This is a genomic window from Mongoliibacter ruber (assembly GCF_003003005.1).
Taxonomy (GTDB): Bacteria; Bacteroidota; Bacteroidia; order Cytophagales; family Cyclobacteriaceae; genus Mongoliibacter; species Mongoliibacter ruber.
On record NZ_PVTR01000003.1, the window covers coordinates 166,561 to 224,231 of the forward strand.

Genomic DNA, 57,671 nt, shown 5'->3' on the forward strand with positions numbered 1-57,671 from the left:
CGTATTGGTGCCACAAGCCCCAACTTTCTGGATGCAGGCTGCCGAAGGAATGACAAGGGGACAGGAAAACGACATTTACAACGAGGCTCTATTTGCTTTGATTCAGGAATATGTATCCTCAAATCCCAATATCGACCCAAAAAGGATTTATATGGGAGGCTGTTCCAATGGTGGCTATATGTCGCTGAAGTTGATCATTGAGCATCCTGATTATTTTGCAGCAGGTTTTATCAGTGCATTGGCTTACCACAATGAATACATCAGTGATGCTCAAATCAAAAAGATCAAAAATGTACCGATGTGGTTTATTCATTCCAAAGATGATCCTACCACTGTTGCAGACCTGACGGCTATCCCACTTTATAAGAGACTAAAAGACGCAGCTGCTAAAAATGTCGTGTTCTCCTTATACGATCATGTGACTGATATTACAGGCTTTTATGGAGGAGAAAATTACCGGTACAATGGTCATTGGTCTTGGATATATAGCCATGCCAATGAAGCAAGGACAGACTATGACGGTTCCCCAGTATTTCTCAATGGCCGCCCAACTACCATTATGGAGTGGATGGCGGCTCAGAGGAAAAAATGATGTGGCAGGATTGGCTTATTGCTTAAATGGTTATGGTAATGAAGGTTGATCAATAAAAGGTTTTGGCTTCTCAACCATTTTTATTAATCAACCTTTGTAGTCAGTCTTTTATTGTGATGGTCCAATTTCTGTTTTTGAGATAATCAGAGTTTTCACCATAAGCTGCCTCATACCCAGGATGTGTATAGGCGTGAACTTGATATTCTTGGGGAAACCTTTCTGACCTTGCATTTAGATGAACAAAGCTTTCATTGTAAAAAGCTATTTCAGATGCAAGCATTTGCGCGAGCTTATCATTTTTCACCGAAACTCCATCTATCCAGATGGCATAGGTTTTCGAGTCTTTCCATTTATCAAATGCTGCTTTATTTGGAGATTTTTTTTCCGGCTTACCCATCGGAGGGCGCAAATCTGATTTTTGTTTTTCCGTCAGTTCTTTATAGGTTTTTTTGGTTTTATTCCCATCTATTCCCACTACTATAAAAGTAGAATTCTTGTAAAATTCTGCTTTATCACTATCATTAGCCACTTGTTCAGCTACCGAGACATCAATATGAGTTGCTCCCCTCTCAAATAATATTTTCTGAATATCCGATACATATCCCATTGGGGTTCCCGTATTGACTTCAAGAAGTACTTTGAGATTATTTATTTCTTTAAAATTTTGGCTTAGATATTCATCAAAGCTCTCAAGTCTAATTTCTTTTCCATTAGTTTTGAGGTTTCCATCGGGAAAAATAGTCACGATTAAATCTACGGAACCTTCATCTGGTTTTTGAATTCCAGAATGGTAGTTTAAAGTTTGTTTATTAGTAATCTGATCTTGTGCAGGTACTTTTTCACTGAAAACGAAAATCAATACAGCAAGGACCGGGATCAAGGCAACTGCTTTGATCAGTTTGGTTGAAAGCATTGTTTTTTTGTTCATCATGTCTAGTCTTCTTTTAGTAAATGAAAATTTAAGATTGCTGGCTAGGACTGGGGACTGATTTGGTAGGATCATGGACACCAGCAAAAGCTTGTATGAGTGCACGGTCGTCACCCGTAATGCTGCCTCGTCAGCAATAAATTCGTGATTAAGTTTGATTGCACTCCGTGACCAATAAAGGCCTGGATGAAACCACATAAATACTAGTAGAAACTCAATAAAAATATTGTCCAAGCTGTGCCATTCCCTTACATGGGTGCTTTCATGTTGCAAAATGGACTCTGTGATTTTCCCATTTTGAAATGCAGCCTTTGAAAGAAAAATATATGTCAAAAATGAAAAGGGAAGAACGTCCTCTTGGACAAGCACCAACTTATAACCATTATAATCTACTATTTCATTGTTTTTAACTTTTTCTAAAATCAATTTGATGTTTCTGAAAAAGCGATAGAGGAGTATGCCTGACACAAAAAAGTAAATTCCCCAGCCTAAAAATCTCCAGTCAAAATCAGACTGGGTCGGCGTATCTGTGGTTTGATAATTTTGATATTCAATAGGCAATTTGGGATTGATCGGGTCCAATATTGCTGAGACGGCTTTTTCAATGGTCACCTCGACAGTTATCAAGGGAATTAAAAATGAGACAACTATTGAAAAAAGCAGAAAAAACCTATTGAATTGATACATAGATTCTTTTTGCAAAAAGAGTCTATAGATCAAAAGTAAAATCAAGAGACAAATTCCGGAATTCAGGAGGTAAGACATCATTTTTTCTTATTTAGTTGTTCTTCGATGCTATCTTTGATTTGATTCAATTCCTCTTCGCTTAGGTCAGTTTTTTGGGTAAAAAAGGAGGCAAACTGTGCCGGAGAGTCATTGAAAAAATTCTTAATTAGATTGTTGACATGCTTTGAAAAATAGGACTCCTTTGTTTCCAATGGATAATACTGTCTGGAATTCCCAAATACCTTATAATCAACATACTTTTTATCTTGCATTCTTTTCAAAAGCGTCGAAAGTGTCGTTGAAGCAGGTTTTGGATCTGAATATTGATCCAAAAGGTCTTTCAGAAATGCTCTTTTCAGCCTCCAAAGGTGATTCATCAATTCTTCTTCGGTTGGAGATAATTTCATGTTTATGATGGATTTATATAATTACTCTACAAATGTAGACAAAAACCTATATTCTACAAATGTAGATTATTAAAAAAATAAAAAAAGCCAGCTCCATTTCAAGAGCTGGCTTTTAAAATTTAAAGGATTCGGTTAATTCTTATACACCAAATCAAACCTATCCAAATTCATTACTTTGGTCCAAGCGGCTACAAAGTCTTTCGCAAACTTTTCTTTGTTGTCTTCCTGGGCATAGACTTCGGCCAAAGCCCTCAATTCTGAATGGGAACCGAAAATCAAATCTGCTCTTGTGGCTGTGTATTTTACTTCACCTGTCTTTCTGTCTCTTCCCTCAAAATATTCCTTGGAATCATCTGCAGCTTTCCATTCCGTACTCATGTCAAGCAAGTGTACAAAAAAGTCATTGTTCAACATGTCTTTTTTATCTGTAAAGATACCGTGCTTAGAACCATCATAGTTGGCCTGAAGTGCACGCATGCCACCTACCAATACGGTCATTTCAGGAGCAGTCAATGTCAGCAATTGTGCTTTGTCCACCAACAATTCCTCCGTAGAGATGGTATATTTTGTTTTCAGGTAGTTTCTGAATCCGTCAGCCATCGGCTCCAACAGTTCGAAGGACTCAAAATCTGTTTGTTCTGCAGAGGCGTCCATCCTACCCGGAGTAAAAGGAACTTCGATGTTGTACCCTGCATTGGAAGCAGCTTTTTCCACTCCTGTATTCCCTGCCAAAACGACCAAGTCAGCCAGTGACACTTTCTTGTTTCCTGATTTGGCATTGAAGTCAGACTGAATTTTTTCCAATGTTGCCAATACTTTTGACAACTCTTCAGCATTATTGACTTCCCAGTTTTTTATTTGATCAAATCTAATTCTAGCACCATTGGCGCCTCCTCTTCTGTCAGAACCTCTGTATGTAGAAGCTGAAGCCCAAGCAGTTTTTACCATTTCGTCTATGGTCAAACCTGATTTCAGAATGGCAGTTTTCAATTGTGCAACATCTTGAGCATTCACCAAGTCATGATTCACAGCAGGAATTGGGTCTTGCCAGATCAAATCTTCCTTAGGTGCTTCAGGCCCCAAGTAAGTTGTCGTTGGCCCCATATCCCTGTGTGTCAATTTGAACCATGCTTTTGCAAAGGCTTTATTGAATTCCTCTGGATTTTCATAAAACCTTCTGGAAATCTCTTCATACACAGGATCAAACCTCATGGACAAATCCGTGGTCAACATGGTTGGCTTGTGTTTCTTTTCAGAATCAAAAGCATCAGGATATAGCACCTCAGGATTTGTGGCTACCCACTGATGAGCACCCGCTGGGCTTTTGGTAAGTTCCCACTCGTGCTCAAATAAACTCTTAAAGTATCCTTGACTCCATTCTACCGGAGTGGCTGTCCAGATCACTTCCAAACCTGAAGTAATAGCATCTGGACCTTTTCCTGAACCATATCCGCTTTTCCAACCAAACCCTTGCTCTTCAATAGGGGCAGCTTCTGGCTCCGGCCCTACTTGGTCTGCAGGTCCAGCACCATGTGTTTTTCCTAAAGTGTGTCCACCGGCAATCAATGCAACTGTTTCCTCATCATTCATTCCCATTCTTCCGAATGTCTCACGGATATCATGTGCTGCCAAAACAGGATCTGGATTGCCATTAGGTCCTTCCGGATTCACATAGATCAAACCCATTTGAACAGCTGCCAAAGGGTTTTCCAACTCTCTGTCACCTGAATACCTGTTTTCGTCGTCCAACCATTTGCTTTCTTTTCCCCAGTACACATCCAATTCCGGTTCCCACATATCTTCTCTACCTCCAGCAAAACCGTAGGTCTCAAAACCCATGGACTCCAAGGCAACATTACCTGTCAAGACCATCAAATCTGCCCAAGAAATGCTGTTACCATATTTCTGTTTGATAGGCCAAAGCAATCTTCTTGCTTTGTCAAGGTTGGCATTGTCAGGCCAGCTGTTGAGCGGCGCAAATCGCTGCTGTCCAGAGCGAGAACCTCCTCTACCATCTCCAGTACGGTAAGTACCTGCACTGTGCCATGCCATACGGATGAATAAACCTCCATAATGTCCGTAATCTGCCGGCCACCAATCTTGTGATTCAGTCATCACGGCTTCGATATCAGCCTTTAATGCATTGTAATCCAAAGCTTTGAAAGCTTCAATGTAATTAAAATCCTCACCCATAGGGTTGGACTTTGGTGAATTTTGTCTTAGAATGGTGAGGTTCAATTGGTTTGGCCACCATTCTGCATTTTGTGTAGCGATGGCGTTGCTAGGGCTTTTACGTGTAGCACCAGACCAACCATCAGCTTGTTCGGGTTTTCCCGCTTTTTCCTGAGCTTTTCCAGTAAATGTTACTGCAAAGACCAGCATAAAGCCTAATAGTAATTTTTTCATATGATTTTTGATTTAAAATTCAGGGTGATTTGATATTCTAAAGCCAAAAATACTATGTATTGTTCCCTGTTAGAAATCGAAATTTTCTATTGAGAATCGAAAAAATAAATTAGGAGAATCCAAAATCTTTTAATGACCTGAGGTCTATTGCATTGAAAAGGAGTTTTTAACTTTTGATATTTGGAAGAATTGAAAAATAAATTTTCAACTGAAAAATTTTTTCTGAGCAGTCCATAAAAAGGTGACTTTTTTAAAGCCACCCCATAATTTTAAAGATTAAGTTCCCCCTCTCGGGAATCGTCTACGCTTCCCCCGCCAAGGGCATTAATCAGGACTTTTATTCCTGCAATGGTGTTGCCATGTTTATTGTCCCAATAATATCCACTTTCAGGAATAAACTGTATTACTGAAACTGAGGGATCTTCTTTTCCCTCCGGAAACCAGGCCTTCAAAGTAGGATCCCAAAGTTCTTCAATTTTAGCCCTGTCTTTACTCACTACTGCATGTCCATTGAGCTCTAAAAAATCAGAATGAGAAGAGCCTTGAAAATAAAGGGTGACGTTTGTATCCTTGGCAATCTCCATATTTTTCACACTATCAGCCGCACTTAAAAACCATACATGACCAACTTCATCTGTTTTTTGTACTGCCATTGGTCTGGACTTATGAGCATTGCTCAGGTTGGCTCGGGTGACAAAAAAGCAAGACCCTCCTTTGTCAATAAGTTTTCTCATTTTATCTATTGCGTCCTTTTCGATCAGGTTGTTTTGGTGACTTTCTTTTTTTTGTGTTTCCATTTTTAAATTGTTTAGTTATTCCTCAAGGCTTTGATGAGCTCCTTTTTAGTCATTTTGCTTCTACCTGTAATGCCTACTTTTTTTGCTTGTTGATAGAGATCTTCTTTGGAGCGGTCTTCGTAATCCTCAGCCTCTCCTCCCTTTTTCCCCGAATTGGGGTCATTGGCGATACGGGCTGCTTTTTGCTTGCTCATGCCTTTTTCTCTGAGCGCTTCGTACTGTTCATCATTTTTGACGCTTGGGCCATGGTCTTTAGCCATAAGAATGTTGTTTTGGGTTAAAAATCAATATGCTTTCACCGTTCACCTCTTCATTTTTCAGAGAAGGAGTTGTTCGGTTTAGCAATTACTTTCAAGCAAGGTGCCAAAAGAGGAGGTTTAAAAAATAGAGCTAAGTGAAATAGGGTTTAAGGCAATGAAGTTTATAGTTTCACAGTTTGATCTTATACCTTTTTTTTATCAAACTCCACGTACTTAAATGTATGCGAGCCATCCTCAAAAAGCTCAAAGAACCCATATCCGTTGTCTGTGAATTCATAGGGAGTATCTCCCCACCAATTGCCTGAAACAGCTCCCGAACAGTGATAATGAACATCATTATAAACCAGTGTCTCTACCAAATGAATATGTCCACTGATGCAAACCTTGACATTTTTGTGTTGGTTAAAAAGATAAGTCAAAGATTTGGCGTCCGTGTGCATCCATGCTCCTGGCACAACCCAATTGCCAGATTGGGCATTGTCCCCATCCAGGAAAGGCGTTGCTCCTAAAATGGGGATATGGGAAATGATCAAGATTGGTTTCTCGGGAGAAATATTGTTGAGCCTCTGTTCCAACCAGTCCCTTTGTTCTGGGTCAAGTTTGGCAGTATACCAAGACCCGTCGTCCTTCTTGTGCGTACTGTCCAAGACAATGAATTGCCAGCCATTTGATTGAAAATCATAATATGGTTTTTCCATGCCATGTTCACTTAAAGCCCATGCTTTTTCAGCAAAAACCTCGCCTTCTGCTGCTGCCCCCCACACATCATGATTGCCTATACAATGATGAAATTTCAAATCAGGATATTCAGACCTTATTTTCCTCCATACAGCCCACTGCGCTTCCACATTCTCCATATTTTCTCCCAAAGCATCCATAATGACATCACCCCCATTGACAAAAAAATCTACAGGCTCTTCATTTGCCAAGATCGCATCTATGCATTTTCTCAGGCCCTTTTCAGGCTCAACTCCAGGTTTGAGATGCATATCAGTCAAAAAGGCAAACCTCAACACGGGGATTTTCTTTGTTTGGTGGAAAACATTGGCTTCAGCTGAGTTTACGGACAGCATTCCTGCACCAACAGTTCCCAAGCCCATGACTTTGAGAAGGTTCCTACGTGTGAGTTTCTTTTTCATAAATTGGATAGAAGTTTAGGACACAATAAGATTTTCAGAAAGGATTTTGATGAATTGAAAGTAAAACATTGGAGGTCAATTGTTCTTTGGCTTTGTGATAAAATTCAAGCTTTTATAAATTAAGTTTATTCACTCAAGATAATAACTTTTTAATTTCAACTTCTACAAAGGGACTCCTCGTTGAGTAGAAATGGTTTCAAAAACCAATTTTTCAGCATAAAAACAAAAGCCTGCAGACATGTCAATATGTTATGCAAACCTTTCCGTGGATTTCACTGCCTTTCCTCCGAAATTATAGAAAAGAGAAGTAGATTAACAAAATAATTTCTACGCCAGGTCCTTGAAGGCCAACATGGCTTAGGATTTTGGATACCCAGAAAACCTTTTGTAACACACCTTAATAACCAAAACATGTCCTCCAATCGTAGAGACTTTCTGAAAACCGGAGCCACAGCCGCCCTAGGCCTGTCGAGCTTCACTTTGATTTCGCCATCTGTTTTAGGCAAATCCATGGGCTATATAGCTCCTTCTGACAAGGTCAACTTGGCCTGTGTAGGAATCGGTAATCGAGGAAATGAAATAATCAAGGCACTGAATGAAACCGGTCTTTGTAATATCGTGGCTCTTTGCGATGTTGATATGGGCGCAAGTCAGACTTTAGAAGTCATGAACATGTTCCCAAATGCAAAAAAATACCAAGACTTCCGTAAAATGTTTGACGAAATAGGCGGTGAATTTGATGCGGTAAGTATTGCCACACCGGACTTTTCCCACTTCCCTGTGACCATGATGGCATTGGCAGAAGGAAAACATGTCTATGTAGAAAAGCCCATGGCCCGCACATTCCAAGAAGTAGACCTGATGATAGCAGCTGCTAAGAAATACCCAAAGCTTGCCACCCAAATGGGTAATCAAGGTCATTCCGAAGCCAACTATTTCCAGTTTAAAACCTGGGAAGAAGCAGGTATCATCAAAGATGTTACGGCCATTACAGCCCACATGAACATGAGACGGCGCTGGCATGGATGGGATCCTAACATATCCCGAAATCCTCCTGCCGAACCTATCCCCTCTACTATGGATTGGGATGTATGGTTGAGTCAGGCGCAACCTCAAGGTTACCACAAAGACCTTCACAATGGGCAATGGCGCTGCTGGTATGATTTCGGTATGGGCGCACTGGGTGACTGGGGGGCACACATAATTGATACTGCACATGAATTTTTGGATTTAGGCTTGCCTTATGAAATCAATCCGGTGAGATTAAGCGGTCATAACTCCTTCTTCTACCCCATGTCCACTACACTTGAATTCAAATTTCCTGAGCGTGGAGCAATGCCACCCCTTACCATCACTTGGTATGATGGCATGGATAACATCCCTGCAGTACCAGATGGCTATGGTGTCTCCGAACTTGACCCAAACATCCCTCCACCGAGTGATGGCAGGATTCAACCAGCAAGACTCAATCCTGGAAAAATTATTTACAGTAAAGAATTGACTTTCAAAGGAGGATCACACGGAAGCACGCTTTCGATCATTCCTGAAGAGAAAGCCATGGAATGGGAATCAAAACTTCCAGAGGTACCCGAGAGCCCTTCCAATCACTTTGCAAATTTCCTAAAAGCATGCAAGGGAGAAGAAAAGACAAGGTCTCCATTTGAAATTGCAGGGCCTTTAAGTCAGGTATTTTGCCTAGGAGTGATGGCACAACAAATGGGCGTAAAACTGGAGTTTGACAGAGAAACTAGACAAATCATCAATAACCCTCTGGCCAATCAGGTATTGGCAGGTATGCCACCGAGGAGAGGTTGGGAGGAGTTTTATAGGGTGTAGAACTTGAAATCAAAATGCAATAGACTTTTCTCTACTCAAAGACAATTGCAGACTGGTATTAAAGCCTGAAAGCTTATACATAAACCGAATTATAAAGTAAAAACCACTGGAAATCAATCCAGTGGCTTTTACTAATTGTGAAAAGGTATTAATGATCGCCCTTTGTCTCAGTTAGTTTAGAATTATTTTCAAAACAATATAGAAAATAGAAGGACAAAGCAGGCATCCCAACCCGGTATAGAAAGTAGCGGTCACCGCACCATAAGGAACAAGTTTGGGATCGGTGGCAGCCAAACCGGCGGCAACCCCACTGGAGGTGCCCATTAACCCTCCATAGGCCATAGCAGATTCGGGACTGTTCAAATGGATTCTTTTAGCCACCATTGGCGTAAGTATGGTCACCACAATGGTTTTTACCACACCGGTAGCAATGCTCAATGCAATGACATCAGAAGAAGCGCCGACAGCAGCCCCTGTTACCGGGCCTACAATATAGGTGCAGGCACCTGCGCCTATTGTACAAAGGCTTGCCGCATCCCTATAACCCCACACAAAGGCCAAAACTACCCCTATGAAAAAGAAAAATAGAATACCCAGAAACAATGAAACCATACCCAATAGTCCCGCTCTTTTGACAAGATAAATACTGGCCCCCATAGCAGTGGCTACAATGGCAAAATCACGGAACATTGCGCCGCCAAGGAAGCCCACCCCTTTAAATATCTGGATATCCGACAGGCCTTTTTCGCCCCCGGTAATTACCCCTCCTAAATAACCCAATACCAATCCAAAGAAAATCGCAATTGCAGAACCCGGTATTTTTCCTTTGAGAACTTTTTTGGAGATGACATCTGATACTAATACAATCAGACCGATTACCAAAAAGCCAAAAACCAAACCGTTTTTTTCAATCAAATTGAGCAGTATTTCCATCAATTTTAGGGCTGAAATTTTTGATAATCATTGGAAAAATAAAGAAACAAACCACTACGGGAATGGAACCTGCAGCTATAGCCAATGTTCCAGCGGAAACAGCAGATTTCACGTTGAGGCTGGCAGCCATAGCGATGACAACCGGAATATATAGCTTATTCCAAAAGTCCATTCCTGACTCCATTTCATAAGTCAACAGGCTGTTTTTGACAAACCAATTTTTGAGCAACATGAGTATGATCATGGCAAATCCCACCCCTCCTACATTGGCATCAATGCCTATCAATAAACCCAAGATCTCCCCTATCCATTGGCCAAGCAGGTAAGCAAGAGCCAGTAAAGCAACTCCATAAATATTCATAAGGGATTTTTTAAAAGAGTTTTTTCAAATCATTTTTGGTCACCTTACCCATGGCATTCCGGGGAAGGTCCTGGACAATCAAATACTTTCTTGGCGTTTTGTAGGCAGGTAATCGTTCCCGCATCCATAGATTCAATGCTTCCGAATGAAGATCGCTAGTGGGAACAATGGCTGCGGCGACTATTTCACCCCATTCTTCATCAGGTATTCCGATAACCCCACAGTCTTTGACCCCTGGGTATGTTCTCAGGATTTCCTCAATTTCAAGGGCAGAAATTTTATAGCCTCCGGATTTAATGATATCTACCGAATCACGCCCGAGAATCTTAAAGTAGCCGACATCCATAATGGCTATATCACCTGTTCGAAACCAACCGTCACTGGTAAAGGCTTTTTGGGTCGCTTCAGGTTTTCCCCAGTATGCTTTGAACACATTTGGACCCTTTACCTGAATTTCACCGGGCTGGTCAAGGGACTGGATTTCATCGGATTCATTGCATATTCTGATTTCTACACCAGGTAAAGCCTGGCCGATATGTCCTGCCCGCCTTTCTCCTGTATATGGATTACTGATTGCCATTCCAATCTCTGTCATACCGTACCGCTCCAATAAATAATGGTCGGATATGCTGTGCCATTTTTCCATTACCGAAACAGGCAGGGCGGCAGAGCCGGAAACCATCAACCTGAATTTTTTAAGACAATTAGAGATTTCCGATCGCTCGCTTTCAGATAATGTCTCATAATGTGCTATCAATTTAAAATAAATCGTGGGGACAGCCATAAAAACATTGACATGACCTTTTTTGAAAATTTCAAAAACCTTAGCAGCATCAAAATGGGATAAAAATTCTACAACAGCACCTGACCATAGGGCACAGGAATTGACATTAATGATGCCATGAACGTGGTGCAGAGGGAGAATGGATAAGGTGTAATCATCTTGACTCCATTTCCAAGCTTCTACCAAAGTACTGATCTGAGCCTCGATGTTTTCATGGGTGGTCAATACCCCTTTGGGAAGGTTGGTGGTTCCGCTGGTGTAAAGGATCATGGCACCACGATCTGTACTGATTTCAGGCAATTCCCTATTGCCCAAGGATCTAAAATCTTGTGTGCTAATAAACCTAATGCTTTGGTCTTCTTTATAAGGAGCAAGGATTTTCTCAAATTCAGGAGCTACGACTAAAATGTCGGCCTTAGTGTCTTCAATGACATATTGGAGTGAAGGGAAGGGATAAGTTGTGCAAAGGGGCACAGCAATACCCCCTGCTCTCCAGATACCCCATTGTACAGACAGGTATTCCATAGACGGGGGAACCATAAAAGCTATCCTAGCCTGATTTAAATCATTTGCATTGCCCAATAAGCATGACGCTACTTCCTGACTTCGATCTAAAAGATCTTTGTAAGTAAACACTCCATTATTGTCAATTACTGCGGTTTTTTGTGGGAATTTGAGGGCATTTTGGATTAAAGTTAACATAGATAAATAGAAGGTGAGAGACTGGCTTTGTTTTGAAAATAGTTCTAATTAATCAAACATTCTTATATCTATTTGATTCTTTTTTTTGAATGGTAATACTTTTCAAATTGAGATGAATTTCTGAATTACCAGTGATGGATATCTTACAATCCTTACTATATCTATAAAATTGAGTTGAAAATGAGAAAATAAAGCCTAGGACGGGTGCTTCAAAGGTTATTTTTGGGACATATATCCTTAAATCTATTTAGCTTTCAAAACAAATTAAAAACTGCTAACCGCCTCAGCAATTGGTTCTGATCCATCCAAAATATCAAAGTAGGCATTAGAGGCCACACCTGACTCAAGCACCTCGACAAGGGTCAGCGCTACATTTTCTCTGGATATTTCACCCTTTTTATTTAGGTGTTTTGCCGCTTCGATTTTATTACTTCCAGATTTATCAATCAAAGCACCTGGACGGACAATGGTATAATGGACACCACTGGCTTTAAGATATTCGTCAGCATTATGTTTGGCTTTCAGATAATGGTGGATGTCGGAATCAGGGTCAGGGTTTTCTGTTCCCATAGCGCTAAGCATCACGTATTTTTGGACCCCATGTTTTTTGGCATGCTCTATACTCTTTTTGGCACCATCCTGATCAACGGTTATGGTTTTATCCTTTCCTGTAGAGCCTCCAGAACCTGCTGCGAAGACAACCCGATCAATCCCTTCAAAGGCAGAATCAAAATCCTTTTCCAAATCGCCTAGAACTGTTTTGATTCCTTTCTTTTGAAAAAAGTCTTCCTGATCCTTGTTTCTGATCATAGCCACTGGTTGGTAAGTTTTGGAATCTTTAAGCAGATCGCAAACAATCTGCCCGGTTTTGCCATGTGCTCCGATTATCAAAGTTTGTTGTTTTTGGTTGGTCATAGTTTTAAAATTTTAAGTGTAAAAAGATTTAAGCCGGCCAAAAGTTATCTTGAAACTTCACCGGGATACCTATTAGTATACTGACTGCAGGTGATAAGGTTATTTGTTTGGGAGGGGGGATCAATTTTCAGGGACACTAAAGAAGGCTTTCAATTCCTGAATCGGATGTACATTTATGAAGCAACACAAAATTATGATCATCAAACCTTCTCAAAGGATCGTCTGAGTGCCTAACACAATACTTGTTAAAATTCTCCGAATAAAGAATATAGATGTAAAAAGTCATATCTAAAAATGCAAAAAGCCCTGCATTTCTGCAAGGCTTATGCTCCCCCTATAAACGATAGTTGCAACCGGAGTAGGGTATTTTTGGTTTTAAAAGAAGTAATGAAGGAGTTGACTAAGTAATACTTTCACTCAGTAAGGTTGTAAGAAGTATTCTCACCAATGTTATCTTCATGGATTGGGTAAAATGATGATTAGATAGTAAAGTGTATATTTGTATTGAATGAAGAAACTTTACATCATAGCAGGTTGTAATGGAGCAGGTAAAACTACTGCTTCCTATACCATTTTGCCTGAAATCCTGAACTGTAAAGAATTTGTGAATGCGGATGAAATTGCAAAAGGAATTTCTCCTTTCCAACCAGAAAAAGCGGGTATTGAAGCGGGAAGGTTCATGTTGAAAAGAATCAAAAAGTTATTAGAGTCAGGGGAAAATTTTGCTTTTGAAACCACGCTTTCTACAAGGAGTTATGTGCAATTTGTTGAAAGAGCAAAGGAATTAAATTATCAGGTAACCTGTTTGTTTTTTTGGTTAGATTCCGATGACTTGGCTGTTTCAAGGGTAGCAAGGCGAGTAAAAGAGGGCGGACATCATATACCTGAAGATGTTATCAGGAGAAGATATAAAAGCGGTCTTGAGAATTTTTTCAGATTATTTCTGCCCAAAGTGGATAACTGGTTATTTGTAAATAATTCTGGAGACACTTATGAAATAATGGCAGAAGGAGGGGTTAATGACGTCACAATTAATAACAAAGAATTGTGGGAAGGTTTAAAACAAAAATATTATGGAGACTAAAGAGCAACTAAAAGAGGAAAGAGACAAAATAGTTAAAGGGCTTGAAGAAGCTTATCGCAAGCTAGTGGAATTCAAAAAAGCGAAGAATAGTCCATTAGTTGTCGTGAGAAATGGTGAAATCATGGAGATTGACCCAAATGATGTACCATCAACTATTTTATACAAACGTGGCCAAGGCTAATTCCTTAAATTATATAACATCCCGAACCTACGGTACTGATTAACCCCGCAAGTGCGGGACTCTAACCAGCTGAGCTAAGAAACCCTCAGGTACAAAATCAGGATCAACTAATTTTTCAATGAGTTTTCTGGATTTTTATTTTTTGACCCATTTTTCTGTTTTCAAAGCAGTACCTCGATCTTTGCCAATTCCAAAGACAGCTGCAATTTCCCAAGGTCTGTAACCAGTAGTGAACTTATGATTTTTTCCATGATTATGTTCTTCAACTCTTCTCCAGGGATCATCAGCGTGACCTATATAATATTTGTCAAAATTCTCCGAATAAAGAATATAGATGTAAAAAGTCATATCTAAAAATGCAAAAAGCCCTGCATTTCTGCAAGGCTTATGCTCCCCCTCTTGGGCTCGAACCAAGGACCCCCTGATTAACAGTCAGGTGCTCTAACCAGCTGAGCTAAGGAGGAATATTCGTGATTTGTTGAACGCTTTCGTTTAACGTGGTGCAAACATAGTAGGATGATCCATTTTTTCCAAACCTTCACACTAAAAAAAAACCACATTTTGCAAATTCAACATTTTTCATTCAGTAAATCAGAGACTTATTTTTTTAATCTATTTTACTCCTTAAATTATTGTCTCTTTTATTACCCAACCATCTAACCAACCTAAGTGCATGAACCCAAAATTTAACCGTAGGCAATTTGTCAAAATCTCCGCCTTCACAGCCCTTGGTTTGCAGTTTATCCCATTCTCCGGACTTCGGGCTGCAGCTTCTGATCGCATACGTATAGCCCATATCGGGCTTGGGGGTATGGGCCTTTCTCATATGAACTGGTTTGCCAATCTTCCTGAAGCAGAAATAGTAGCACTCTGCGATGTCGACAAAGTAAGAGCTGAGGAAGCTCTGCAAAAACTCAAAATTATCCATCCTGACACCAAAGCTGACACTTATCAAGACTTTAGAAAAATATTGGATAGAAATGACATCGACGCCATTACTATAGCGACCCCCGATCACTGGCATGCACAGATTGCCATTTTGGCCTTCCAAGCTGGTAAAGATGTCTATGGGGAAAAACCGCTTTCATACAGCATGAAAGAAGGTGACTTGATGCTAAAAGCCATGGAAGATAATGATCGTATGTTCCAATTGGGTACACAAATACATGCAGGAGACAATTACCATCGCGTTGCAGAAATATTACAGTCTGGCCTTTTGGGAAAGATCAAGACCGTAAGAATATGGAAAACAGGGGAACCTCAAACCATTGAAAAACTCAATTTCCAGACACCCCCACCGAACCTCGATTGGGATATGTGGCTAGGACCGGCACCTTTTTCTGAATATGCACCCGAAAAGTACCATTTTACTTACCGGTATTTCTTGGAGTATTCAGGAGGGGTCTTTCAGGATTTTTGGTGTCATATCGCCGATGTGGTCTGGTGGGGACTAGAACCACAAAAACTAAAGAAAGTCACCACGAGAGGTGAAAAAGCGGAAGGTGCAGGGGATACTCCAAAATGGTTGGAGGCTGATTTTAAATTCAAAAAACTTGACATCCACTGGAGCAGCACAGCGCCAGATGTACCCGGAGCTGCTGAAAGGCACATAGGAGCTTTCTTTGAAGGAACAAATGGCACAATGATCTGCGACTATGGAAGCAGAGAAATCAGGATCAACGGAGAAGTGCTTACTGACTTGATTGATGTACCCATCAGTATCCCGAGATCTCCAGGGCATCAACAAAATTTTCTCGATGCCATCAAGTCGAGAAAACAACCTCAATCTCACCTTGCTTATGCCAGAGAAATGACCATGCCCATGCACCTGGCTATGGCGTCCTATCGTCTGGGAAGACCATTGAAGTGGAATGCCAAAAAAGAACTCTTCGTAAGGGATGAAGAGGCAAATAGCCTCCTATTTAGACCCTATAGAGATAAATGGAATCTGATTGGCGCATAATTGCCTATATTGTATGAGGATTTCAACTTAAGCAGTTTGTCCTGGCTAAGAGCCAAAAGATAAGCCTCCCAAAACCAACTCCATATTACAATTGTAAAATAATAGAGTCACTCAATCCTTCAAATCAATTATGGAAAATTTCAATTTGAATATCAATGGACAAAACATGGAAGTCAGTGCAGAGGAAGACATGCCCCTACTCTGGGTTATCCGGGACTTACTATCCATGAAGGGAACCAAGTTTGGCTGTGGTCAGGCCCTCTGTGGTGCATGCACTGTGTTGATAGATGGAGAAGCGATGCGGTCATGCAGCTTACCTGTTTCAGCAGTAGGTGATCAAAAAATCACCACCATAGAAGGGCTTTCTGAAAATGGAGATCATCCTTTACAGCAAGCTTGGGTATCTCACGTAGTACCGCAATGTGGCTACTGCCAAACAGGACAAATCATGAATGCAGCGGCCCTTTTGGGTAGAAACCCAAATCCATCAGACGCAGAAATCGAGTCTGCCATGGCAGGCAATCTGTGTCGCTGCGGTACATACAACAGAATCAAAGCTGCGATCAAAACAGCTGCATCCAATCTTTAACCCCTAAGCTAAAATATAACCATGAGACCTACATTTCCTTTCTTTAAAGTCAAAGAAGCTGAAGATAGAAGCAAGGTGTTCAAAGCCTCCCGAAGGGACTTTTTGAAACTTGGCACCTTAGCAACAGGTGGATTTTTACTTGGGGTAAATTTCCAATGCAGCGGCCCAAAAGGCAAAGACCTCATTTTTGCTCCCAATGCCTACCTGAGCATCGATGCCGATAACCTGGTAACCATTATTGCCCATAGGTCCGAAATGGGCACTGGTATACGAACCTCACTTCCCATGATCATTGCTGATGAATTGGGCGCTGATTGGTCAAAAGTAAAAATCGTTCAAGCAGAAGGTGACGAGGAAAAATATGGGGATCAAAATACGGATGGCTCTTATTCTGTCCGGATGTTTTATGAGCCCATGCGAAGGGCTGGCGCCATCGCACGACAGATGCTCTTGATGTCCGCTTCCCAGAAATGGAAAGTACCATTAGACGAATGTATCACAGAGAACTCTGTGGTCCGGCATATCGGCTCAGACAAGTCTATCAGCTTCGGAGAACTGGTAGATGATTTACAAAAAATGGAATTGCCAAGATCAGAGGATATCCAGCTGAAAGCATTTTCAGACTATAAATTGATTGGCAAAGATGTCCCCATATATGACGGTAAAGACATCGCTACCGGAAAAGCAATTTTCGGAGCAGATGTAGACTTGGACAATATGAAGATTGCTGTAGTCAAGAGAGCACCTGTGGTAGGTGCTAAAGTGATCTCGATCAATGATTCCGCTACATTGGACATTCCTGGAGTAGAAGGTGTAGTAAAAATACAAGGAGCGGGATTACCTGCCGGGCTTGATAAACCCTTGGAAGGCGTAGCGGTGATTGCGACCAATACTTGGGCAGCCATCAAAGGCAGGGATGCACTATTGATAGAGTGGGACTTGGGTGAAAACAAAGACTATGATTCAGAGGCACAACTGGCCGACATGGTCAAAAGCACTTCAAACCCCGGCAAGGTAAGGAGAAAAAGAGGTGATTTGGAAGCTGCCATAAAAAACGCTTCAAGAACAATCGAGCGGACGTACGAACTCCCTTTCTATGCGCATGCCACATTGGAACCACCTGCAGCAATAGCTCACTTCCATGATGGACGTTGTGAAGTTTGGGCACCGACCCAACACCCACAGTGGGCAAGAGGATCGGTGGCTGCGGCTTTGGAAATTGAAGTCGAAAATGTCACAATGAATGTCACCCTTTTAGGTGGCGGGTTTGGCAGAAAGTCCAAACCGGATTTTGTCGTGGAAGCCGCTATTCTTTCCAAAGAGGTCAATGCCCCTGTAAGGGTGCAATGGACCAGAGATGATGATTTACACCATGATTTTTACCATGCCATCAGCGCGCAGAGAATCAAGGCAGTGTTGGATGAATCAAGAAATTTAACAGCTTGGAATCACCATACCGTTTTCCCTGCAATCGGAGCTACTTCTAATCCTGCAGAAGTGCATCCATCTGATGGAGAACTTGGACTTGGTTGTGTCGATTTCCCTTTTGATGTACCCAATATCCAAATCGAAACACATGAATCCAAAGCCCATACCAGGATTGGTTGGTTGCGTTCGGTATCCAACATTCATCATTCCTATGCTATCAATTGCATGATGGATGAGGTGGCTGAAGCCAAAAGGGTAGACCCTATCAACCATGCCATAGAGATGCTCGGAGAAGACAGAAACCTTAGCTTCAAAGAAGAACTAGACGGTGACTTTTCAAATTATGGAGAAAGTATAGAAGAATATCCTTGGGAAACAGCCAGAATGAAAAAGGTGATCCAAAGGGTAGCAAAAGAAGCTGGATGGGGACAAAATTTAGGAGGAAATAGAGCCATGGGTTTTGCCTGCCAAAAGAGTTTTCTGACTTATGTTGCCTGTATCGTAATTGCAGAAAAAGATTCTGATGGTAAAATCAAAGTGACTGATGTGCACTATGCCGTAGATTGTGGAATCGCCGTCAATACTGATAGGATCAGGTCACAGTTTGAAGGTGGAGCCCAGTTTGCCCATGGTTTGGCTACAAGTTCGAAGATAACTTTCAAAGACGGAGAGGTGCAACAACATAATTTTGACACTTATCAGATCACCAGGATGCCACAGGCACCAAAAAACATCCACGTACACATGGTAGAAAGCATGGAAAAACCAACAGGGGTGGGCGAACCTCCTGTTCCTCCTTATGCTCCTGCCTTGGCAAATGCTGTGTATAAATTGACAGGAAAACGGCATTATAAATTGCCTTTTTCGATTTAATTGATTGATAGATTATGTCAGAAAAAAGCCCTTACAAATTTACTGTAAGGGCTTTTGTATTATTATTGACCTAATCGGTGTCGGCGTCACTCTAATCGTAGTGAATAGTCTCATGCCATATGGGAGATGCCCCGCAATGCTGCGGGACAGGCTTTCAACTACGCAAGCCTGCCTACACGAGGTAGGCTCCGTTCAGCATGACGCGGAACCTACAGGTACACATCAATTGATAATCTGATAGACTACCTCAGGCATATGACCGAGCTCTTCAATCAATTCATTGGAAGGATCTACCTGATAGTTTTTGGACATGAGGTCCAAAGTAATATTCTCTCTTTTGTCTATGATATTGATATACAACTTGGCCTCTCCCTTGTACTTTTTAGTGATCCCTTCCAGCCTTTCCATCAGGTCATAAGTAAGGTTATCCAAGTCAATGTTGACACGTAGTCCTTTGACCATTTTCGCCCTTACCTCATTAAGCAAAGTGATGGAGTTGATTTTAAATTCCAGCTCATCAGGTTTCCACTTATTGGGATGTACTGATCCAGTCAAGTACAGAAACCAACCGGTCATGAAATACTCTTTAAACTTGATGTAATCTTCACCAAAAATGAAGAAGGTATGTCCTCCATGGTAATCTTCCATTGTCAATGTTCCAAAAGGCTTACCTGTTTTTGTGGTTCTATGCGCAAAGGCCATTACCATACCTGCTGCTTTGACATCTCCTTTTTTCCTAAGTGCTTCGGTATCTTTGATCTCCGTCAACGGTGTATTGGTAAAAGAGTCTATCTCTACTTTAAACTGATCCAGTGGGTGACCGGAGATATAAAGACCTACAACCTCTTTTTCAATATTGAGCTGCTGCAATTGACTGAACGGCTCCATAGATGCTATGGTAGGCATCGGAACTTCCATTCCTCCACTTCCACCAAACAAACTCACCTGTGAGCTGTCTGCTTCTTGTTGTACTTTTTGGGCATATTTTACTGCCTTTTCCAATAGTGTCACATCACCTTCCGGAGCTTCGAGGTATTGTCTTCTATGATGTTCGGAAAAGCAGTCAAATCCTCCCCCCATGGCTATTGCCTCCAACGTTTTTTTGTTCACTGCCCTTGAGTTGACCCTTTTACAAAACTCAAAGATATTTTTGTAAGAACCATTTTTATCCCTTTCCTCAATGATCATGTCCACGGCTGCACCACCAGCTCCTTTTATCGCACCAAGACCAAAACGGATTTGACCTTCTTTATTGACTGCAAAACTCCTTCTCGATTCGTTCACATCAGGCCCTAATACCGCAATACCCGCTCTTTTACATTCCTCCATAAAAAACGTCACCTGGGTGATGTCGTTCATGTTGTTGCTAAGTACAGAAGCCATGTATTCTGCCGGGTAATGCGCCTTAAGGTATGCGGTTTGGTAGGCTATCCAAGCATAACATGTGGAGTGGGATTTATTGAAAGCATAAGAAGCAAAAGCCTCCCAATCTGTCCAGATTTTATTCAGTTTTTTGACATCATAACCTTTGGACGAAGCTTGTTCTACAAACTTCGGTTTCATTTTATCCAGGACATCCTTTTGCTTTTTACCCATTGCCTTTCGGAGTACATCGGCCTCACCTTTGGAAAATCCCGCCAGTTTTTGTGACAGCAACATCACCTGTTCCTGATAGACCGTGATCCCGTAAGTTTCCTCCAGGTATTCCTTCATATCATCTAGATCATAGATGATCTCTTCTGTCCCGTGCTTTCTACGGATAAAAGAAGGAATATAGGCCAATGGCCCTGGTCTGTAGAGGGCGTTCATGGCAATAAGATCCGCAAAAACGGTCGGTTTCAGTTCCCGCATGTATTTTTGCATGCCTGGAGATTCATATTGGAAGATACCGACAGTTTCACCTCGCTGGAATAGCTCGTAGGTTTTTTGATCATCAATTGGAAAAGTGTCTGGATCTAGTTCAACCCCATGCTTCTCTTTGATGATTTTACAAGCATCTTTGATCAAAGTCAGGGTTTTGAGTCCTAGAAAGTCCATTTTCAACAATCCGGCACTTTCTACCACGGAGTTGTCAAACTGAGTACACACCATTTCTGAATCTTTGGCCAAAGCCACAGGGACAAAGTTGGTGATGTCATCAGGTGTAATGATCACTCCACAGGCATGGATACCTGTATTCCTTACTGAGCCTTCAAGTATTTTAGCCTGATTGATTGTCTTGGACAATTCATCTTGACCTTTTGATATCCTGATCAGTTCTTCAGCCTTAGCAAGGTCTTCTCCATTTCCTTTTAACTTTTCGGACAGTTTGGCCCTGTCTTTGGAAAGTGCAAAGAGCGCCTTGAGTTTGATGTCAGGGACCAATTTGGCAAGTTTATCTGCCTCTGATAAGGGCAAGTTCAGTACCCTTGCGGTATCCCTGATGGCAGACTTCGCTGCCATGGTACCATACGTGATGATCTGGGCTACTTGATTAGACCCATATTTTTTGATCACATAATCAATTACACTTTGCCTTCCTTCATCATCAAAGTCAATGTCAATATCAGGAAGGGAAACCCTTTCAGGATTCAGGAATCTCTCAAAAAGGAGGTCATAGGCAATTGGGTCAACATTGGTGATCCAAGTGCAATAAGCCACAGCAGAACCTGCAGCCGAGCCCCTTCCGGGCCCAACAGAGACTCCCATTTTTCTTGCAGCAGCCGTAAAGTCTTGAACAATCAGAAAATATCCCGGGTAACCTGTGTTTTTGATCGTCGCCAATTCAAAATCGAGCCTTTCCCTGATGTCATCCGTAATCTCTCCGTAACGTTTTTTTGCTCCTTCATAAGTCAAATGCCTCAAATATGCATTTTCCCCTCGTTTTGCATCATCTATTTCATCTTGCGGATCTTTGAACTCTTCGGGTATGTCAAATTTTGGCAGCAAGACATCCCTCTGCAGCTTATAAGTTTCAATTTTCTGAACAATCTCATGTGTACAGGCTATAGCCTCGGGAAGATCAGCAAAAAGCTTTTTCATCTCTTCCTGACTCTTGATATAAAACTCCTCATTGGGAAAGCCGTACCGATATTCACGACCTCTTTTCCCTATGTATTTCTTGGGTTTTTCGAAAAGCTCCCCGTCCTTGACACAAAGTAAAATATCATGGGCATTGGCATCTACCTTGTTGTTGTAGTAAGTATTGTTTGCAGCAAAGTATTTCACTCCGTATTTATGGGCAAACCGGAGCAATACCTCGTTCACTTTCTCTTCTTCTGGGATGCCATGTCTATTGAGTTCTACATAAAAATCTTCCCCAAACTGCTCTTTCCACCATACAAACGCTTCTTCGGCTTGGGTTTCGCCCACATTAAGAATCAAAAACGGAATTTCTCCCCAAAGGCCACCGGTAGTCGCTATCAAATCAGATTTGTATGCTACCAGCACCTCCTTATCAATCCTTGGCACATAGTAAAACCCCTCAATATTGGCATAAGAGGCTAGTTTGGCGAGGTTGTGGTAGCCTTTCTTATTTTTGGCTAAAAGTACTGTCTGAAATCCATCATCTTTGACACTTTTGTTCTTTCTCTCTCTGTTGAGGTTAAACTCACAACCTATTATCGGCTTGATATCACTGGCGAGAGCTGCCCGCACAAAGTGAAAAGCACCCATCATATTACCATGGTCTGTCATGGCTATGGCAGGCATTTTCAGGGCTTTCGCTTGGGCGATCAGGGTAGGTATTTCTGAGGTCGCCTGAAGCACTGAATATTGGGTATGCACATGAAGATGGGAAAAAGGGATATCCTCCATCTCAGAGATGTCCGCTTTACCTGCAGCTTTGAGGACCTCTTTTGCGGCGATTTTTTGCTCATCTTTGGCAGCAGCAAAATTGGCTATGTCCAATTTAGGTGGTTCATACACCACTTCTGTGGCATCCACACCTTTTGCTGTTCCAATGACTTTTTGAGTGATCAATCCGAAGAAACACTTGGCTGTGGCATCCACATCATAAGCTGCATCGTGGGCATCCTCAAACCCTACTCCAAATAACTTCTTATGCAATTCAGTCAAAGTAGGCCATTTGAACCTACCTCCTTTTCCTCCAGGAATTGCACAAAACTCGGTAGACAAATCTTTGGTATCCAACTCCTTCATGTCCGGCAGCTTCATGGCTATCTCCTTCCGGATAAATTCCGCACCCATGACATTGATATCAAAACCAATATTATGGCCTACCAAGTACCTCGCTTTGACTACGTCTTCGTGAAATATCCCCAAAACCTTGCTCAAATCATGCCCTTCCTTCAAAGCCCGATCTGTCGAAATCCCATGGACTTTTTCAGCATTATAGGGAATGGTGAACCCTTCCGGTTTGACTATAAAATTGTTGTTAGAAATCAGTTTGCCCTTCTCATCGTGAAGTTGCCAGGCGATCTGAACCAGCCGGGGCCAATTGTCCACATCAGACATTGGGGCATTGTAATCTCTTGGCAATCCGGTGGTTTCGGTATCAAAAACGATATACATATATTCTCAGCAATATTGGGATTCTAAATTAAGGGATATCCTTGGCAGGAACTAAACCTCGGCGCAAATTGTCGGGAATTATTTTTAAGAGCCAGATAGGGAAGACATGTGGGATTTGTAGCCTATTTATTGTCAGAATTGGATGCACATATTTTTCAACAATTATTCAGATGTTGTATCTAGGGCCGAAAAAACCAGACATTCAACTTTACCTTAACCTACATTTGAGGGATAGCAGGGGGATGAATTTCGACCGGGCCTGCCTGGATGATCACGGCAGACAGGCCAGCGTAGGCCATGCACGCTGATAAACCTGCCCGTAGAATTCGGGGAAAAAAGTAGCTTTATAAATAAAAGTTAATTGGAATTGAACATTTAAAACAGGATGAAACAATAATTACCTACGAGAACTTAAGCAGAAACGCATGTTTTATAAAGTCTGAAAATATGTTTTGTAAAAGTAGCCCAGTATTTGTTTTTTTAAACAGCATAACCTGATTAGCAATGAAAAAATACATTTTAAGTACTGCATTTATTTTGGCAAGTTTTATGCTTTTGGCCCAGGAGCATGAGTTGAATATCTTGACTGACGAGTTTATTTTTGGGAATGACAAACCCTTTGACCAATGCCACGCGAGTTCGATTGAGCGCTTAGAAAATGGGGATTATATGATTGTTTGGTTTGCCGGCACTAAGGAAAAAGCAGATGATGTCGGCATCTGGATGTCCAAAGGAAAAGACGGAAACTGGAGCTCTCCATCACTTTTGGTAAAAACCAGGGATGACGCCCATTGGAATCCGGTATTGTTCAATGCTCCAGACAACAATCTTTACCTCTATTTTAAAGTAGGAAAAGAAATTGATGACTGGGAAACTTGGGTGATGCATTCGAGTGATCTTGGGGTAAATTGGTCTGATCCTCAGGAATTAATAGAAGGGGACCGTGGAGGAAGAGGCCCTGTTCGCAATCACATGTTGGTACTTTTTGATGGGACTTGGCTGGCTCCGGCATCTTTGGAGAAAAACAGGGTTTGGAACGCTTTTGTAGACAGGTCGGAAGACCAAGGAAAGACATGGATACAGTCAGAGACTTTGATTTTGGATAGGGAAACAATAGTCGGGGAAGGGGTAATTCAGCCTGCCCTTTGGGAGTCGGCCGCCTTACATGTGCACATGCTGCTGAGGACTTCTGCTGGAAAAATCGGTCGCAGTGATTCACATGATGGAGGATTGACTTGGTCACCGGTGGAGTTGACCGAACTGCCCAATAACAATTCAGGTATAGATGTGGCACATATCGGAGGGGATACACTTGCCTTCATCAGTAATCCTGTCGGGGAAAATTGGGGAAAAAGATACCCTATCCAACTTGCCCTTTCCTATGACAATGGAAAAACTTGGCCTGTGCAAAAGGCACTTGAAGAAGGATCAGGTGATAATGAATTTTCATATCCCTCCATGATTTACCATGAGGGTGAATTGGTGTTGTGCTATACTTGGAACAGAGAAAAAATTAAATTTGTGAGGGTGAAATTGGAAGAGCAGTAATCTTTTAAACAAGAATTCTAGCTGAATCATGTCAGGCTTCAAAAAGCTGACAGGATTTTTTCGCAATATCAAAAATACATTTTCATACTGATATTGTATCTTAAAAGATACAATTTTCTATGACTAACTATAAAACAGTGGTACTGACAAAACCCATACACGGAGATTTTCTAGTCGATCGTTATAAGGAATATATTTTCACCACAAAGGAAATAAGAGTAACAAAGCAATTGAATTTCAACCTTTTGCCTTAAATATTAATGGATGTTAAATGTATCGGCATCTTTTGTTTTCTTTTGTCAATTGTGGTTTTTTATAAAACCTTTAAGTGAGAACAGAACACCCAACCACAAAAAAAGCCCCAAATTCCTTGGGGCTTTCTATATTCTATTGGCGAAGAAAAATCCTCAGCCGTTCTCAAAATATCAATGAATATCTACTGATATCCATTAATATCTAATTTCTATACATAGTTATTCAACATCACCGGCATTACCAGCATTAGAATATCTTCATTGTCAGAAGTCTCAGATGGTACGATCAAACCAGCCCTGTTTGGTGCTGAAAACTGAAGGGTAACTTCTTTTGATGCTACATTATTCAGAATTTCTACCAAGAACTTGGCATTGAACCCAATTTCTATATCCTCCCCATCATGCTCGCAGGAAAGTCTTTCGTTGGCTTCATTGGAAAAATCAAGATCTTCAGCAGAAATCTGCAATTCAGAACCTGTAAGTTTCAACCTCACCTGATGTGTAGTTTTGTTGGCGTAGATGGCAATCCTTCTAAGTGAACCCAAAAACTCCATCCTGTCAATGGTCATGTGATTAGGATTGTCTACCGGTATCACATTTTCATAGTCTGGGAACCTTTCGTCGATCAACCTACAGATCATTTTGATGCTGTTGAATTTGAAGTAAGCATTGGAACTGTTGAACTCAACTGTCACAGGTACATTTTCTGATGGCAATGTTGACTTCAATAGGTTGAGTGCTTTTCTCGGGATGATCAAGCTTGCTGCATCAGCGGCAGCAATATCTACCCTTCTGTACCTTACCAACCTGTGACCGTCAGTAGCTACAAATGTTGCATTGGTGCTGCTCAAGTTGATATACACACCCGTCATGGCTGGCCTCAACTCATCGTTGCTTGTAGCAAAAATGGTATTACTGATTGCCGCGCTCAAGACTTCAGTAGACATATCTACTGCAGTTGCATTGGTTACAGTTGGGATTTTAGGGAAATCTGTAGCATTTTCTCCAGCCAATTTGTACCGCCCATTATCAGAACTGATCTCAACACTGTATGTATCTTGGTCAATACTGAAATTGACCGGCTGCTCAGGAAGATTTTTGAGCGTTTCGATAAGGATCTTTGCAGGGACTGCAATGTTTCCATCTTCTTTAGCCTCCACTTCGATCTCGGTCATCATGGAAGTCTGCAAATCAGAAGCAGTGATGGTCAATATACCATCTTTAATTTCGAAGAGAAAGTTCTCCAAAATCGGCACAACCGGATTGGTTGTCACTACGCCGTTGATTGCGGAAAGCTGCTTTAAAAGGGCAGAAGAAGAAACAATAAATTTCATATCGTCAGGGCTTATGTTTTTGTCTAAAATTTGAACAGGGTAAATTTATAAATAAAATTAGAAAAGCAGCTTTTGAGGGCGAAAAAACCTCAAATTGAATTTCATTCTTTTAAATCTGTTTTTTATAATCTGAACGCTTACATCCTGATAATGTGCAAATTGGCAATTTTATTTAGAAAAACGTCTTTTTCGAAGGCCAGTCCATATCAAACCCAAAACCAAAATAAGCAAAACCGGTAAGGCAATATTGATGATTTGCCATTTTTGACGCTCATCTCTTAATTTGACTTTGTTCAATGGCCTAATCTGAAATTGCTTGGTACGTGAACTGATAATCCCTTCGGGTTCCAATAGGTAATTGATACTGTTCAACAAAAGCTGTCTATTGGCGTACTGGGTATTGTTGAAAGGATCCTCACCTAAGGGTAATGGACTGCCATCCATAAAATTCAATTGGCTTTTGAAAACGTTACCTGTGCCAGCTACCATTACCCTACCTCCTGTACCTGAGTCCAGAAAACTGCTTTGATCGGCTCCTTCGGGCAAAAACCTGTTTTTATACAGAGAGGTAAAATTACCTTCCAATAAATATAAAAGCGGTAAATTTTCAATCCTGAATTCATCTAAATTGGGGCCATCAGCCATGTCTTCGAATGCAAGGCGAACCGGGGCTGCTATTTTTCGGCTGAAATCTGAACTGAAAATCAATGGTGTCTTTATCACGCCCTCAGCTTTCACTGTGTCCATACTACTTACGAAACGGAACATCACCTGATCCAGACCTTTTGTGACCGGATGACTCGCCATCCTGCCAGCGCTGATGTAAAAAGGCCAGGGCAATGGTATCAACTGTTCCTGATCTCCAAAATTACCCGCCATTACAGGATGATAACCAAAATTCATGTCCTGTATAAAGTCTTTGTTGATACGGATGCCATACCTGAAAAGCATCTGGTCTAAACCATTATCAAAAGGCATGGCAACGGTCCCCTCACCTCCTGCGTCTTCCATTTCATAAGCCAAGGCATCTATCAGGAAAACCAAATTACCTCCATTCATCAGGTACTGATCTAGGATATAAATCTCCCTTTCGTTGTAAGGCTGTTTGGGTCCAGGAATGATAATCGCAGCAAAAGGGTCTAAATCTTCCACATTTTGCGCTTGTTCCATTGGAATCTTATACACCTCAAAATCTTCTACCAAAGCTTCTATGATCCCATACCCGTCATCTTCTTCCATCTCCCCATTGCCCATCAACATTCCCACCGAATATTGCTGCTTCCGTATCAATTTCTTGATGGCATTGGCAAGTTCAAACTCAAGATTTTCTATAGATTGGTTGAGAATCTGATCCGGCCCCATACCTTTTTCACCTCTGAGTATCAAGGCACCTGTTTCAAATTCCTCATTTCGCACCACAATACCCGGAAAGATCAACTTTGACTTTTGACCTCCATCTTCAGTAATAAAAAGGTTTGTAGGATTGATGCCATAATCTGACAAACCTACGATATAATCTTCCCTGAGATCTGCGGGTAATGTCATTGGATCTAGGTAAAAAAAAGCGATTTTCTTATTGCTGTATGCATTGAAAGTCCTGATTGTCTCTTCTACCGACCTTTGCAGTCTTCTCATTCCCCCCGGCAAATTTCCCGTAAGCAATATTTCTACTTCCAATGGCTCATCGATTTGCTGAAGCACTTCAATGGTAGCAGGGTGTAGGCTGTACCTTTTTTCCTCCGTCAAGTCAATCCTGAAAGGAAAAAACTTACCCACCAGCCAAAGGATCAACAGTAAGAATACAGGGATGCCTATTTGTTTCAAAAGATTGATGTCGCTTTTGTTCTTCATTTTCTTCTGATCAATAATCCTGTGATAGCAATATTTATGATGATGGTACCCAAGAAATAAAAGAGGTTTTGCGCACCGATGACACCACGACTCATGCTCTGATAATGGAAACTGAGGCTAAGCTCTTCCAAAAGTAAGGCAAAAGGTCCCGTCATATTCATTTGGACGAAAGCAGTCAGTCCATAATACAAGAGAAAAGAGAGGAACACCCCCAAGACAAAGGCTATAATCTGCTGTGAGGTCAGGGCTGAAGAAAGTATCCCGATTGAAGCAAATACCGCCCCTATCAGGAAAAGCCCAATCCAGGAACCGAAAAATCCTGCATGGTCAATATTCCCTACCGGATCTCCAAGCTGAACCACGCTGAAATAGTAAATCAATGTGGGTAACATTGCCATCAAGATCAATGTAAGGGAAGCAAAATATTTGGCTAAGATGATCTTTGTACCACTAACGGGGGAAGTCATCAACAACTCCCAAGTACCTGTTTTTCTCTCTTCGGCAATCATCTTCATGGTGATGGCGGGAATCAAAAAGGTGAAGACATAAGGTGTATAGATAAAGAGAGGTTCAAGGTCAGAAAACCCATACTCCAATACAGAGGTGTCCGGGAATACCCAAACAATCAAACCTATTGAAACCAGGAATACAACCAAGATCAAGTAACCGGTAAGGTTACTGAAAAAGGCATTGATTTCTTTCCAATACAGTGCTGTCATGTATTTAGACTTGGGTGATTTGTTGAAAAATAGATTCCAGTGTTCTCTCCTGCTGTTGGATACTTACCAAGCTGAGGTTTTTTTCCTGAATGGTTGCCAAGATTTCCTTCCTGGCCAAAGCCGCATCCTGCACAGCTATCGACACAGCCGTTTTGGGTGGACCCAAGTACCTGACTTTGCCGAGATTTTGAAACCACTCTAGGTTGATTTCTTCTTCAATTTCTAAAATAAGCAAGGTGTTTCCCCCTTCAGATTTAAGGTTTTTGAGGAGATCAGAAGCGACAATTTTACCTCTATTGATGATGACCACTTTTTCACAGATGGCTTCTACCTCCTGCATGATGTGGGTGCTGAGGATCATGGTCTTGTTTTCACTTATATTTTTGATCAGCTTCCTGATTTCCACCAGTTGATTGGGGTCCAAACCCGTGGTAGGTTCATCGAGCACGATGACTTCAGGATCATGAATCAGAGCTTTTGCCAATCCCACCCTTTGCCGGTAGCCTTTTGAGAGTTGGCCGATGCGTTTATGTGCTTCCAATTCCAAGCCACAGAGGTCAATCAATTCAGCAGCCCTGTTTTTCAAGGATTGGCCAGACATGCCATAGAGACCTCCGATAAAAAAGAGGAACTCCTTTATGTACATATCGAGATAAAGAGGATTGTGTTCGGGAAGGTACCCAATGAGTCTGCTGACTTGTTTGGGGTGTTTGAGCACTGAAATGCCATTTACCCTGACATCACCAAAATCAGGGATCAAAAACCCGGTTGCAATCTTCATGGTAGTGGACTTTCCTGCCCCATTTGGGCCTAGAAATCCCAGTACTTGACCTTTCTCAGCAATGAAAGAAACATTGTCCAAAGCCTTTTGGGGACCATATATTTTTGTGAGATTGCTTACTTCCAATGACATGGGCGAGGAATTAAGACGCTAAATTAAAGAGTTTTTTAAGATCCATCCTGTATAAACCAAAAAAGGCTTCAAAGAAGCCCCGAAGAAAGATCAAACAGCCAGAAGCTGTCAAATCTTTTGGATATTAAACCTTACACTTGCCAAGATAATATAGGTGTGGTTAAAATGCAAATGGTGTTCGCGATGATAATGGTTCACGCAGAATTGGTTCACGCAGAGTTAGCGAAGAAGCAGAGGATCGCAGAGGACAATTATTTCTCGCAATGACGCAAGGAAGCAAAGAAAAAAATATATCCCTCGGAAAGCGCTGAGAGGCGCAGACATCAAGAGTGTCAACAACTCCGCTTTGTCATTTCGATCCCGTACAACAGTCGGGAGAGAAATCTAATCGGTTCCCGAAGAAGGTTTATATTGAAAACAGTTCACGCAAAGAAAAAGAAGGAGCAAAACTTGTCCCGAGAATCGGGAGAAGCAAGGAGGCAAAGACAATAAAATTTTATCCCGCGGAAAGCGCAGAGAAGCGCAGACAAAAAGAGAGTCAATTACTTCACCTTGTCATTTCGAGTATGCAACATTTTGAGAAGTTCAGAAATCGTTTAAAAGTTGGTTAACCGTCATCCTGAAGGAGGTACGACTAAAGGATCTCCAGGCTCGAAGATAGAACCTCTTCCCCACGACAGCGGAGGATTAACGAGAGATTGGTTCTCGCAGAGTTTACAAAGAAGCAGAACTTGTACCGTCCTGATAATTATCGGGATTAGGGAGGATGTCAGAAGAAAAACTATTTCACGCAGGGAGAATTGCAAATTCATTGTGATAGTAAGGAGTAGTTACAAACTACGCCTAGCACCTACGCCATACTTCACCCAGGAGGGGGATTTCCAGGTGATCTTATATTTAAACTTTCAATCCCAAAAATTTTTCTTTAAGTTGAATTCTTGATCCAACATTTTACTTTTTGGGAATTATGGAAATGGAAGAATTCAGTGAGGAAGAAAAACTGGAAGCCATGAAAATCATGGCAAAGGAGTGGAACAGTTTTAGACCACCTTTGGAAATTGACGAGAGGATTACGGCTTTGGTCTGGGAACATCATACAGACAACGCCATCATCAAGAAACTGGTAGAGGAATTTGAAGCGCTGGAATGCTATGCCCGCAAATGTTTTTGGTTCAGTACGGCCAATGACCTGACGAGGCTTGAGGAAGAAGCGGATGGTGCTTATTACCAAACAGCACATTGCCATGAGAGTTGCGTGCCAAGGAGATTTCGGTGAATACTTTGGAGTGTTTGGGTTCACGCTGATAAGGGTTCACGCAGAGTTTGGTTCATGCTGATAATGGTTCACGCAGAGATCGCAGAGGTGCTAAGACTCGCAGAGGAATAAGGTAAAGAAGCTTTATGATTTTTTCGCAAGGAAGCAAATAAAAAAGATCAATCTCGAAAGACAGCAAAGAAATTGCTTCGCAATGGTAATCAGTACTGCACTTTATTTGTACCATCTGCGTAATCTGCGACTTCCGCGGGAAAATAAACCACCTCGCAAGAACCCCTTCATTCAAGCCCCATCAAAAACAAAAATCCCTCAGAAAAGGCTTTCTGAGGGAAGGTTGTGGAGCTGGCGAGATTCGAACTCGCGTCCAGATAGGGAAACACCGTACCGTCTACATGTTTAGTCACCTGTTGGATTTTCGACTGTTGTTTGCTGGGTGACACACCTGACAACAGCTTATCTACTGATCTTAGCCCTGCTTAGTAGCATCACAGGGAGCAGCCCTGTCAAGTCGACACCTCAATTCCACCCGGACAGCGCAACGGATGGTGAGATGTGGCCGGGGAGCATCTATCGAAACTCAACCCTTTAAGCATTATCTATTCCCCTAAGGGTAAGATTAGGCAGCCATGGCGTAATTAGATTCGCCAATTATAGTTTGTATGAATTATTCACAGACGTACATACTCCACCTGACATGCGAGCCCGATCTTTACTCCTACTGTCAAAACCGGTCAGCCCCATAGTTTACTTTATGGACGACAAATATAAGGGAAATAAAGTTCATAAAGACGAGAAGTTACAAAGTGTAATTTGTAGTTAAAAACGAATACCCCTCAATATCAAGTATCAGTGAATATCCAAATGCTAAAAACTCAAATTTCTAATGATTATTGGAGACAATGCGGACATAAATACTATTTTTCACCCCTATGGCAATGCAAAGGCTACGTAAGCATCACCTGATTTAGTGCCTTTTCCCCCTCCACAAGCAATTACCACATACTGCTTCCCTTTGATTTCATAGACCGCAGGTGTGGCATGCCCTGCCGCAGGCAGTTTTGCCTCCCAAAGGACTTTCCCTGTGTCCTTGTCAAAAGCCCTGATTTTTTCATCTTTCGTGGCTGCTATAAAAACAAGCCCGCCGGCTGTGGTCACAGGACCACCATAGTTTTCTGTCCCTGTCGGTGAAATACCTCTGGCAGATAATTCTTCAAATTCTCCCAACACAGACTGCCATTTTACCTTCCCGCTATTCATGTCTATAGCTGTCAATGTACCCCAGGGAGGATTGATTCCAGGATAACCATCATCGGTCAACAATCTTGAATACCCTTCCATGTAATACCTCGGGTAGAGTTGCTCCTTTACCACTTCAAGCTCTTTTTTGTCCTGCCCTACAACTTTTTTATCCAATAGGTATGCAACCAGCATATCCCTTTCCTCTTTGGCTATATGAGAAAACGCTGGCATGGCTCCTTTCCCATTTTTGATCAAGGCATCCAAGCTTTCATTATTATAGTTCTTTTCCAGATTCATCAAACTTGGAAAGGCTGGCAGATTACCTTTTCGGTCAATTCCATGGCAATTTGCGCAATAGTTGACATAGACCTTTTGTCCAAGGTTATCAAATTCAGGGTTGGCTTTCATATTGATTATCCAAGGCATTTCATTGGCATTGACATAGAGGGTTTGGGTAAGTGGATCAAAAGAGGATCCACCCCATTCAGCACCTCCATCCATGCCAGGGAAAAGCACTATACCGTGCTGATCACTTGGGGGTTCCCACATATGCCCATACTTTACATTCTCGAGTTTGGAGCGTATGTCTTTTTCCCATTCTTCTGTAAGATTGAGAATCAACTCATCTGTGTAGGCCATGCGCATAAAAGGTTCCGGCAAAGTTGGATGAGGTTGTGTAGGCCAACTTTTCTCTCCTTCCAGTGTGGATTGGGGAACTGCTTTTTCTTCAATGGGCCAAATCGGCTCTCCTGTCTCGCGGTCCAGGACAAACACATAACCTTGCTTGGAGGTCTGAGCCACTGCATCTATCCATTTGCCATCTTTTTTGATTCGTATCAAGTTAGGATTGGCGGGGAAATCTCTGTCCCAGATGTCATGATGTACTCCCTGAAAATGCCAGATGCGCTCACCGGTTTCGGCATCGAGTGCAAGGAGTGTGTTGGCAAAAAGATTTTCTCCATGTCTATACCCTCCCCAAAAATCATAGGTGGCCGAGCCTGTAGGTACAAACACAATTCCCCGCTCCACATCCAGACTCATTCCTGCCCAATTGTTGGCACCACCGATTTTTTCCAAATACTCAGGATCCCAGGTTTCATATCCAAATTCTCCAGGATGGGGTATGGTATGGAATATCCATTCCCTTTTGCCTGTTTTTACATTATAAGCCCTGATGTGACCAGGTGCTGCATCCAATCCTTCTGAAAGCCGCATACCTATGATGATTTTATCTTTATAAATGACCCCCGGGCTATTACTCACCAATAGAAAATCCTCCCACTCGGTATCAAGATCTTTTTTGAGGTCCACCATGCCGTTTTCTCCAAAATCAACAATCGGCTGTCCTGTATCTGCATCTAGCGCAAAAAGGTAGTTGCTGGCAGATGAAAAAATGCGCTTGTCATTTCCGTCTTCCCAATATGCCAAACCTCGATTGAGGCCTGCCCAGCTATTTTCTCCTCCCAACATCTGAAACGGATTGAATCTCCAAACTGGCTTGCCCGTATCTGCTCTCAAGGCAAAGACATTCATCTGCGGGCTAACGCCATACAACATATCCCCAATGACTATCGGCTGGGTTTGTATTTGACTTCTTTCAGTTGCGTCTCCTTTGTTGTACACCCATGCTACTTCCAAGTCCTTGACATTATCTTTGGAAATATGGCTAAGCCCCGAATACCTTGCTGCATCGTAAGTTCCTCCAAAGGTCCTCCACTGGGAGTAGTCTTGGGTGGGATGGGGATCTTTTGGGCTACAACCAAACAGGATAGTTAGGGAAGTACTCAGTAAAAAAAGGCTGATACGGTGCATACAGGGGTAATTTATTTTCTCCAAACGAAAACAACTTAGTTTATTTTTTTTATTTCTGCTAGTAGTTTTTATATGAATAAGGGATAGCGCATTGGGATTGTCATTTAGAGATTTTAAAATTTGTCATTTGCACAAATGAAATGATGATTAGTGAACGTCCTCCTGAATCAAAGCTTAAGGAAGTGAAAGTCTGTCCCGCAGCATTGCAGGGGATCTTCTACAATTTAGGCCAAGAGACCATTTCTTCAGGGTGATGGCACCTACAATTCTGTCTATGGTATTTAATTTTCAAAAGCTTTACTTCTAAAAATTACTACAATAAAAAAAGCCACTGAATCTTCAGCGGCTTTAAAAGTGACTATAAATTCAAAAGATTATTTCAACTTCTTGTATTTTATCCTTTGAGGTGTGACATCACCCAATCGTTTTTTCTTGTTTTCCTCATAGTCAGAGAAGTTACCTTCAAACCAATACACTTGAGAATCTCCTTCAAATGCCAAGATGTGCGTACATATCCTATCCAAGAACCAACGGTCGTGGGAGATGACTACTGCACAGCCACCGAAATTCTCCAAGGCCTCTTCAAGCGACCTAAGGGTATTGACGTCAAGATCATTGGTTGGTTCATCCAACAACAGTAAGTTGCCACCTTCCTTTAATGTCATGGCCAGGTGAACCCTATTACGCTCACCACCGGAAAGCACCCCAAGTTTTTTCTCTTGATCAGATCCTCCAAAATTGAACTTGCTTACATAAGCACGGGCATTCATTTCTTTATTGCCCAATTTTATAAATTCATTGCCTTCAGAAATTGCCTGATACACCGTTTTGTTAGGATCAAGGCTGTCATGCTCTTGATCTACATAGGCCAATTTGACTGTTTCACCAACTTCAAAATTCCCAGCATCAGCCTTTTCCTGACCGGTAATGAGCTTAAAGAGTGTTGATTTTCCAGCTCCATTTGGTCCAATGATCCCCACGATCCCACCTTGAGGTAGGTTGAAGGATAGGTCTTCAAACAATAACTTATCCCCATAAGCTTTGGAAACGCCATTTACCTCGATGACTTTGGCACCGAGTCTTGGCCCTGGCGGAATGTATAGCTCTAGTTTAGCTTCTTTTTCTTTTCCTTCGTCACTGACCAATTTGTCATAAGCGCTCAACCTTGCTTTCCCTTTAGATTGACGGGCTTTTGGAGTCATTCGAATCCACTCCAACTCACGCTCTAAGGTTTTCTGTCTTTTGGATTCTGTCTTTTCCTCCTGCTTCAACCTGTTTTGCTTTTGCTCTAGCCAAGAGGAATAGTTTCCCTTCCAAGGAATACCTTCTCCCCTATCCAGTTCCAAAATCCAACCCGCTACATTATCCAAAAAGTAACGGTCGTGAGTCACTGCGATCACTGTGCCCTTGTACTGTTGTAGATGTTGCTCCAGCCAAAGCACCGATTCTGCATCTAAGTGGTTGGTAGGTTCATCCAATAGCAAAACATCAGGTTCTTGCAAAAGTAGACGGCACAGTGCTACCCTTCTTTTTTCCCCACCCGAAAGGTTGGCTACATTTGCCTCAGCTGGAGGAAGGCGCAAAGCATCCATTGCTTTTTCCAACATGGTCTCCAGCTCCCAAGCGTTTGCAGCGTCCAGTTTTTCCTGAACCTCACCCTGCTGTTGTATGAGCTTGTCCATAGCGTCAGGATCTTCCATAAGCGCTGGATCCATAAACTTCTCGTTGATTTCTTCAAATTGCTTCAGAAGACCGACTGTTTCAGAAACAGCTTCTTCCACAACCTCCTTTACTGTTTTGCTTGGATCAAGCTGCGGCTCTTGTTCCAGCATGCCTACAGAATAACCCGGTGACCATACTACTTCACCTAAAAATTCCTTGTCTATTCCTGCGATGATTTTGAGGAGTGAGGATTTACCTGAGCCGTTGAGACCTAGGACGCCGATTTTGGCACCATAAAAAAAAGAAAGGTATATGTCTTTAAGTACTTTTTTCTGAGGGGGGTATATTTTGGATACCCCTGCCATTGAAAAGATAATTTTTTCTGAACTCATTGTAGAAATTTTAATGTTGAATGTCACTAAGAAGACAAAGATGGCAAAAAAAGGGCTTTTTTAGGATAAATGCTTTTGAATTAATTAATTTGCAGAAATTAACGAAGACTACCACACAACCAACCTATTAAATCAAAATGGAGCATCCATACGGGTACATTAAAGATAACAAGGTTTATCTCAATGGATTTTTGAATCAGCCGGACAGGGTGATTGGAGAAGTAAAAGAAGACGAAGCAAGTACTATCAAGTATTTTGAAGATAGGTTTGAAACACTCAAAGAAAAGATCGAAGCCCTCAAAAAGGACATAGAAGAAAATCAGAACAAAGGTTCCTTTTTGATGAAGCTTATTCACCTAAGAGACTCTCTCTTAGAGTTTGATGCCTTGGGAGATTTTGTCCCCTTGATCGAGGATTTGGACAAATTGCAAGTCTATCTGGAGGAAATCATCAAAAAGAACAGGGAAAGAAATCTGGAAATCAAAAGAGGACTTATCCTAGAAGCTGAAGCACTCAAAAACGACACAGATTGGAAAAATACAGCCGAGGAAATGAAAAACCTCAAAATGCGCTGGATCAAAACCGGACCTGTAGAAAAGGAGTTTGACGAAGAAATAGAAAACACCTTCAATGCAGCTTTGGAAGTGTTTTTCGAAAACCGCAAGCATTATTTTGAGGGTCTTGCCCTACAGGCTGAGGAAAACATAAAAGTGTACGAGGACCTTGTAAGACAAGCTAGAGAAGCATTTGACAACCCTGATGCCAAGGCAGCTTTTGAGGTTTCAAAGCGTATCCAAAAGGAATGGAAGACTTCAGGAAAAGTGCCTGCAGAAAAAAGACAGCCACTTTGGGATGAATTTTCCAAACTTAACAACAGGATTTTCAGCAGGTTTAGAAGAACTATGCAGTCCGGTCCTCAGCTTAAGCCTTGGGAACAGATCAAAAAAATGGAAGAAATGACAGAGGAAATGAAAAAGCTTGCAAAAGCTGAAACAAATCCTGAAGTCATCTCGTCTGCAAAGAAACTTCAAGCCGAATGGAAAAGATTGACTCAAAGAAAGCCAAAAGATGCCGGGCTAATTATGAGATCTTTCATGTTCTTCTCAGAGGTGGTTTTTGAAAAACTCTTCCTTAATAAATTGGCAAACTCTAAATATGCGGATTTCAGAGAGAAGGAAGAAGTGGAGCAGAGAAGGATCAAAGCTTCAATCTTAAAAGATCTAATCTATAGAGATGAGAGTGAACTGGCTACCATCAAAGAGAACGCTGAAAACTTCAGAACAAACGAGGAGGATTTTGAAATTATGCTTCGTAGAAAACTCAGTGCTTTCAAAAGAAAAGTGGATGTAAAAAATTACATCTTAAAGGAACTTTCAAATAAATAGGCAGTTAACATAGAAAATTTAAAACAATTTCTATTTTTGCAAGCCGTTAGCGCGGTAACATTTTAAAAACTGAAAATATGTATTGGACATTAGAACTTGCGTCTTACCTGGAAGATGCGCCATGGCCAGCAACCAAGGATGAACTCATCGATTACGCGATACGTTCAGGTGCTCCTTTGGAGGTTGTCGAAAACCTTCAAGAGCTAGAAGACGATGGCGAACCATATGAAAATATCGAAGAGATTTGGCCAGATTATCCTACAAAAGATGATTTCTTCTTTAATGAAGACGAATACTAAAAAGCCCGACTTCGGGCTTTTTTCTTTATATCCCTAAGGCAGATTTTAATTTAGGATAACCTGTACGACTGACCGGAATCTTTGAGCCGTTTTTCAAAATCAACTGATAAGCATCTTTTTCATAAGGTTCTATCTTATTGATTTCATTTATCTTCACAATATAAGACCTATGTGTCCTTACAAATTGGGAGGCGTCTAGGTTTTTCTCATAAAAAGTGAGGGTTTTATTTTTCAGGAATTTGCCTTCCTTGGTATGAATGTTCACATAGTCGTCATTGGCTTCCAAAAAAATCACTTCTGAAATAGGAATGATTTTGATCTCATTTTTCACCTTCAATACTATCCTGTTTTTTGATTCTTGATTCAGGTTTTCTTCCTCTATCCTTTTTGATTCTGTCGCGGAAACCTGATTGATCTGAGCATACTTCTCCAATGCTTTCGCAAATCTAGGTTTGGAAATCGGCTTTAATAAGTAATCTATGGCATGTGCATCAAATGCCTTCATGGCATACTCATCAAAGGCTGTGGTAAAAATCACTGCCGGTGGATCTTCCAAAAGCTCCAATAATTCCAACCCATTGATTTTAGGCATCTGTATATCCAAAAAAATCAAATCAGGCTGAAATGCCTGAATTGCTTTCAAACCCTCAAATCCATTGTAGCATACAGCTACAATTTCAAATTCAGAAAAATCTGCCAAATACTCCCTGATAATATCAGTAGCTAATGGTTCGTCATCAATGATAATGGTACGGATCATTTCTTATCGATTTGGGGGATCTTTAAATCCACTGTGAAGTTATCCTCCTTTTGTTGAATATTCAATAGGTCATTTCTTCCAAAAATTAGAAAAAGCCTTCTAGCAACAGCTTCAAGTCCAAATCCGCTCCCCTGCACTTTTCCTGCATTTGGATTGAAGGGATTGGAGATGGAAATCAATAAACTACCCTCTGTTTTTGTGAATTTTACTGTAATTAAAACATCACCTGTAAGCCCGTAAAGTCCATGTTTGATGGCGTTTTCCAGAATAGGCTGGAGCAATAGTTGAGGGATTTTCAAGTCCATTGATGCCTCATCTACATCGAAAGTTGTTTCTAATCTATGGCCAAAGCGGACTTTTTCTATCGATAGAAAAAGCTCCAAGAACTCCTTCTCTTCAGCTACTGTAATCCACTTTTTCTCGTTTTTATGGATTGTCCCTCTTAGAAAATCAGCCAATTGAAAAATCATTTCCCTTGCTTGTTCTGGATTTTTTTTAATCAGTGCACTTACCGAGTTGAGACTATTGAACAGAAAATGTGGCTGCAACTGTTGCCTGAGTTGATACAATTCAGCCTCTTTTGCCATTTGTTCAATTCTGTCCAACCTTTCTTTACTTTCCAATTGATCTTCTATTCTACCATGGAAGACAAGGATTAAAGTCCATCCCACAAGTACAATCACTACGATAAATAACTTCAAAGGAAAAAGGGGTGCTGAAAAATAGAGGTAATCCAATTTACCTGCAAGTACAAACTTCCCAGTCCAATCTGCCAAATAAGTAAATCCTATCGCAAGAAAAACCGGTAGGCCTAAAATCAACCAACTTTTGGAATTTTTGGGTGAGAAATAGCGGAAAATATTGTCCAAAATAAATAATCCCATGAAAATGAAAAAAGTGTAAACAGCCGTATCAACAATGGCCAGGTATAAAGATTGCCCATAATTGTTGATCAAAAGGGAAGTGGCGGCAATCCACAAGGTTATTGCCGCCATGATAATGATGATGTTGGTATTGGAGTAAATAAAAAGTCTCTTGCCCATATTTTAAAAGGACTTGATTTCTATGCCTCCAAATATAACAGAACCGTAGATTTTAAGCACTTTGGTTTCTGTCTGCGATACAGGTTGATACATTCTTTTGTCCTCTACTCCTGCAAAGATATTGGTGACATTGATCTGAAGGTCCCAATGTGGTGGTACTATTAGTTTTACGCCACCAAAGGCCACTTCGACGTTTATAGCAGCCCCTTCAGCGATATCCGCCTGAGTAAGGTCTATATCAGTCCCTCCAAATATCGCAGAGACTTTCCCTCCCTTGAGGTTTTTACTTAGCACCCTTCTCTCTATACCCGTAAAGATAGCCTGGGCATCAATGTATTCTGCACTGTCAGTGGACTTGTATCCAAAATGCTGCTCACCCCCTTCTGTATAGGATGATTTCTCTTGAAAACCCATTCCTTCATCAAATTTTTTCAAAGACTCCGAAAAACTCCGAGTGAAAGCTTCTTGGTCACTCCGACGCTTGATGATCAGGAAAATCCCTAGAAGAATCAAGCCAACAGGAATCAGGTAAGGAAACAAGTTGAATGGTAAATTGAAATTTTTGACCACCATAGCAACCCCTCCAAATACGATCATGAACAAGCCAAAACCGCTTTTGAAATTACTTTTGAAGCTTATTATGAGTCCTATTGCTATCAATATCATAGGCCAAGTGGTCACCCAACTTGGAAACCATATGCCTAATGTCCTAAGAAGTATAATACCGCCGATTGCGACCAAAATGACACCTACCGTGATGTCACTGTTTTTTGCTGGGAAGTTTGACTTTGCCATCGTTTTGTTGTTTTGTGATTATACTTCCAAAAGTAGGACATCTCCTTCCTTGATCGTATAGCAAAAAGGCGGTTGTCACAAAAAACTCGGTGAATGGCAGTAATGACTCGGTGAAAAACTACATAGGATTTTTACCGAGGAGGTAATTTCCGTACTCCATATCTTCTGGAGTAGTGATTTTGATGTTTTCAACATTGCCTGCAATCAAGCTGACTTGCCAGCCCTGATGCTCATATACTGTGGCATCATCTGTGAAATGATGCAATTCGGTCACTTCAAAGGCTTTTTTGATTTTCTGAACCTGAAAAGTCTGCGGAGTCTGAACCAATCTGAAGTATTGCCTTTCCTGAAAAAATGATTTCCCATCGTCCGTCAATTTACGGATAGAGTCTTTGAGTGCAACTACAGCTATCGCTGAACCTTCAGCTTCGGCGGTTTTGAAGCTTTCCATAATGACTTCAGGTTTTACAAACGGCCTTACGCCATCATGTATAGCCACCAAACCATCTGTTTTCTCAATCTGTGCAAGGCCATTTCTTACAGATTGAAACCTACTCTTCCCCCCTTTGACCAATTGGTGTGGCACAGTAAAATCAAATTTTTCACATAAGGCTCTCCAAAAGTCAAAATCCACCTCAGGAATAACTAAAATCAGCCGAATGGAACTGTCCGTTTTGAAAAATTTTTCAAGGCTGTGCATTAAAATCGGTTTATTTCCGATTTCTAGGTATTGCTTAGGAATTGGACTACCCATTCTTGTACCGCTACCTCCAGCTACAATGATTGCGTATTTTTTCATGAATGATTGAGAAATGCCAAAAATAGCTGACATTTTTATTTGAAAGATTACCTCAAGATGAAAAAAATATCAAGAATAAAAAAAGAGGCCATCTAGGCCTCTTTCATTTTAAAGTATCAACATGGCATCTCCATAGGAGAAGAACCTGTATTTTTCTTTGATTGCTTCCTGATAGGCCCTCATGACCAAGTCATAACCTCCAAATGCAGATGCTGTCATCAATAAAGTTGACTCTGGCAAATGGAAGTTGGTGATCAAGGTATTGGCTATTTTAAATTCGTAGGGAGGAATGATAAACTTATCAGTCCAACCACTGCTGGCTTTCAGCTTGTTGTTCGCAGTTACAGAAGACTCAACAGTTTTGAGCGAAGTAGTCCCTACTGACACTACCCTTTTCTTATTGTCAAGTGCTTGGTTTACCTTTTCGACAGTTTTTTCAGGAATGTCATAATTCTCCGAATCCATCTTGTGCTTGGTCAGGTCTTCTACATCTACTTGCCTGAAAGTACCCAAGCCTACATGCAAGGTGATAGGGCAAACTTCCACACCTTTCAATTCCAATCTTTTCAATAAATGAGGAGTGAAGTGCAAACCAGCGGTAGGGGCCGCTACTGCGCCTACATTTCTGGCAAAAATAGTCTGATATCTTTCTCTGTCCTCAGCCTCTACTTTTCTGTCTATCCACTCTTTCAAAATAGGTGTCTCACCTAAAGTATCGATGGTTTTGTAAAACTCCTCATCAGTACCGTCAAATAAGAACCTGATGGTCCTTCCTCTTGAAGTAGTATTATCAATAACTTCTGCTACAAGATCACTATCTCCAAAGTACAGCTTATTGCCAACCCTGATTTTTCTAGCCGGATCCACCAATACATCCCAAAGCCTTAAGTCCTGATTGAGTTCCCTCAACAAAAACACTTCGATTTTAGCACCGGTTTTTTCTTTATTTCCATAGAGCCTTGCTGGGAAGACTTTGGTGTCATTCATGACAAATACGTCGCCGTCACCGAAATAATCGATAATGTCTTTGAATACCTTATGCTCAATTTCTCCTGTTTTACGGTTCAACACCATCAACCTTGACTCGTCGCGATTCTCAGTAGGATAAAGGGAAATAAGCTTTTTAGGGACGTCGAATTTAAAGTCTGATAACTTCATATAGTATGAATAGAATTTTCTACAATGTGTAATTAAGAATAATCTTAAAAACTGCAAAGTTAACAATAAAAATCCCTAAATCTACTTATCTTGGCAATTAGTTTTTAACACATTAGCATACCGTGGTATTCATCAAACTCTTATGGGAGAGTCTTGTATTCGCAATGCAAGCCCTCAAATCTAACCTGACCAGAACCATCCTGTCGTTGCTAGGCGTCACTGTTGGTATCTTTGCAATCATCGCCGTTTTTACCTTAGTGGATTCTTTGGAAAAAAACATCAAGTCCAGTTTCAGTTTCTTAGGCAGCAATGTCGTTACTGTAAACAGGTTTCAATTTGTAGGAGGGCCTGATTACCCCTGGTGGAAGTATTTCAGAAGACCCTACAATACATTTGATGAATACACTTTTCTAAGAGACAAACTTAAAAGTGCCGAATCAGTGGCTTTTTCAGCCTCAGCTAATACCACAGTGCAGGCAGGCAGCAACTCATACAAAGGTACGGATTTGACGGGTGTAACATTTACTTATAAAGATGTCTATGATGTGCCATTGGAATCAGGGAGGTTTTTCACAGATCTTGAAATCAATTCTGCAAGAAATGTTGCAATTATCGGGACAAAGATTGCAAGTACCTTATTCTCCAATAACAATCCCGTGGGAAAAGAAATTAAGATAAAAGGATCAAAATTTGTTGTGATTGGGGTTTTTGAAGAAGAAGGCGAAGGGCTTTTTGATATTTCCTCCAAGGATGAAGCCATTATGGTTCCCTATGGCAGTTTCACCAAACTCTATTATGTAGGTAAAAACGGCATTGAGCCAAGTATAGCACTTAAAGGCAGGGATGAAGACGTGGGTTTGATCGAATTGGAAAACGAGTTGATCGGACTTCTAAGGGCCAAAAGGGGACTGAAACCTACACAGGAAGATAATTTCTCTTTGAACAAATCTGAGTTCATCATGAATACCATCGGATCTATTTTTGATGTTATCAGTGCGGCAGGATGGGTAATTGGTGGTTTTTCAATTTTGGTCGGAGGTTTTGGTATTGCCAATATTATGTTTGTGTCTGTAAAAGAAAGAACCAGCATCATAGGTATTCAAAAATCATTGGGTGCAAAAAATTACTTTATACTTTTTCAGTTTTTGTTTGAGGCGGTATTCCTTAGCCTGATTGGCGGAGTGACAGGAATCCTGATTGTTTACGGAATTACTTTTATACCTGTGGGCTCTTTGGAACTCGTGCTTTCCTTCAAAAATATCCTTCTGGGACTCGTTATTTCTTCAATTATTGGAATTGTATCAGGTATCGTCCCTGCCACCTTGGCTGCAAGACTCGATCCTGTGGAGGCAATTCGGGCGACTTAAAATACTAAAAACATAAAATCCCGACCGCTTTGACAGCAGTCGGGATTTTTTTTTTGAAGCAACTCTCTTTTGAGTTTATCCTTTTTTACCTTCTAGCTCATCGGAAACTTTTATGATTCCAGCCTTTTCTTTGATTTTTCTCTCTATCTCATCCATCAATTCAGGATTGTCCAGCAACAGTGATTTGACAGAGTCTCTACCCTGTCCCAACTTATTACCTTCATAACTAAACCAAGAACCTGCTTTTTTGACAATTTCAAACTCCACACCAAGATCGATTATCTCCCCCACTTTAGAGATTCCCTGACCATACATGATATCAAATTCCACTACCTTAAATGGAGGCGCAACTTTATTTTTCACCACCTTCACCTTTGTCCTGTTACCAAGAACATTGTCAGCACCTTCTTTGATTTGCCCTATTCTTCTGATATCCAATCTGACAGAAGCATAGAATTTCAATGCATTACCACCAGTAGTGGTTTCAGGATTACCAAACATGACCCCTATTTTTTCTCTAAGCTGATTGATAAAAATACAAGAACATCCAGTCTTGTTAATGGCTCCCGTGAGTTTACGCAAGGCTTGTGACATCAACCTTGCCTGAAGCCCCATTTTGCTATCTCCCATGTCACCCTCTAGTTCCCCTTTAGGAACCAAGGCTGCCACTGAGTCAATGACAATAATATCAATGGCACCCGAACGGATCAAGTGCTCGGCTATTTCAAGGGCTTGCTCTCCATTGTCAGGCTGTGAAATCAGCAAGTTCTCAATGTCAATACCCAATTTTTCTGCGTAATTTTTATCAAAAGCATGTTCCGCATCTATGAATGCAGCCAATCCACCAGCCTTTTGTGCTTCGGCAATACAGTGCATGGTCAATGTAGTCTTACCGGAAGACTCAGGACCATAGATTTCGATAACCCTTCCCCTTGGAATGCCACCTATACCCAAGGCCATATCCAATCCCAAAGACCCTGTAGAAATGGCAGGTATATCCTGTACCTTGTTATCACTGAGTTTCATGACAGTACCTTTGCCATAGGTCTTCTCCAGTTTGTCAATCGTGAGCTGGAGAGCTTTGAGTTTTTCAGTATTTGCGCTCATATTTTTGTATTAACAATTCGTTGATTTGAATTTGTGAAATTAATAATAGATAATTGGAGACCCAACACTTCCAAAAAGGATACGTTCTTACTTTTTGGTACCAAAAATCAGGCTTCTTAAATATTTGCTAATATTGGAATAAGATTTGAAAAGCTTTCAGTTGAAACCTTAAATTAATGAAAAATACACTTATAAAGTCAGTAGTTGTCGCATTTTTTTACATCATTCAAGTAAACGCTGGGATCGCCCAAAAAAATACCGCTTTTAAATCGGGAGAAGAATTGATTTTCAAAGTGAGTTATGGATTTTTAGATGCTGCTGAAGCCAAAATGGTCATCAACCCTTTGGTTTCTTCTGTAGATAACAGACCTACTTATAATATAGATGTGTACGGCGAAACCCTAGGTGTTTTCAAACTATTCAGGGTAAATGACAACTGGGGCACATATTTGGACACTGCCAAAATCATCCCCTATCAGTCCTACAGACATATAGAGGAGGGCAAATACCGAAAACATGAGCGCGTGATTTTTGAACATGACAAAAAAAACGCCCATGTACGGCTTTATGATAGGGAAAACAAAAAACTGGTAGATACCAAAGATTATAAAGTCCCTCCCAACGTGCAGGATATAGTGAGTGGATTTTACCTTTTGAGGACTATGGATTTGAAAAAGCTTAAAAAAGGAGACTCTGTAACCTTAACTGGTTTTTTCGACAAAGAAATATATAACCTAAAGTTAATATACAGTGGAAAAGAGAACGTATCCACCAAAGGCGGGAGTTTCTCCACATTTGTTTTCAAACCGGTAATTCCCAAAAACAAACTTTTCAGAGGAGAGCAACCCATCACAATCTGGGTCAGTGATGATAAAAACAAGATCCCCGTAAAAATCAAAGCCAAGCTGATGGTAGGGTCTTTGGACATGGAATTGATGGAAGCTAAAGGCTTACGTAATAATTAATTCACTATTAGGTAACTTTTATTTAACATTGAGAGCCTAAAATAAATTTAATGTTGTTTTTCCTCGGCTTTATCATGGCAATGCCTTTTTATGTAAAGGCTTTTTTTAAATTAGCATCGCCTTAGGGCATATCATAAACCCGCCAAACTCAAATGAGCGATAAACCGAAAGTAAAAGTACTGGTAGTCGATGACGAACCGGACATTGTAGATTTATTGTCTTACAATCTCAAAAAGGAAGGCTATGAAGTCGAATCTGCACAAGACGGTATCAAGGCAGTAAAAATTGCCGCTAAGTTTAATCCCGATGTGATTCTTCTTGACATCATGATGCCCCAGCAGGATGGAGTCGAAACTTGCAGGCAACTCAGAGAAATCCCTGAATTGAAAAATACTTTTATCATATTTTTGACAGCAAGATCTGAGGAGTATTCTGAGGTAGCCGCTTTTGACGTAGGGGCGGACGATTACATCACCAAACCCATCAAACCAAGGGCTTTGATGAGCAGAATAGCCGCTTTGTTTAGAAGAGAGTCCAAAAAAGAGCAGGAACTTTCACAGATCAAGATCAAAGACTTGACCATAGACAGGACAAGTTATACCATAGACAAGAGCGGTAAAATCATCACATTACCTAAAAAAGAATTTGAACTTTTGTATTTCCTTGCCAAAAACCCTAATATGGTCTTCAGTAGAGATGATTTGTTGCAGAACATTTGGGGAGCGGATGTATTTGTATTGGCCAGAACGGTCGATGTTCATATCCGAAAAGTGAGGGAGAAAATCGGCGATGACTATATCACTACTGTCAAAGGAGTAGGTTATAAGTTCGACTTGAATTGATTATATGTTGACCACATCGAGGGGGATTTCATTTGTATTGGCTTTAGCGATTTCGGCCCTCACCGTAGCTTTTTTATTTTTGCTGGACGATGCCACGCCCACCTTGCTTGTAGTGGCTGGAGGCATTTCCTTTTCTGTTGCTTATATCCTCATGAATATCACTTTGGAGTTTTTGATCTTCAAAGAGATCAGTAATATATATAGTGTATTGGAAAAAATACAGAAAAAGGACTACACCTCTATTGCTGAAAAATCCACCAGGCTATCCATCTCACCGTTGAAGAAAATCAACAAAACGATCAATACTTACGCCCTTTCAAAGAATAAAGAAATAGAAACCTTACAAAAAAATGCAGCTTTCCGAAGGGAATTTATCGCTGACATTTCCCATGAGTTGAAAACGCCCATTTTTGCAGCACAAGGCTATATTCACACCCTATTGGATGGGGCCGTGGAAGATAAATCTGTCAGGTTGAAGTTTCTTAAGCGGGCAGCAAAAAGCCTAAACGCACTTGATAAGCTGGTTCAGGATCTCTTGACCTTAAATCAGATGGAAAGCGGTGTGATCAAATTTCACTTTGAAAAATTTGATCTGGCAGAAGTCATTCTTGAAGTCATTGAAGAGTTAGAGCACAAAGCATCAAAGAGGGACATGCTGATCCGTTTTTATTATGACAAGGAAAAGGAGCACTTCACTTTTGCGGACAACGATAAGATTTTCAGGGTTTGCCAAAACCTTATTTCCAATGCCATCAAATACAATCATGACGGTGGAGAGGTGGAAGTACACCTGAAAATATCCAAAGGGCAAAAACTTATTGTTGAAGTCAAGGATAATGGAAAAGGTATCCCCCCTGATGATCTTAAAAGAATTTTTGAGCGTTTTTATAGAGTGGAAAAAAGCCGGTCAAGGGAAAAAGGAGGGACAGGTTTAGGCTTAGCTATTGTCAAGCATATCCTAGAAGGACACAAAAGTAAGATATCTGTCAGCAGTACTCTGGGCAAAGGGTCTATATTTAGCTTTGAGCTACCCTTGGAGAAAAGAGAAGTGTAGAAGCGAGAGAAGAGAGACGAGAAGCGAGAGGTTAGAGACAAGAGGCAAGAATTAAGGGTTGATGGTGACCTTTGGGGTTTCCAAAACCCCGAAGGTCTGGATGGAGAAAAGAGGGGATGCGAGACCGAATAGAAAGGATGAAAGCTTGTCCCCAAGTATTTCGGGGGAGAAGAAGCCAGATACAAGAAATGCAGAGGAGAGATCTAAAAAAATAAGCCTCGTAAATCGTCCTTCTTAAATCATATTTTTTCGAGACTTGTTTTTGAAGAAAAGCGATTCTAGCCAAGCCCCATAGGGGCGATCGATATAATAGCCTAGGGTTTTAACCCTAGGATTTTGAAATATTAATGTTTTCATGTTTTTGGCCGAAGGATGGTCAGAAGAGAAGAATGCATTTCGCCAAAAACAGATATGTGAAGTAAAAGATAAAGAGCGTGAGTGCAGAAGTAAGAATTAAGATGAGGTGATGGTGACCTTTGGGGTTTCCAAAACCCCGAAGGTCTGGATGGATAAAAGAGGGGATGCGAGAGACGAGAAGCGAGAGACGAGAGAAGAGAAGCGAGAGACAAAGTGACAACCAAGAAGCGAGAGACAAGAAATACAGAGGAGAGTTCTAAAAAAATAAGCCTCGTAAATCGTCCTTCTTAAATCATGTTTTTTCAAGACCTGTTTTGAAGAAAAGCGATTCTAGCCAAGCCCCATAGGGGCGATCGATATAATAGCCTAGGGTTTTAACCCTAGGATTTTGAAATATTAATGTTTTTATGTTTTTGGCCGAAGGATGGTCAGAAGAGAAGAATGCATTTCGCCAAAAACAGGGATGGGAAATAAGGATAAAGATTGAAGAGCGTGAGTGCAGAGGCAAGAGTTAAAGGGTTGATGAGGAGATGCGAGAGCCGAGAAACAAGAGGCAAGAATCAAGAAAGAAGGGAGATGCAAGAGACGAGAAGAAAAAAGTCCCGTCAAATCTCATTTTCAGTTTCAAAATTAAGTGAGTCTCATCTTGTCATTTCGAGTTTTTAAAATTTAGCATTTACAGAAAGGAAATGACAGTTGGTGTACGTCATCCTGAACCGGAGCTTGCGGAGGTGAAAGATCTCCTTCCCTTGAGAGTAGGAGATTCTTCACTACGTTCAGAATGACGATCCCTACACATCTGTCATTGGTAACATAGAGAGAAATCTTACCGCAGTACAACCCAGTCGCAATGTAATTTCAATTGCTAATTCTAATTTTTTATCGACTAAGGGATAGATTTGATGTTAAAGATGCCGCGTTATCCTAAGGCTGCACCTTCGGAATCTTGAGTGTAGAGCTTATAGCTCATAGAGGCACATACTAAATGAGTTCTCCGAAATTGTTGAAATACAATACTATAGCGGATTATTTTTAACTAAAAATAATTAACCAAATCTTGTCTTTTGAATTTTTAGTTTTTAAATTGACTAAGTAATTATTTTAACCTCTAATAAACTTTTAAAAATATGAAGAATTACTCCCCCCCTCCTTTCTTTGAGCTGAATGTCATGAAAAATTTAATTTATGCTCTCACTATAGTTATTGTTCTTATGACCAGCTCTTGTTCAAAAAATGATGAATTGCCCGGATTTGGGGTAGTAGTTGATATGATGGTATTTATCACGGTTTTAGACAGTCAGGGCAATAACCTATTTGATCCTAGGCAGGAAAGATATTACGACCCGCAACATATCAAAATCTTCTACGATAGAAATGGAAAGTTAGAGGAATTCTATGAAAGCCATCTCGATATGCGCAGAAACTTCCGGGTAGCTCCCTCGGGCTTTGGAAGAGATTATGGGATGGATTTGGTTTTAAGTGAAAAGACAGTTATCCAGTGGAATGAGCATGAAAGTGACACGATTCATGCTGAAATTTACAAAACTGACGGTCCCCATATTAGGGTAACTAAGGTTTATTTTAATGGTGAATTGAAATGGGATGTTGAAGATTTGACGGGTAGAGAAATTACCATCATCAAGTAAGAAAAGCACATTCCGGAAACTTAGATAAAAATCCTTCCCAGCGGAAGGATTTTTTTTACCCCATCCTTTTTCTACCTTTGCAAGCTCTTTGAAAGAGGCACGGGGAAATACATGAAAAAAATAGACTTTAAAGATTTGATTCTGTTTGAAAACGAGGATTACCTTGTTGTCAATAAGCCTCCCTATTTATCGACATTGGACGATAGGCATGAAGCCCAGAATATTCTGGAACTTGCCAAACAATACACCCCTGATGCCCAGGTGTGTCACCGTTTGGATAAGGAAACTTCAGGCTGCTTAGTTATCGCCAAACACCAGGAAGCTTACCGCAACATCGCCATCCAGTTTGAAGACCGGAAAGTCCAAAAAATCTATCATGCTGTAGTAGAAGGAATCCATCAATATGATCAATTATTGGTGGACCGAAACATCTACGCTAACAACAAAGGATTCGCCAAAATCACCAAAGAGGGAAAGCCTTCCCAGACTGTATTCCATACGGTCAAGACCTACTACAATCATTCATTGATAGAATGTAGGCCAATCACCGGAAGGCTGCACCAGATAAGGGTGCACTTGGCACACCTCAAGTCTCCCATCTGCGGAGATGAGACTTATGGAGGCAAAGCTTTGTTCCTGTCATCTTTAAAGAGGCGATTTAACCTCAAAAAAGGCACTGACGAGATGCCCATCATGCAAAGAGTGTCGCTACATGCCTATGCCATAGTGTTTAAAGGTCTAAAAGAGGAGTCCATTCATGTGGAAGCTCCTTACCCTAAAGACTTTCAGGTATTGGTCAATCAGTTGGAGAAAAACAGCTAACTCCAAGAAAATGTGGGCAATAAATTACTTTCTTTTGCAATAAAAAGAAATTACTTCTATCTTTGTGTCCCTTTTTGAGGGTGAAGTATATTTAACAAGCTAATAATTAAACATTTACACAGTGGATACATTAAGCTACAAAACCAAATCGGCAAATGCTGCTACTGTAGATAAAAAGTGGGTGGTAGTGGATGCCCAGTCTGCAGTATTAGGTAGGTTTGCAAGTGAGGTTGCCAGAATTTTGAGGGGTAAGCACAAGCCTTATTTCACCCCTCACGTAGACTGCGGAGACAACGTGATTGTCATCAATGCAGACAAGGTAAGATTGACCGGAAGGAAAATGGACGAGAAAGTTTACGTCCGTCACACCGGATACCCAGGTGGTCAGAGAATTTCTACCCCAAGGATACTGAAAGACAAGTCAGCATCAATTCTTGTGGAGAAAGCTGTAAGAGGCATGTTGCCTAAAAACAGATTAGGAAGACAGATGTACAGAAATCTTTTTGTTTACAACGGTTCCGAGCATCCTCATGCTGCTCAGCAACCAAAAGAAGTCAAACTTTAATCTCAGCAGTTTATGGAAATTATCAACACAATCGGTAGAAGAAAGACATCTGTTGCTAGAATCTACATGAAGCCAGGAAATGGTGAGATCACTGTCAACAAGAGATCCATCGAACAATATTTCCCTTTTGATCTGCATCAGATTGTTGTAAAGCAGCCATTATCTCTAGTAGGAGTTGACGGTTCTTATGACATCAACATCAATGTAGATGGCGGTGGTATCAAAGGTCAGGCTGAAGCTGCTAGAATGGCAATTGCCAGAGCACTTTGTGAGTTTGACATTGAGCACAGGTCAGCATTGAAAAAAGAAGGATTCCTTACAAGAGACCCAAGAATGGTTGAACGTAAGAAACCAGGACGCAGAAAAGCAAGGAGAAAATTCCAGTTCTCAAAACGTTAATCTGGAGATTCTTTACATTTTATATCGAAACTATATTATTTATTAATGGCACAAATAGAATATAAAGACTTACTGGATGCTGGTGTTCATTTTGGACACTTAACTAGAAAGTGGGACCCGAGAATGGCGCCGTATATCTTCATGGAGAAGAACGGAATCCATATCATCGACCTTAACAAAACGCTTGTTTGCCTAGAAGAAGCATCCAACGCAATCAAGCAGATCGTTCGCTCAGGAAAAAAAGTCATGTTCGTTGCTACTAAAAAGCAGGCGAAAGATTTGGTAGCTGACGAAGCGAGAAGATTAAACATGCCCTTCGTAACCGAAAGATGGTTGGGTGGTATGTTGACTAACTTCGCTACTATTAGAAAATCCTTGAAGAAAATGTCTACCATCGACAAAATGATGAAGGAAGACGCTTACAAGAATTTGGCTAAGAAAGAGCGATTGATGATCACAAGACAAAGAGAGAAATTGGAATCTGTATTGGGCGGTATTGCTGACCTTACCAGACTTCCTGCAGCTCTTTTCATTGTTGATATCAAAAGAGAACACATTGCTATAGCAGAAGCACAAAAGCTTGGTATCCCTGTTTTCGCTTTGGTAGATACTAACTCCAATCCTGGAGAAGTGGATTTCCCAATCCCTGCCAATGACGATGCATTCAAATCTATCTCTTTATTGGTCAAAGCATTCGGTGCAGCTATTGAAGAAGGTCTTTCTGAAAGGAAAAAAGACAAAGAAGAAGCTAAACTTTCTGAAGAGGAAGAAGCTAAGAAAGCTGTAGATGCTGGATCTGAAGAGTAATCCACATTGAAATATACATTATAAAAAAATTGAACATGTGGTCCAGACCTGTGTTCAATTTTTTGTTTTTACCAAACCTTTGAGGTTTTTCAAATTCTTTTGGTCTAAACTCACAAAGTTTAAACCTCGAAGGTTTCATCATGAGATACTGTCCAGTTTTAAAAGTTGACAGGTCTCGCTCAAAAAAATAGAAAAAGTTTAATCTCATAAATTGACGAAAACAATGGCTATTACTGCACAAGAAGTAAACAAATTGAGACAAATGACCGGAGCCGGTATGATGGACTGTAAAAAAGCCCTTACTGAAGCTGAAGGTGACTTTGAAAAAGCTATCGATATCCTTAGAAAAAAAGGTCAGAAAGTGTCTGCTTCCAGGGCTGACAGAGAGACCAAAGAAGGTACTATCGTGACTCACGTAAGTGAAGATGGTACAGTAGGTACTCTTTTGTCATTGACTTGCGAAACTGATTTCGTAGCTAAAAACGACGAGTTTGTTGCTTTTGCCAACACACTTTTAGACTTGGCGGTAGCCAACAATGCAAACACTGCTGCTGAAGTAAATGCACTTCCTTTCGAAAGCATTACAGTAGCTGAGAAAATCATTGAAATGACAGGCAAAATCGGTGAAAAAATCGAAGTGTCTCATTTCGAAAAAGTAAAAGGTGAAGCAGTAGTTCCTTATATCCACTCCAATGGTAAATTGGGTGTTTTGGTAGCTTTGACCAGCACTAGTGGTGCAAGCGTGGAAGATGCAGGTAAAGACGTAGCCATGCAAATCGCTGCCATGAACCCTGTAGCTGTAGACAAAGACGGTGTAGATGCTTCAGTAATCGAAAGAGAAATCGAAGTAGGTAAAGACCAAGCAAGACAAGAAGGCAAGCCTGAAGAAATGCTTGAGAAAATCGCTTTGGGTAAATTGAACAAGTTCTACAAAGAAAACACTTTGTTGAGCCAGGCATTTGTAAAGGACAACAGCAAAACTATTGCTCAGTACCTTGACAGTGTAAGCAAAGGCATGACCGTAGCTGAATTCAAGAGAATTTCTATCGGATAATTCTTTGTAGATATAAGACTTAAGACTATAGAATAAAAAAAAGCTGACTTCGAGAGGGGTTGGCTTTTTTTGATAACCTTTGAGGTTTTAAAAACCTCGAAGGTTTTACCCAAAAAATACATTTTAAACCCTCGAGGTCTGGAAGACCTCAAGGGTTAGCAGAGACCAGGCATTCCGCCGCGGCAGGCAGCAAGGTCTAAACTTCCAAAATTAATTTTTAATAAAAATATATTTTGGATCAGAAAGGTAGTCCTCGAAGAGGTCGCATGTTTATAGGAAAAGCATAAAATGGGTTTATTCGACCCCATCGGGGTCGGACCCTTCATGAGGTATTCGATGCTATAAACATATGATCCCTTTGGGATCGATGGAGGGGTGAAAATCATGGGAGAAATGATCCTAGAGAACAGAAAATCTTTATAATATCTATACCTGACAGGTCTCTTCGACTCTAGACTCCCAAAACGATAGAAGCCTCGATATCCAATTTTCTACTGATTTCTCTTGCGATTTTTAGTGTCGGTTCACTTTTCCCATTCAGGTACTCGCTGATTCTTGAAGTGCTTACTCCCAGATATTCAGAAAGAGACTTTTGATTTAAGCCTCTTTCTTGCATACGAAGTTTGATAGCTTCCGGCAAAGTTGGGTTCAAAATAGGGTATTGTTTCTCTTCATAATCTGCTACCAAATCAGAAAGCAAGTTCAATTCAACAAATCCTTTTGTATCAGGATTTTCTATATTATCTGGATTGGAAAGTAGTTCTTCGATCCTTTCTACAATAGCATTATATTCTTTTTCAGACTTAATCATGATTCAAATGTTTTGAATGTCCTTAATTTTATCATACTCAGCATGTGTACCGATGAATCTGATATAAACCTTTTTTGCATTGAATGAAATAATTGCAATCAACCGATATGTATTTCCTTTGATATTAAAAACAAATCGATGATTGCCCACATAGTCAACTGAATTGAAATCGTTTTTTATATCATTTAATGAACTCCAGGCTTTCTTACTTGTAGTAGAATACCAGAATCGCAATGGCAATTCAGCATCAGCATGCTTTTTTGCAAATTCCTGTATTCGTTTGTAAGTAACAATTCTCATTAAATTTTTGTAAGAATGAATTATTCTATATTACAAAACAAAGTTACAAAATATGTAATTATTTTACAATGCCTTAAAAACTGAATTTAATTCACCATACTTCTCACTGACAGACGAGGTTTCTTAAATAGAAAGTTAGACCTCGAGAGGTCACATGTTTATAGAAAAAGCATAAGATGATTTAATTCGACCCCGTCGGGGGTCCTTTCATAAGGTATTCGATGCTATAAACATATTATCCCTTTGGGATCAATGTCGAAATAACTTGGAATAATTGGACTCGAATTTTTTATAATATAAACTGTATAAACACCAAACCCTCGAGGTCTTGAAGACCTCAAGGGTTTACTAAGGCCTTTCAGGTATAAACTTCCGAAAGCACCCTATGAGTTTTAGCTTCTATATCTGGTTCCCTACTGATTTTACACATGTTCACCGAGCTTGGATACGCCAATCTAGGATTAACCCATGTATCATGTTGCCGTCTATAAAAGCCCAGTCAAATACATATCCAAAAGTGATTTTTTCAGAAATTCTTTTGTCGAAGTATTTGACTGAAAATTGAGGAGATACTGCTCCTTCAAAACCTTTGTCATATTCCTGAGAAATAATGACACCATCGCGTTCTAAGGTATACCTTCCAGTCAACATTTTTCCAGCAAAAACAGATGCTCCAAATCCAAGCTTGACTTTGCTTGTTTCTGAACGGAAAACTGTCCTTTCCAAACCCCCTTGTACTCTAAAATTATAATCATACCAAAATGAATTGCAAGAGACGGAGCTAAAACAGAATGGAATAGTTTCTATACCAAAAAGAAAATAGGGTCTCCATGTTCTTTCAGTCTTTGTAGATGGGATATAGCCTAGATGAACTCCTAACCCTAAATCAGCTCCTCCGTCAAATATATAATTCTGAACTACATTGCCATTCGCTCTTACAAACCATTCCCTATCATTTTGTCCAAAAAGGTTCAAAGAAGAGACAAGAAATAAAATCAACAGAGATTTTTTCATGGGATTTAGGGGTTAAACCGGACAATCTTCGGCGCTACAGTAAATTGAATTTCGTATCCTTTTCTTTCAAGACATTGGTTTATTCTCTTGGACCTTCACAGTAGGCAGTAGCTGAATTCAAAAGAAGTCAACTACTGTCATACATATATTTTTTAGAAGTATTTAGAAATATATACAATGAGCCAGTTATTTACAGATTTAGTTTATAGGCTATGCCCAAAAGGTTCCTCATGAAGCCTTCACCAAATATGGAAGGTTCATAAAAACCAAAAATGGAGAATTTTGGGATCCAATGGGGTATAAGATTCTTCCATAAATCCCTAAGGCAGGATAGCTGACGGTATTGTCCCTGCCGGGGGCAACATTTGGCTGAAGTGATGAAATCACCATACCTCCTGCTCCTACTAAGATATTGCTATTTCCAATAGAGAAGTTAGTTTCCCATTGTCGTCCAAACTGTAAGCTAGAAGTCCATGACTTAAACCCATGATAAGTCAAATCGCTAAGTCTCTGGTTGGAAAATTTGCTGATGTTTAATACTGCTTGCCACCTGTTTCCTTGATTTTTAAAATCTAAGCCAAGACCTATAGAAGCACCTCCTACAGTCTCCCTGTTTGGAATATCGGTTTGAGTCCCTACGCCAAGCTGAAGGAAAAACCCTAATTCTGTTTGGCAATAGGAATTGAAGGCTAAGAGGGTGAATAGTAAAACAATGGGGATTGTATTTTTCATATCAAATAAATAGTTTTCAATGTTAACGAAATAAAAATTAGGTCACAAATAATCAAGATAAAACTAAATATTTGAAAAGTGCAATAAAAAGCATTAATGAAGAAAAAATATTATTTATTTATCCTTTTAAGGTTGTTTTTATAGAATTTATTTTATGTGGAGGATTTTAAAAAATCCCTTAATCACGTAGGTGTTGGCATGTAGCATGATGGGCCTTGAAAAAAATGAGTGTTTAAAGTAGAAGTGTTAGGGACGGATTCAATATCCAATTTCCTACTGAGTTTTTTTGCTTCGATCCTTTCCGTCCAAAGCTTTCGCTATTATCTCCTTATGATCAAATGCCAATTCCGGAAGTTCAGATGTCGGGAACCATTCGGTTTCAGCACTGTCCGATCCGGATTTTGCCATTGACATCAGCTCCTCAATACATTCGAAATAGTAGGCAATGGAAATTGTCCACCCTCTTGGGTCTCGCCCTTTTTCTCCAAAAACCCCAATCATGCTTAATGGCTTCAGGTCGAGATTTGTTTCTTCTTTCAGCTCCCTTTGAACAGCTTTTTCGGGAATCTCATCTTCATCCACAAAGCCACCGGGCAAAGCCCATTTGCCTTTAAATGGATCATTTTTCCTTTTTATTAGGAGAATGCTGTTTTTTTCGGTACATACCACTACAGCATCTACAGTAACTGCCGGCCTCGGGAAATTATATGAATAAGTCATAAAGAGAAGATTAATTTTTGTAGAACTGTTGAATTGACGAACTGTTGAACTGATGAACTGATGAACTGTTTAATTGTGGAACTGATGAACTGTTGGTAACTTCTTGATTCATTATTCATCATTTGAAATTCGATATTACTTATCCTTCCCAAAAATCCTAGGTCCCTAATTTAATCAGCTACCTCTCCGAATTGCCCCTTGTAAATCGTAATTCGTCATCCGTAAATCCCTTCATCCCTTCCCTGTTTTTGGCGGATCCTATTTCTCACTCTTTGACATCCCTCGGCCAAAAACAATTTCAACGTTCTGGCTTATAACCCAGGGTTGAAACCCTGGGCTATTATATCATCCGCCCTTACAGGGCTGAGTTTTTCTCCAACATACAGACCTTCTTGATTCATCATTCATCATTCGAAATTCGATATTCTTTACCCTTCCAGAATTCACCTTACCA

At 40.7% G+C, this 57,671-nt stretch carries 50 protein-coding genes, 1 tRNA gene and 1 other RNA gene (1 of these 52 running past the window's edge); 21 read left to right on the plus strand and 31 right to left on the minus strand.

What is annotated here, in order from left to right; genetic code table 11:
* Nucleotides 1-592 carry the 3' end of a prolyl oligopeptidase family serine peptidase gene (locus CLW00_RS06350; protein ID WP_106132823.1) on the plus strand. Its footprint begins 725 nt before the window's first position, so the window shows 592 of its 1,317 coding nt (coding positions 726-1,317); its start codon lies beyond the left edge, outside the window; the stop codon is at nucleotides 590-592.
* Nucleotides 593-692: 100 nt separating this feature from the next.
* On the opposite strand, the gene CLW00_RS06355 is transcribed toward CLW00_RS06350, so the two are convergent.
* From CLW00_RS06355 to CLW00_RS06380, 6 genes are all read right to left on the minus strand, one after another.
* Entirely contained in the window at nucleotides 693-2,288 is a 1,596-nt protein-coding gene (locus CLW00_RS06355; RefSeq protein ID WP_106132824.1) for a M56 family metallopeptidase, read from the minus strand.
* Nucleotides 2,285-2,653 (minus strand): BlaI/MecI/CopY family transcriptional regulator, encoded by a 369-nt coding sequence (locus tag CLW00_RS06360; RefSeq protein ID WP_106132825.1) that lies wholly within the window; start codon nucleotides 2,651-2,653, stop codon nucleotides 2,285-2,287. Before CLW00_RS06360 ends, CLW00_RS06355 begins: the two co-directional genes overlap by 4 nt.
* Before the next feature lie 132 nt (nucleotides 2,654-2,785).
* Nucleotides 2,786-5,059 carry a catalase/peroxidase HPI gene (katG, locus tag CLW00_RS06365; protein ID WP_106132826.1) on the minus strand — a complete coding sequence of 758 codons (2,274 nt, stop codon included), beginning with the start codon at nucleotides 5,057-5,059 and terminating at the stop codon, nucleotides 2,786-2,788.
* Nucleotides 5,060-5,328: 269 nt separating this feature from the next.
* On the minus strand, nucleotides 5,329-5,856 hold the full coding sequence (locus tag CLW00_RS06370) for a pyridoxamine 5'-phosphate oxidase family protein (protein ID WP_106132827.1): 528 nt from the start codon (nucleotides 5,854-5,856) through the stop codon (nucleotides 5,329-5,331).
* 11 nt (nucleotides 5,857-5,867) lie between these two features.
* Nucleotides 5,868-6,116 carry a DUF7218 family protein gene (locus CLW00_RS06375; RefSeq protein ID WP_106132828.1) on the minus strand — a complete coding sequence of 83 codons (249 nt, stop codon included), beginning with the start codon at nucleotides 6,114-6,116 and terminating at the stop codon, nucleotides 5,868-5,870.
* A gap of 182 nt (nucleotides 6,117-6,298) precedes the next feature.
* Nucleotides 6,299-7,255, minus strand: coding sequence for a metallophosphoesterase family protein (locus CLW00_RS06380; RefSeq protein ID WP_106132829.1), 957 nt, complete (start codon nucleotides 7,253-7,255; stop codon nucleotides 6,299-6,301).
* 411 nt (nucleotides 7,256-7,666) lie between these two features.
* On the opposite strand from CLW00_RS06380, the gene CLW00_RS06385 reads away from it, so the two are divergent.
* Entirely contained in the window at nucleotides 7,667-9,091 is a 1,425-nt protein-coding gene (locus tag CLW00_RS06385) for a Gfo/Idh/MocA family oxidoreductase (RefSeq protein WP_106132830.1), read from the plus strand.
* Between the two features lie 171 nt (nucleotides 9,092-9,262).
* Here CLW00_RS06385 and madM read toward each other — a convergent pair whose 3' ends face one another.
* The 4 genes from madM to CLW00_RS06405 form a co-directional block, all read right to left on the minus strand.
* Entirely contained in the window at nucleotides 9,263-10,024 is a 762-nt protein-coding gene (gene madM, locus CLW00_RS06390) for a malonate transporter subunit MadM (protein WP_106132831.1), read from the minus strand.
* Complete coding sequence (gene madL, locus CLW00_RS06395; protein ID WP_106132832.1) at nucleotides 9,999-10,385, minus strand: malonate transporter subunit MadL; 387 nt, start codon at nucleotides 10,383-10,385, stop codon at nucleotides 9,999-10,001. Before madL ends, madM begins: the two co-directional genes overlap by 26 nt.
* Nucleotides 10,386-10,395: 10 nt before the next feature.
* Entirely contained in the window at nucleotides 10,396-11,871 is a 1,476-nt protein-coding gene (locus CLW00_RS06400; protein ID WP_106132833.1) for an acyl-CoA synthetase, read from the minus strand.
* A gap of 264 nt (nucleotides 11,872-12,135) precedes the next feature.
* Nucleotides 12,136-12,786, minus strand: coding sequence for an SDR family oxidoreductase (locus CLW00_RS06405; RefSeq protein ID WP_106132834.1), 651 nt, complete (start codon nucleotides 12,784-12,786; stop codon nucleotides 12,136-12,138).
* Between the two features lie 508 nt (nucleotides 12,787-13,294).
* Between CLW00_RS06405 and CLW00_RS06410 the strand changes: the two genes are divergently transcribed.
* Nucleotides 13,295-13,870 carry an ATPase gene (locus CLW00_RS06410; RefSeq protein ID WP_106132835.1) on the plus strand — a complete coding sequence of 192 codons (576 nt, stop codon included), beginning with the start codon at nucleotides 13,295-13,297 and terminating at the stop codon, nucleotides 13,868-13,870.
* The gene (locus CLW00_RS06415) at nucleotides 13,860-14,051 is read left to right on the plus strand and encodes a hypothetical protein (protein ID WP_106132836.1); all 192 of its coding nucleotides are present in this window, start codon (nucleotides 13,860-13,862) and stop codon (nucleotides 14,049-14,051) included. The genes CLW00_RS06410 and CLW00_RS06415 overlap by 11 nt, the downstream gene beginning before the upstream one ends.
* A 135-nt stretch (nucleotides 14,052-14,186) precedes the next feature.
* Here the strand turns inward: CLW00_RS06415 and CLW00_RS06420 are convergent, their stop codons facing one another.
* Together CLW00_RS06420 and CLW00_RS06425 are read right to left on the minus strand one after the other, a co-directional pair.
* Complete coding sequence (locus CLW00_RS06420) at nucleotides 14,187-14,465, minus strand: GIY-YIG nuclease family protein (RefSeq protein WP_146131373.1); 279 nt, start codon at nucleotides 14,463-14,465, stop codon at nucleotides 14,187-14,189.
* Nucleotides 14,442-14,515 (minus strand) — tRNA-Asn (locus CLW00_RS06425). Before CLW00_RS06425 ends, CLW00_RS06420 begins: the two co-directional genes overlap by 24 nt.
* A gap of 209 nt (nucleotides 14,516-14,724) precedes the next feature.
* Here CLW00_RS06425 and CLW00_RS06430 point away from each other — a divergent pair.
* The 3 genes from CLW00_RS06430 (at nucleotide 14,725) to CLW00_RS06440 (ending at nucleotide 18,904) form a co-directional block, all read left to right on the plus strand.
* On the plus strand, nucleotides 14,725-16,014 hold the full coding sequence (locus tag CLW00_RS06430) for a Gfo/Idh/MocA family protein (protein WP_106132838.1): 1,290 nt from the start codon (nucleotides 14,725-14,727) through the stop codon (nucleotides 16,012-16,014).
* A 130-nt stretch (nucleotides 16,015-16,144) separates the two neighbouring features.
* The gene (locus CLW00_RS06435) at nucleotides 16,145-16,603 is read left to right on the plus strand and encodes a (2Fe-2S)-binding protein (protein ID WP_106132839.1); all 459 of its coding nucleotides are present in this window, start codon (nucleotides 16,145-16,147) and stop codon (nucleotides 16,601-16,603) included.
* 21 nt (nucleotides 16,604-16,624) lie between these two features.
* The gene (locus tag CLW00_RS06440; RefSeq protein WP_106132840.1) at nucleotides 16,625-18,904 is read left to right on the plus strand and encodes a xanthine dehydrogenase family protein molybdopterin-binding subunit; all 2,280 of its coding nucleotides are present in this window, start codon (nucleotides 16,625-16,627) and stop codon (nucleotides 18,902-18,904) included.
* Between the two features lie 222 nt (nucleotides 18,905-19,126).
* Here the strand turns inward: CLW00_RS06440 and dnaE are convergent, their stop codons facing one another.
* Nucleotides 19,127-23,416, minus strand: coding sequence for a DNA polymerase III subunit alpha (gene dnaE, locus CLW00_RS06445; RefSeq protein ID WP_106132841.1), 4,290 nt, complete (start codon nucleotides 23,414-23,416; stop codon nucleotides 19,127-19,129).
* A 504-nt stretch (nucleotides 23,417-23,920) separates the two neighbouring features.
* Here dnaE and CLW00_RS06450 point away from each other — a divergent pair.
* Nucleotides 23,921-24,964 (plus strand): sialidase family protein, encoded by a 1,044-nt coding sequence (locus tag CLW00_RS06450; protein WP_106132842.1) that lies wholly within the window; start codon nucleotides 23,921-23,923, stop codon nucleotides 24,962-24,964.
* Nucleotides 24,965-25,427: 463 nt separating this feature from the next.
* Here the strand turns inward: CLW00_RS06450 and dnaN are convergent, their stop codons facing one another.
* The 4 genes from dnaN to gldA form a co-directional block, all read right to left on the minus strand.
* Complete coding sequence (gene dnaN, locus CLW00_RS06455; protein WP_106132843.1) at nucleotides 25,428-26,552, minus strand: DNA polymerase III subunit beta; 1,125 nt, start codon at nucleotides 26,550-26,552, stop codon at nucleotides 25,428-25,430.
* Between the two features lie 168 nt (nucleotides 26,553-26,720).
* The gene (gldG, locus tag CLW00_RS06460; RefSeq protein ID WP_106132844.1) at nucleotides 26,721-28,403 is read right to left on the minus strand and encodes a gliding motility-associated ABC transporter substrate-binding protein GldG; all 1,683 of its coding nucleotides are present in this window, start codon (nucleotides 28,401-28,403) and stop codon (nucleotides 26,721-26,723) included.
* On the minus strand, nucleotides 28,400-29,122 hold the full coding sequence (gene gldF / locus CLW00_RS06465; RefSeq protein ID WP_106132845.1) for a gliding motility-associated ABC transporter permease subunit GldF: 723 nt from the start codon (nucleotides 29,120-29,122) through the stop codon (nucleotides 28,400-28,402). The genes gldG and gldF overlap by 4 nt, the downstream gene beginning before the upstream one ends.
* 4 nt (nucleotides 29,123-29,126) lie before the next feature.
* Nucleotides 29,127-30,035 carry a gliding motility-associated ABC transporter ATP-binding subunit GldA gene (gene gldA / locus CLW00_RS06470; RefSeq protein ID WP_106132846.1) on the minus strand — a complete coding sequence of 303 codons (909 nt, stop codon included), beginning with the start codon at nucleotides 30,033-30,035 and terminating at the stop codon, nucleotides 29,127-29,129.
* Between the two features lie 967 nt (nucleotides 30,036-31,002).
* Here gldA and CLW00_RS06475 point away from each other — a divergent pair.
* Nucleotides 31,003-31,311, plus strand: a complete 309-nt coding sequence (locus CLW00_RS06475; protein WP_106132847.1) for a hypothetical protein — start codon at nucleotides 31,003-31,005, stop codon at nucleotides 31,309-31,311.
* A 334-nt stretch (nucleotides 31,312-31,645) separates the two neighbouring features.
* Here the strand turns inward: CLW00_RS06475 and ssrA are convergent.
* From ssrA to ettA, 3 genes are all read right to left on the minus strand, one after another.
* Nucleotides 31,646-32,050: a transfer-messenger RNA gene (gene ssrA / locus CLW00_RS06480) on the minus strand.
* Nucleotides 32,051-32,238: 188 nt separating this feature from the next.
* Nucleotides 32,239-34,362: an outer membrane protein assembly factor BamB family protein gene (locus tag CLW00_RS06485; RefSeq protein WP_106132848.1), complete on the minus strand. Its 2,124-nt coding sequence runs from the start codon at nucleotides 34,360-34,362 to the stop codon at nucleotides 32,239-32,241.
* A 374-nt stretch (nucleotides 34,363-34,736) separates the two neighbouring features.
* Nucleotides 34,737-36,416, minus strand: a complete 1,680-nt coding sequence (gene ettA, locus CLW00_RS06490; RefSeq protein ID WP_106132849.1) for an energy-dependent translational throttle protein EttA — start codon at nucleotides 36,414-36,416, stop codon at nucleotides 34,737-34,739.
* 137 nt (nucleotides 36,417-36,553) lie between these two features.
* On the opposite strand from ettA, the gene CLW00_RS06495 reads away from it, so the two are divergent.
* Complete coding sequence (locus tag CLW00_RS06495) at nucleotides 36,554-37,801, plus strand: DUF349 domain-containing protein (RefSeq protein WP_106132850.1); 1,248 nt, start codon at nucleotides 36,554-36,556, stop codon at nucleotides 37,799-37,801.
* Nucleotides 37,802-37,878: 77 nt separating this feature from the next.
* Nucleotides 37,879-38,100 (plus strand): DUF2795 domain-containing protein, encoded by a 222-nt coding sequence (locus CLW00_RS06500; protein WP_008625540.1) that lies wholly within the window; start codon nucleotides 37,879-37,881, stop codon nucleotides 38,098-38,100.
* Between the two features lie 25 nt (nucleotides 38,101-38,125).
* Here CLW00_RS06500 and CLW00_RS06505 read toward each other — a convergent pair whose 3' ends face one another.
* The 5 genes from CLW00_RS06505 to queA all read right to left on the minus strand — a co-directional run bounded on the left by CLW00_RS06505 (nucleotide 38,126) and on the right by queA (nucleotide 42,655).
* Complete coding sequence (locus tag CLW00_RS06505) at nucleotides 38,126-38,860, minus strand: LytR/AlgR family response regulator transcription factor (protein WP_106132851.1); 735 nt, start codon at nucleotides 38,858-38,860, stop codon at nucleotides 38,126-38,128.
* Complete coding sequence (locus CLW00_RS06510; protein ID WP_106132852.1) at nucleotides 38,857-39,903, minus strand: sensor histidine kinase; 1,047 nt, start codon at nucleotides 39,901-39,903, stop codon at nucleotides 38,857-38,859. The genes CLW00_RS06505 and CLW00_RS06510 overlap by 4 nt, the downstream gene beginning before the upstream one ends.
* Before the next feature lie 3 nt (nucleotides 39,904-39,906).
* A complete protein-coding gene (locus CLW00_RS06515; RefSeq protein WP_106132853.1) occupies nucleotides 39,907-40,698 on the minus strand; it encodes a LiaF transmembrane domain-containing protein in 792 nt (263 codons plus the stop codon).
* 118 nt (nucleotides 40,699-40,816) lie between these two features.
* Nucleotides 40,817-41,497 carry a 2-C-methyl-D-erythritol 4-phosphate cytidylyltransferase gene (locus tag CLW00_RS06520; protein WP_106133074.1) on the minus strand — a complete coding sequence of 227 codons (681 nt, stop codon included), beginning with the start codon at nucleotides 41,495-41,497 and terminating at the stop codon, nucleotides 40,817-40,819.
* Between the two features lie 108 nt (nucleotides 41,498-41,605).
* On the minus strand, nucleotides 41,606-42,655 hold the full coding sequence (gene queA / locus CLW00_RS06525) for a tRNA preQ1(34) S-adenosylmethionine ribosyltransferase-isomerase QueA (protein ID WP_106132854.1): 1,050 nt from the start codon (nucleotides 42,653-42,655) through the stop codon (nucleotides 41,606-41,608).
* Nucleotides 42,656-42,777: 122 nt separating this feature from the next.
* On the opposite strand from queA, the gene CLW00_RS06530 reads away from it, so the two are divergent.
* Nucleotides 42,778-44,022, plus strand: coding sequence for an ABC transporter permease (locus tag CLW00_RS06530; RefSeq protein WP_106132855.1), 1,245 nt, complete (start codon nucleotides 42,778-42,780; stop codon nucleotides 44,020-44,022).
* 75 nt (nucleotides 44,023-44,097) lie between these two features.
* Here the strand turns inward: CLW00_RS06530 and recA are convergent, their stop codons facing one another.
* Entirely contained in the window at nucleotides 44,098-45,129 is a 1,032-nt protein-coding gene (recA, locus tag CLW00_RS06535) for a recombinase RecA (RefSeq protein ID WP_106132856.1), read from the minus strand.
* Between the two features lie 176 nt (nucleotides 45,130-45,305).
* Between recA and CLW00_RS06540 the strand changes: the two genes are divergently transcribed.
* The 9 genes from CLW00_RS06540 (at nucleotide 45,306) to tsf (ending at nucleotide 53,640) form a co-directional block, all read left to right on the plus strand.
* A complete protein-coding gene (locus tag CLW00_RS06540) occupies nucleotides 45,306-46,094 on the plus strand; it encodes a DUF3108 domain-containing protein (protein ID WP_106132857.1) in 789 nt (262 codons plus the stop codon).
* A 152-nt stretch (nucleotides 46,095-46,246) separates the two neighbouring features.
* The gene (locus CLW00_RS06545) at nucleotides 46,247-46,936 is read left to right on the plus strand and encodes a response regulator transcription factor (protein WP_106132858.1); all 690 of its coding nucleotides are present in this window, start codon (nucleotides 46,247-46,249) and stop codon (nucleotides 46,934-46,936) included.
* A gap of 4 nt (nucleotides 46,937-46,940) precedes the next feature.
* Nucleotides 46,941-47,990: a sensor histidine kinase gene (locus tag CLW00_RS06550; RefSeq protein WP_106132859.1), complete on the plus strand. Its 1,050-nt coding sequence runs from the start codon at nucleotides 46,941-46,943 to the stop codon at nucleotides 47,988-47,990.
* A 1,484-nt stretch (nucleotides 47,991-49,474) separates the two neighbouring features.
* The gene (locus tag CLW00_RS06555) at nucleotides 49,475-49,993 is read left to right on the plus strand and encodes a hypothetical protein (protein WP_245917187.1); all 519 of its coding nucleotides are present in this window, start codon (nucleotides 49,475-49,477) and stop codon (nucleotides 49,991-49,993) included.
* Between the two features lie 111 nt (nucleotides 49,994-50,104).
* Nucleotides 50,105-50,815 carry an RluA family pseudouridine synthase gene (locus CLW00_RS06560; RefSeq protein WP_106132860.1) on the plus strand — a complete coding sequence of 237 codons (711 nt, stop codon included), beginning with the start codon at nucleotides 50,105-50,107 and terminating at the stop codon, nucleotides 50,813-50,815.
* Nucleotides 50,816-50,936: 121 nt separating this feature from the next.
* Nucleotides 50,937-51,380 carry a 50S ribosomal protein L13 gene (gene rplM / locus CLW00_RS06565; RefSeq protein WP_106132861.1) on the plus strand — a complete coding sequence of 148 codons (444 nt, stop codon included), beginning with the start codon at nucleotides 50,937-50,939 and terminating at the stop codon, nucleotides 51,378-51,380.
* Nucleotides 51,381-51,392: 12 nt separating this feature from the next.
* Nucleotides 51,393-51,779, plus strand: coding sequence for a 30S ribosomal protein S9 (gene rpsI / locus CLW00_RS06570; RefSeq protein ID WP_106132862.1), 387 nt, complete (start codon nucleotides 51,393-51,395; stop codon nucleotides 51,777-51,779).
* A 45-nt stretch (nucleotides 51,780-51,824) separates the two neighbouring features.
* Entirely contained in the window at nucleotides 51,825-52,586 is a 762-nt protein-coding gene (gene rpsB / locus CLW00_RS06575) for a 30S ribosomal protein S2 (protein ID WP_106132863.1), read from the plus strand.
* A gap of 223 nt (nucleotides 52,587-52,809) precedes the next feature.
* Nucleotides 52,810-53,640 (plus strand): translation elongation factor Ts, encoded by an 831-nt coding sequence (gene tsf, locus CLW00_RS06580; RefSeq protein ID WP_106132864.1) that lies wholly within the window; start codon nucleotides 52,810-52,812, stop codon nucleotides 53,638-53,640.
* Nucleotides 53,641-54,091: 451 nt separating this feature from the next.
* Here the strand turns inward: tsf and CLW00_RS06585 are convergent, their stop codons facing one another.
* From CLW00_RS06585 to CLW00_RS06605, 5 genes are all read right to left on the minus strand, one after another.
* The gene (locus CLW00_RS06585; protein ID WP_106132865.1) at nucleotides 54,092-54,451 is read right to left on the minus strand and encodes a helix-turn-helix domain-containing protein; all 360 of its coding nucleotides are present in this window, start codon (nucleotides 54,449-54,451) and stop codon (nucleotides 54,092-54,094) included.
* A 3-nt stretch (nucleotides 54,452-54,454) separates the two neighbouring features.
* A complete protein-coding gene (locus CLW00_RS06590) occupies nucleotides 54,455-54,751 on the minus strand; it encodes a type II toxin-antitoxin system HigB family toxin (RefSeq protein ID WP_106132866.1) in 297 nt (98 codons plus the stop codon).
* Between the two features lie 432 nt (nucleotides 54,752-55,183).
* Nucleotides 55,184-55,765 carry a hypothetical protein gene (locus CLW00_RS06595; RefSeq protein WP_106132867.1) on the minus strand — a complete coding sequence of 194 codons (582 nt, stop codon included), beginning with the start codon at nucleotides 55,763-55,765 and terminating at the stop codon, nucleotides 55,184-55,186.
* A gap of 228 nt (nucleotides 55,766-55,993) precedes the next feature.
* Nucleotides 55,994-56,497, minus strand: a complete 504-nt coding sequence (locus CLW00_RS06600) for a hypothetical protein (RefSeq protein WP_106132868.1) — start codon at nucleotides 56,495-56,497, stop codon at nucleotides 55,994-55,996.
* 273 nt (nucleotides 56,498-56,770) lie between these two features.
* Nucleotides 56,771-57,217 (minus strand): NUDIX domain-containing protein, encoded by a 447-nt coding sequence (locus CLW00_RS06605; RefSeq protein ID WP_106132869.1) that lies wholly within the window; start codon nucleotides 57,215-57,217, stop codon nucleotides 56,771-56,773.
* Nucleotides 57,218-57,671: the final 454 nt, after the last annotated feature.

Coding starts and splice junctions, on each gene's coding strand:
- CLW00_RS06355 (WP_106132824.1), bottom strand. CDS start 2,288: ATGATGTCTTACCTCCTGAATTCCGGAATTTGTCTCTTGATTTTACTT.
- CLW00_RS06360 (WP_106132825.1), bottom strand. CDS start 2,653: ATGAAATTATCTCCAACCGAAGAAGAATTGATGAATCACCTTTGGAGG.
- katG (WP_106132826.1), bottom strand. CDS start 5,059: ATGAAAAAATTACTATTAGGCTTTATGCTGGTCTTTGCAGTAACATTT.
- CLW00_RS06370 (WP_106132827.1), bottom strand. CDS start 5,856: ATGGAAACACAAAAAAAAGAAAGTCACCAAAACAACCTGATCGAAAAG.
- CLW00_RS06375 (WP_106132828.1), bottom strand. CDS start 6,116: ATGGCTAAAGACCATGGCCCAAGCGTCAAAAATGATGAACAGTACGAA.
- CLW00_RS06380 (WP_106132829.1), bottom strand. CDS start 7,255: ATGAAAAAGAAACTCACACGTAGGAACCTTCTCAAAGTCATGGGCTTG.
- CLW00_RS06385 (WP_106132830.1), top strand. CDS start 7,667: ATGTCCTCCAATCGTAGAGACTTTCTGAAAACCGGAGCCACAGCCGCC.
- madM (WP_106132831.1), bottom strand. CDS start 10,024: ATGGAAATACTGCTCAATTTGATTGAAAAAAACGGTTTGGTTTTTGGC.
- madL (WP_106132832.1), bottom strand. CDS start 10,385: ATGAATATTTATGGAGTTGCTTTACTGGCTCTTGCTTACCTGCTTGGC.
- CLW00_RS06400 (WP_106132833.1), bottom strand. CDS start 11,871: ATGTTAACTTTAATCCAAAATGCCCTCAAATTCCCACAAAAAACCGCA.
- CLW00_RS06405 (WP_106132834.1), bottom strand. CDS start 12,786: ATGACCAACCAAAAACAACAAACTTTGATAATCGGAGCACATGGCAAA.
- CLW00_RS06410 (WP_106132835.1), top strand. CDS start 13,295: ATGAAGAAACTTTACATCATAGCAGGTTGTAATGGAGCAGGTAAAACT.
- CLW00_RS06415 (WP_106132836.1), top strand. CDS start 13,860: ATGGAGACTAAAGAGCAACTAAAAGAGGAAAGAGACAAAATAGTTAAA.
- CLW00_RS06430 (WP_106132838.1), top strand. CDS start 14,725: ATGAACCCAAAATTTAACCGTAGGCAATTTGTCAAAATCTCCGCCTTC.
- CLW00_RS06435 (WP_106132839.1), top strand. CDS start 16,145: ATGGAAAATTTCAATTTGAATATCAATGGACAAAACATGGAAGTCAGT.
- CLW00_RS06440 (WP_106132840.1), top strand. CDS start 16,625: ATGAGACCTACATTTCCTTTCTTTAAAGTCAAAGAAGCTGAAGATAGA.
- dnaE (WP_106132841.1), bottom strand. CDS start 23,416: ATGTATATCGTTTTTGATACCGAAACCACCGGATTGCCAAGAGATTAC.
- CLW00_RS06450 (WP_106132842.1), top strand. CDS start 23,921: ATGAAAAAATACATTTTAAGTACTGCATTTATTTTGGCAAGTTTTATG.
- dnaN (WP_106132843.1), bottom strand. CDS start 26,552: ATGAAATTTATTGTTTCTTCTTCTGCCCTTTTAAAGCAGCTTTCCGCA.
- gldG (WP_106132844.1), bottom strand. CDS start 28,403: ATGAAGAACAAAAGCGACATCAATCTTTTGAAACAAATAGGCATCCCT.
- gldF (WP_106132845.1), bottom strand. CDS start 29,122: ATGACAGCACTGTATTGGAAAGAAATCAATGCCTTTTTCAGTAACCTT.
- gldA (WP_106132846.1), bottom strand. CDS start 30,035: ATGTCATTGGAAGTAAGCAATCTCACAAAAATATATGGTCCCCAAAAG.
- CLW00_RS06475 (WP_106132847.1), top strand. CDS start 31,003: ATGGAAATGGAAGAATTCAGTGAGGAAGAAAAACTGGAAGCCATGAAA.
- CLW00_RS06485 (WP_106132848.1), bottom strand. CDS start 34,362: ATGCACCGTATCAGCCTTTTTTTACTGAGTACTTCCCTAACTATCCTG.
- ettA (WP_106132849.1), bottom strand. CDS start 36,416: ATGAGTTCAGAAAAAATTATCTTTTCAATGGCAGGGGTATCCAAAATA.
- CLW00_RS06495 (WP_106132850.1), top strand. CDS start 36,554: ATGGAGCATCCATACGGGTACATTAAAGATAACAAGGTTTATCTCAAT.
- CLW00_RS06500 (WP_008625540.1), top strand. CDS start 37,879: ATGTATTGGACATTAGAACTTGCGTCTTACCTGGAAGATGCGCCATGG.
- CLW00_RS06505 (WP_106132851.1), bottom strand. CDS start 38,860: ATGATCCGTACCATTATCATTGATGACGAACCATTAGCTACTGATATT.
- CLW00_RS06510 (WP_106132852.1), bottom strand. CDS start 39,903: ATGGGCAAGAGACTTTTTATTTACTCCAATACCAACATCATCATTATC.
- CLW00_RS06515 (WP_106132853.1), bottom strand. CDS start 40,698: ATGGCAAAGTCAAACTTCCCAGCAAAAAACAGTGACATCACGGTAGGT.
- CLW00_RS06520 (WP_106133074.1), bottom strand. CDS start 41,497: ATGAAAAAATACGCAATCATTGTAGCTGGAGGTAGCGGTACAAGAATG.
- queA (WP_106132854.1), bottom strand. CDS start 42,655: ATGAAGTTATCAGACTTTAAATTCGACGTCCCTAAAAAGCTTATTTCC.
- recA (WP_106132856.1), bottom strand. CDS start 45,129: ATGAGCGCAAATACTGAAAAACTCAAAGCTCTCCAGCTCACGATTGAC.
- CLW00_RS06540 (WP_106132857.1), top strand. CDS start 45,306: ATGAAAAATACACTTATAAAGTCAGTAGTTGTCGCATTTTTTTACATC.
- CLW00_RS06545 (WP_106132858.1), top strand. CDS start 46,247: ATGAGCGATAAACCGAAAGTAAAAGTACTGGTAGTCGATGACGAACCG.
- CLW00_RS06550 (WP_106132859.1), top strand. CDS start 46,941: ATGTTGACCACATCGAGGGGGATTTCATTTGTATTGGCTTTAGCGATT.
- CLW00_RS06555 (WP_245917187.1), top strand. CDS start 49,475: ATGAAGAATTACTCCCCCCCTCCTTTCTTTGAGCTGAATGTCATGAAA.
- CLW00_RS06560 (WP_106132860.1), top strand. CDS start 50,105: ATGAAAAAAATAGACTTTAAAGATTTGATTCTGTTTGAAAACGAGGAT.
- rpsI (WP_106132862.1), top strand. CDS start 51,393: ATGGAAATTATCAACACAATCGGTAGAAGAAAGACATCTGTTGCTAGA.
- rpsB (WP_106132863.1), top strand. CDS start 51,825: ATGGCACAAATAGAATATAAAGACTTACTGGATGCTGGTGTTCATTTT.
- tsf (WP_106132864.1), top strand. CDS start 52,810: ATGGCTATTACTGCACAAGAAGTAAACAAATTGAGACAAATGACCGGA.
- CLW00_RS06585 (WP_106132865.1), bottom strand. CDS start 54,451: ATGATTAAGTCTGAAAAAGAATATAATGCTATTGTAGAAAGGATCGAA.
- CLW00_RS06590 (WP_106132866.1), bottom strand. CDS start 54,751: ATGAGAATTGTTACTTACAAACGAATACAGGAATTTGCAAAAAAGCAT.
- CLW00_RS06595 (WP_106132867.1), bottom strand. CDS start 55,765: ATGAAAAAATCTCTGTTGATTTTATTTCTTGTCTCTTCTTTGAACCTT.
- CLW00_RS06600 (WP_106132868.1), bottom strand. CDS start 56,497: ATGAAAAATACAATCCCCATTGTTTTACTATTCACCCTCTTAGCCTTC.
- CLW00_RS06605 (WP_106132869.1), bottom strand. CDS start 57,217: ATGACTTATTCATATAATTTCCCGAGGCCGGCAGTTACTGTAGATGCT.